This is a genomic window from Gilliamella sp. Pra-s52 (assembly GCF_009795805.1).
Taxonomy (GTDB): Bacteria; Pseudomonadota; Gammaproteobacteria; order Enterobacterales; family Orbaceae; genus Gilliamella.
Window position 1 is genome coordinate 115,344 of record NZ_WTEY01000004.1, and the last position, 57,671, is coordinate 173,014.

A 57,671-nucleotide genomic window follows, 5' to 3' on the forward strand; every position below is an offset into this window, starting at 1 on the left:
CAATGCGGTGTTTAAATCCATTAAATAACTTTCGGGTTTCATTTCTCATTATGGGTTTCCTAATTCGGTTAATCTAATTTGTTTGTTATTGTTGGTTTTAATAGTCTGCTTTTAGCAGTCGGTTTCAGTGTCCATGGATCCGCCCGCCGAAATTGGACGCTCTGGCGATTCGGGAAGTTCACTCAATAGCTCGACAAGCTCAGTATTTTGTTTTTTTACTTTGGTAAGTTCGTTGGTTAATTCAACAATTTTGGCGTCAAGATTAGTAAAGCGTTCAGTTGTCGCCGTTGCGAACTGCTCGATAATCTCACCAAGTTGTACAAACTTAGTTGAGTCTTTTTCTGATTTACTTTTAAATAAACCCGTTAGACGATCTAACATGGCACTAAAAGCGGTATCACTTTGGGGATCCACATCTTCAAAGTCGATCACTGTTTCTTCGGCAACGGTGAAAAGGTTATTTGGTGATTGTTTACGGCTAGCTAACGGGTTAACGCTTGCTTTTGCACTGAACTCTAAAAATTCGGTACCAAGGCTAGCTGGGTCGTCAGTAACAGCAAGACCAACAAGGTAAGCTTCGCCAGTGTCAGCAAATTCGGCATTAACTTCGATAGAGGTATAAACTTTTTGCTTAGCTTTATTAAGCTCAATGAGTTCATCGGTTGGTTCAATTTGTGCAAGTAATGCAAGCTTTCCTGCTAATGGACCGGTTTTGATTTCTTCGGCTCGTAATGCTAATACATCGCCATAACGTTTAAATTGGCTATCTGGTGAATAACCTTTGATATGTTCTAAATTGATACGTGCGCCATAAACATCACGGTCATAATTTTCAGCCATTTGCTCGATCCATTCTTTTTGGATCTTACGGCCGTCGGTGGTGGCACCTTCTACCGCAACACGAAACCATTTTGATTTAATTTTTTTTGACTTCTTAACGTCTGTCCCCATTGTTGTAATCCTTAGCTGATTGTTTTTGCATTATGTTGAATTGACAAACAAAAGAGAGCAATTGGGGCAACTTGTAGATTGGCGTTTTACAACCTGAACAAACATAAAAAATCAAAAATGATAGGTAAATTGGCGTTACTAAAGGAGAACACATGGTAAACGTCAATTTATTAGATCATTTAATTAGTGATAATACCGACCCAAGAAAAGCCGCCAGATCGCTGTATTGGGCTGGGTATCGCATTAGCCGTATTTCTGAACTATTGAATGAAAATATTAATACCATTCATAGCTGGAAACGGCGTGATAAGTGGGATGAATCATCCGTATTGGATAGGGTTAACGGCGTTCTTGAAGCGCAATTAATCCATCTTGTTATTAAGCCAAATAAGGAAGGTAAAGATTTTAAAGAGATTGATTTACTTAGCCGTCAGCTAGAACGTACGGCCAGAATTGAAAAATATCAAAATGGCGGTAATGAGGTCGATTTAAACCCTAATATTGCCAACCGTAATGCCAAACCGAAGCAAAAGCCTAAAACTAATCTTTTAACTGATGAACAGATCGAAAAAATTAACGAACTATTTAATGATGGCTTATATGAGCATCAAAAAGTTTGGTACCGAGCTGGTATACAAAATCGCATTAGAAACATAAATAAATCACGCCAAATTGGGGCAACTATGTTTTTTGCACAGGAAGGGGCGGTTGATGCTGTGAATACTGGGCGTAATCAGATATTTTTATCCGCATCAAAATCACAAGCTTTTCAATTTCGGCAATATATTATTGATTTTTTCCACGGTATCGATATGGATCTGAAAGGGGAAGTTATCCACTTTCCTCATAATGATGCTCGCCTTTACTTTTTAGGTACTAATTCGAAAACAGCACAAAGTTATCACGGTAATTTATATCTGGATGAATATTTTTGGATTAATAAATTTTTAGAACTGCGTAAAGTTGCTTCGGGTATGTCGAGCCAAAAACGTTGGCGACAAACCTACTTTTCAACGCCTTCTAGTATTAATCACGAAGCGTATAAATTCTGGACTGGCGAGCTATTCAATAAGGGACGTAGAAAAGAGCAACGTATTAACGTTGATATTTCTCATCAAGCTTTAAAAAATGGCAAATTATGTGCTGATGGACAATGGCGGCAGATTGTCACCATTGAAGATGCGGAAAAACTTGGCTTTGATTTATTCGATATTAATCAACTAAAACTAGAATATAGCCCCGATGAGTTCGCTAATTTATTTTTATGTAATTTTATTGATGATTCATCATCAGTTTTTCCGCTATCGAGTTTACAACCGTGTATGGTCGATTCTTGGGATATTTGGGATGATTATAAGCCATTTGCATTGCGTCCATTAGGTGAACGGCCTGTCTGGATCGGCTATGACCCGTCACACACTGGGGATAGTGCGGGTTGTGCAGTTGTTTCACCGCCAATGGTTGAAGGTGGCAAGTTTAGGGTTATTGAAAAGCATCAATGGACGGGTATGGATTTTGCCTCACAAGCCGACGCTATTCGAAAAATGACTGAACGCTATAACGTTACCTACATTGGTATTGATGCTACTGGGTTAGGCGAGGGTGTTTATCAACTAGTTAAGCAATTTTATCCCGCCGTAGTGGCATTTAAATATTCAATTGAAATTAAACAAAGACTAATTTTGAAAATGCAAGATGTGATCAGACGTCAGCGTTTAGAGTTTGATGCAGGTTGGACAGACTTAGCCCAATCATTTATGGCAATTCGAAAAACATTAACGGCCAGCCAGCGTTATGTAACGTATGTCGCTGATCGTAATGACGAGGTATCACATGCCGATATTGCATGGGCAACCATGCACGCAATTTATAACGAGCCGCTAGAAAGCATTGGCGGAGCAAACAGCAACAGCGGATTTATGGGAGTATTTTAGTCATGACAGAATTAACACAACAAAACGAAAAAGTAGAGTGTTTTACATTTGGCGATCGTGAGCCTTTAGCCGATGCCAAAGACTTATTAAGTTATTTACAATGCACATCGTGCGGTAATTGGTATGAACCGCCAGTTAATTTTGATACGCTGGCTAATACCTTTAGTTCATCGTCATATCATAGCAGCCCGATTTATGTAAAACGAAATATCTTAACTAGTACATTTATTCCACATAAATATTTATCACGTCAGGCATTTGAGCGAATCGCTAATGATTTTTTAATATTGGGCAACTGCTATTTAGAAAAACGAACAAATATGCTAAAGCAAACCGAGGGGCTAAAACCAACACTGGCGAAATACACACGGCGAGGTGTTGAAGAAAACGAATATTGGTATATTGATAAATATTGGGAAGAGCATAAATTTAAAAAAGGTTCGGTTTGGCATATGCTAGCACCGGATATAAACCAAGAAATTTACGGATTACCCGAATATTTAGCCGCCATTAATTCGGTTTGGCTTGATAACTCGGCTACCGTATTCCGTCAACGTTATTATAAAAATGGTTCGCATGCTGGGTTTATTTTATATTTGTCTAACCCATCACATAACGAAAAAGATATTGAAGAATTAAAGAAAGCATTACAAAGCAGTCGCGGACCAGGAAACTTCCGTAATTTGCTCATGTACTCACCAAACGGTAAGCCAGATGGATTAAAACTAATACCCGTTGGAGAAGTGGCCGCTAAAGATAATTTTGCAGACATTAAGTCAGTAAGCCAAGATGATATCTTAACTGCACACCGAGTGCCGCCATCATTAATGGGCATAACACCAAAAAACACAGGTGGATTTGGTGATCCAGAAAAAGCCTCTAAAGTATTTGCTCGTAATGAAATCAAACCGTTGCAAGATAGATTTTTACAGCTAAATGATTGGATGGGCGAGGAGGTTGTTAAATTTAATCCTTATAGTCTTGAATAACAATCACAAAACCAAAGCCCGAATGGGCTTTTTTATTACCTTCCATTCAAATTCTTTCTATAACGCTCATGTTGACACTTTTTTATTTATTGTGTGGTGATTAGTCCTTTACTCATTTTATCTATCAGTATGCTTGATTTTTAATATAATTGGGCATTTTGATGATGATTGAAAAGGTTATAGATAAAATTGCGCCGTTGAAACCCCACGCCACCCTCGCACTAAAAGTGTGGAAAATTGTGCAAAGTTGCAAATATCAAAAAAGAAGCCCTAGCATAAGGGTTTTAGTGATCCGCGATCCTTTTTAGATCTTGCGTTTTCGTGCAGTGTAGGCGTGCAATAAAAATACATTTAAACCACATTATATGCTGATGAGGGAATTTTTTTCTTTACTAAATTGTTATACATTATATAAACTTATTAATCATCAATAAATTAGGATTCTTTATGAAAACATTACGACTTGTTTTAGCTTGGCTTTTTGGTGTGCTTTTTATTTTATTAGGAATTGCAAATTTAACTCAAACCCCTTTGATAGGAATAGTAGCGCTATTAGTAGGTATATCACTATTACCGATAACTTATCAAATCATTTATAAAAATACACAAAAAGAGGTAAGCTCTAAGAAAAAAGCGATAATAACCACAGTATTAATTGTTGTTTGGTTTATTATTTGTGGTATAGAAGGAGGCAAAGAAAGAGAGGAACAAGAAAAAACCTTTATTTCAGAATTTAATTTAAATAAAAAAGAAATTGTTTCACAAATCAACCAATTGATAATAGAGAAAAAATATGATGAAGCGGTATCATTAGCTGATAAATATCACTCAGCTAAAGATCAAACGGTCTTAGAACTAGCAGATCAAGCTAGATTAGAGTTACTAAAGCTTAAAAATCAGCAAAAAATTGATGATTTATTAAATAAACTTAAAGATGTTCCTGAAACTGAATTAGAAAAACAGATTGAATTATATGACGAGCTGTTAACCGTTGACCCAGAAAACTCAGAATATAAAACCCAAAATGCTAAATTGCAAAAAGAATTAGAACGGCAAAAACTGATTAATTCCCAATTTAGTTCTTGGGATGGTTCCCATAGAAATCTTGAAAAATATATAAAATCAAAAATGAATGATCCTGATTCATTCAAACATGTTGAAACCAAATATATTGATAATGGAAGTGATAATCTAATTATCATCACTTCATTTAGAGGGAAAAATGCTTTTGGTGGTGTTATTGTTAATACGGTAACAGCTACTGTTGATTTAGATGGAAATATAACAAGTATTATCAGTTGGAAATAAATAAGGGGGGCTATAGCCCCTTTTTTAATAATATTTCATGCAACAAACATAAGCCGATTTTTATATCATTGTTTGATAATTCAGCATCAATCATCAGTCTATTAATAAGTTCCGCTTGCTCCAGTTTGACGTTTTTTAAAGTATCACCATCCATTTTTAAACCTTAATACGCTGTATATAATAACAGTGTGTTGGAATCATTTTTTTGATCAAAGATATAATTTATAACTTATTGATAAGTTTAAAAATAATATATCAAAGTAATGCTACCCATGATTGATATAATTAGAGATTGTTTTTTGTGATACCCCCAATATCATGGCTATATCTTTTTGTGTGTGTCCCTTTTTATATAATTGCTTAGCATTTTTCTTTCTATCTTCTATTGTATTTCCACTGTAGTGGGTAAATTTCATAATGGACAATGTTCCCACCTCTGATTTCATTGTATAAGATTCTCCATTAAAGTTTTTCCCTGAAATCTCTATACCATCTTCCGTCTTACTTATAGAACCAGTTTCAAGCCCAAAGTTCTGGAATAAATTTAAGGCATATTTTGTCATTTGATCTTGTAATGGTTGTTTTTTAGATTTTGCTATTACTTTTGATTCAACTTTTTTATTCATAAGTTATAATCCTATTAATTTTTTTAAATTGAGCACGAAAAGCTGTTGTATACCCATGTACTAGAAGTTACTATAATTACTAGTAACTTCTAGTAACTCCTAGTGCATGGGATTTTAGATTACTTAATATTGTATGTCAATTCTTTTTTAAATCTATATGAATCTAATGATCAAACGTATACCTCTCCTAAAACATCTTTACAAAATCAGCACAGTAATACGCTGGCTATTTTTATTTTGAACGTTCTAGCACATCACTTAGTAAATCCGCAATACAGCAAATTATAACCATAAAATCGGTGGGGGTTGAATGTGCGTTGATGCAATTACGGGCGATTGTTTCGGCTTGTTCGATTTTTGCAAAATTATTTAGATTGATGATAACGTTTTCTGATGTATCGACTGGTGTAATTTGTTTTGATATTTTCATAATATTATATCCGTTGATAATGTTTAAACTATCACCACCAAATCTGCGAAAATATGGAGGTGAACTAAGCAAGGTTCGCAGTACCGCTCAACGAAACGGCGAGTCTTTCGACTCCCTCACTTAGCCCACCATAGAAAAGACATGACTAAGCTTTACGCATAAAAATACCGCTGACGCGGTTTATACGCCGTTGAACTAACAAGCTGCGAAACTTGACGTTAGATTTTGCTAACGTATTTTTACTATATATCGATTTTAGTTTTATTGTCAACATGTGTATTTATCTTGATTTATCCAAACGGTATACAATCCTGAATGTTTTTTACAAAGTTTAGCTTTGTTTTTATAAATATCGGCTTAACTCCATAAGTTTATTTATTTCTTGTTTAAACTCGTCTGCGCTTTTAAATCTTTCATCAGCATTTAATGCTGTTGCTTTTTTGATAATTTTATCTGCAATACTATTACTATCGCCATTTATTGAGTTCAAATATTTAAATACTTTTCCAACTGAATAAATATCTGTCTGTGCATTTGCTATATAACCTTGTCTTGATTCTGGTGAATAAAATTGGTTATAACATGAATAACATCGATGTAGTGGAATAGCCCAAGAGCTTGGCTCTGATAGCTTTACTTCATTTTCTGAAACGAATATGTTGTGAGGACTGATATTTTGATGAAAAAGACCATATTCATGGCAATGAATTAAAGCAGATAATACGCAATAAATAATCCTGTAACGCTCAAGCATTGGAATATATTTAAGCGTTCTTTCTTCTAATGAAATACAATCAAAATAATCAACATCTAGCGCTATATAATCAAAGCCGATCACATCAGTAAATACATTTATTTCATTTATAGTTAGAATGTTAGTATGTTGACTGATTTCTTTTATTCTGAAATGCTTCATATCATCAAGTATTTTTTGAGTTGTAATGTTTGGAGTATCTGCAAAATAAAAAAATCTAACTATTTTACTTTTTTTAGATTTGCGATCATATGTAAAAAAAGTTACATCGTCGCCACCTCTTGAAAGTTCATTTCTTACTATATAACGCCTTAATAATGTGTTTTTAAATCTTCTCAAATACTCTCTTGCATCTCTATTTTTCATCATTACACCTTTTTATAGTTGACTAAAATATTCGGATTTTTGAGCCAATCACTAAATTTAATATTTTTCTTTTCTAAGTATTTAAAAATTTCATCTAATAGGTCACCAGATTTTTTTGGTTTTGAATTATCTTTTTTCACCAATAATGTAGGTTTATCGGCAATTTTAGTTTTAGGTGCTGTTACCATGATTTCATCCAATATTTTTAAATATTCCATATTTTTATCATTTTCTTCAGGATCCGATGTTTTTATTAATAATTTTTCTCGGTCTTTATTTATCGCAACTTTTACTTTTCCACGGTTTTTTAATAACCTACAATCACTAGAAGAATAATATGGCAAATTTAGATAAACTAGATAATTGTCTAATATTTTTACACATAAGTTTTCGTTAAAACTAATCAATTTACCTGCTAGCAAACTGTCAATATGGTAATTTCTAAATTTTATTTGATGTTTTTTTAGCTCATTTATCACTTTTTGACGTCGATCGTCCTGCGGTGATTTTTTAACCTCCGTACAGTTATTGACAGAACTCCGAGCGTCGCTATCGCTCCTATTTTTAGAGACGATCGCCCACTTGATCAGACGTGTACAAATAAAAGAGGCCATGCCAACAATCGGCGAAAATACGCCTTTTATTTTTTTAACTTCTTCCTCGAATTGATTTTGTGTTTCTTCGTAAGAAACTCTGACACGTAAGTCTTTACGCTGCACCATAGCACCGCCTTGTAACTGAGTGTAAGCAGCCCAATCGCCGGCATCTGCTGCCGCTAGTACTGGGTCGATTGCAGGGCTTTCGACTTTTTGACTGCCAAGTCTACGAAGTTCACGCCAAACCGTGACAGGTGCGCCACCGATTTGCTGGAATTGACGAATACCCCAACGACTAGCCCAAGCAGTCACATTTTTTGCCATTTCTTTTAGATTTTGCCCAGTTTCGTCATCGACTTCGTTATCAAGTTGATAACCGTCGATATTTTTAGAAATATATTTAGCAATGTAACCCGTTGCCGAGCCTTTCTCTTTTTCGATATTTTCAAACTTAAAGCGAGCGTACTGCGCACCTTGTTCTCCGCCGTCTTCTTCTAGTGCATAAGCTTGCATAATTTTATAAACCTGCTGTTTGTGTTCTGGTAGCATAAAAACTAAAATATGCCAATGCGGCGTGCCGTCATGATGCGGTTCGGCAACTCTAAACCCAAAAATTTTTATACGCTCCCTGTTCAGTTTTGCCCGGATTTTTGCCCATACGCTACATAAATAACGCTGCGTGTCTCGTGGTGTGCCGCCGTTCCAGTTTTTGACAAATCCGCCTTTAGCGTGTACTGAGTGATATTTTGACGGCGCAGTCAATGTTATAAATGCCCCCTCATAGCCATACTCGTCGGCGATATCCTCAAATCCACGCATACGGACCATAAGCTCACAACGGCGGATTGCAGGGTTAGCATTGGATTTATCGACCTGTAAAACAAGTTCAAATTGCTCGCCTGTTTCAGTATTTTCTATACATTGATTTTTGAGCCATTCCCGATTTTTCCTTTTTTGCTCTTTCCATTCACCCACGCACGTGCGACTTGCATAAGGGCTTGCGTGCTTTTGTACTTGTCCGGCAGCAATAGCCAAATGCTCACGTTGAAAACCCCATTTCCGCTTTAATCTGCTTTGCCACCATTTATCATCTGATAATTTAGCTAGCGCGATAACAATTTGCTGTTCACTGATTTCACCTTTTTTATAATCAGCAAAGTAGGGCGCTGTAATTTTTAACGGCTTGAGCTGCTCTAATGCAAATTTATAGATAGCTAATTCATGAGCGTTATTGCTCAACTTAAATTCATCAGTTTCTAAAAACTTGATAATGAGATTGTGCATATAGCCGGCAATCTTCCCGCCAAGTTCTTCAACGTCGATTTTGTCTAAAGTTGGTAATATCGACAGCTGTTTATAGAATTCTTGTACAATCAGGCTTTTCCCGGCATTTTCGATTGCGTATTGCTGCTGCACTTCGGTGCAACGAGTTAGCCCACAAGTGCGTAAATAGGTGTTAGCAACTTTTGAACCCTTTTCTTGATATAGCGTTAGATATTTTCTAGCGAAGTATCTACCAATAAACAAGGGAGAATCACTAAAATACGGGTGAAAATAATCATATTCATGTGGTATCTGCTCCCAAAGTGGACGCTCAATAATAGTCAATTCTTTGGGTGGTCTGCGACCTGTGGCGTATTGTGATTTTGGCTGAATGTGTTTTGTTGGTAAAAACTTGCCGACTGTATCGTAAAAATCACGCATACAAGAAAGCAGGGCATATTTAACCCTGTGATTTAATGTTGGTAGGTTTTGCGTGATTATGGTCATGTTATTCTTGTGCTGGGGTTAATGACTATCTTTGACAAGACTAAGCATTACATAGCCTTTCTGTAGATATTTTTCATCTTCTAATATGTGAGAAATGTATCGACGAATTTTGCGGCATGTATAATTGCCATTAGCAAACTCATGTAAACACAGCGCATCACCGACGTTATAATTACGATCGTTGATACGTAATTCTGCTGTTTTTCTTCCTGCTAAAATTGCCTCAAAATGTTCTGTTTGAATTTTTAAGTTATGCAGTTTCATTATTTAACCTCTAAATCTAAATCATATCCGGCGTTAACACGCCAATAATCTCTTTTGCAGGTTGTCGATTACCGTTAGCGGCAACTGACCGAGTGGCGTCGATTTCGTAGATTTCGAAATCACTAAAAATACCTCTTACTATTGTGTTGTTACTGTTTGATACGATTGCAGTTGCTCCACGCCTGACAGCATGAACCAGCAAATCACGCAATAACTTCGTGACTGGGTAATTGAACTTATGGGGAGTGTAGCCAGTAAAAATATCGTTTTTAGTGCCCGAAATGTACGGCGGATCGCAATAAATAACGTCGCCTGCTTCGGCCATTTCTATCGCTGCCCTAAAGTCTGCCGCCATTAATGTAACTGGGACGGAAATCAGCTTGTTGCTGAATTCGATTAGTTCAGCCTTGGGAAAGTAAACCTTTTTATATTTGCCATGTGGCACGTTAAACTCACCTTTTTGGTTATAACGGCAAACACCGTTAAAGCAATGGCGATTTAAATAGATAAACTCAGCGGCACGTTCTAACGTAAAGGGTTGCGTTATGTTGCAATTAAAGCGGCAACGAACTTCATAAAAATCGATGTCACTATCAAATAGTGATTGAGCGGTATTTACTAATTTGACTAAATCATCACGTAACCAACGATAAACGTTAATTAAATCACGGTTTTTATCAGCTAATATATAGCTACTATAATTTGTATTGATAAACACATTACCCGCCCCGACAAACGGCTCTATTAGCCGCATGCCGTCTGGCAAGTGAGGTAATAATTGAGGAATAAGCCGACCTTTACCGCCGACCCATTTTAAAAAGGACTTTTCTACACACATTTTTTGAGCCTTAAAAGATTTGGGGCTGATTGCCCCTTTTGTTTAATTGAAATATGTTATTTGCTATATTCCGTGTTTGTGGTTTGCTTCTTCTTTCTGCTGACAACAAACACACAAACTACAACCCGGCACGGCGTCACGCCGTGCCTCAGGTATTGGCTCGCCACATTCGTGGCAATAAAGCGAAGACACTCCACTGTAAACCTTTGCACTTGCATTTTTCACAGCCGCGGCGGCAATTGTTTCAATGTGTGCTTGTGCGATATCTGCTAGATCTGCCATTTAAATATCGTTCCTGTGTTGTGCTTTCATTGCTTCGGCTTCTTGCTCTAACAGCTCTGCCGATTCGGTCGGTGTTAAGTAGTTGGTGCGGATATGTGTAGCTAGTCGTTCCAGTTTTGCCGTAAATACGTCACAGAGTCCGCTTTTTGTTTCTTCTTTTGCCTGATTTAAAGCTTGCAATAACGCATCGCCTTTAAGTGTTGTCATCTCCATTTTTGCCACCTGTATTTAGTTTCTTCTTTAAAATCTTCTTCTTCACATAATGCGAATGCATCAATAATTGCTTGCAATCGACGTAAACCTTTCTTTAGATCGTCGACTTCTTTATCTGTCAGATTGTCATATTGCATTTGCCAAGCATGAGTAAATTGACTATCTGGGTTATAAATTTCCGTTGTGCGCAATTCGATGCCCGACGCACTCAGCAATAAACGTTTTTGCCCGGGCTTTAAATTGTTAAAAGCCGAACGGGCCAAACTGCGTTTACCGCTTAATATTTGGTGAAATTCACGCAAAAAACTGCGCGGTTCAATAGTTTGATTATTTTGCATTGTGTTCATGTAACCTCCTGCAATGGCTAGGATTGAGTGCGCCTAGCCTCGCACTTCTTTTTTGTTCCCCAACAAAAAAAGAACCTGTTATAATCAAATACCCCAACAAAAAAGAGGACTTAAGTATGGAAAAAGATAATGCTGATAAATTTGCAGTTGAATTAACCAAAGCCTTACTTGCTAGCGATCATGTTGCAGTTATTACAAGTAATGCAAAAGTAAAAGCTGCCGAGGATATCGCTGTATTTGTTAAGACTCTTTCTGCGGTTCTTCAATCTGATTATGAAGTGAATTAATATGTTCAATCGCTTCAACTAGCCAAGCCGCAATGACAGGCGGAGGATTTTGTAAATTCTCCGCACTCTTCAAAACGGCATTTTTTATACGGACTAAATCATAGGTTGATAAATTCATGTTTATTTTGCCCCTTCTTTATTAACTTGATTAATCTGCAATTAACTTCTTATGCAACTTAATTACTTGCCCGTTTGATTTTTCGATATAACCTTTCGGATTGTGTCTATTAATCTTGATATAAATTAAAGCCGACTGATTAGCTGATTTTGGGCTTAAATAGATTGCGTGGCTCATTATTCCGCTCCCTCAATGTTGACTACTAGATTACCCTTGTAACCAGCTGCGCCCTCTAACGTTAAGGCGACCATGTTAATTAATGGGGTTTCACGGCTAGCCGTTCCTGCGTTGCTTTTCTTCTTACGTATAGGAAGTTCACCACGTCGGATTTTGTTCTTAACAGTTGCCACGGGCATTTTTGCCAAATCGGCGAATTGCTGAGCCGTGACAAATGGGGTTGGGATAGCTATTGCAATTTGAATCGTCATAAGGCATTATTCCTTAATTAATGTTTATTAGTGTTTATTAGTGTGTTTTGATTACTATTTGCTAATGTTTGTATATTACATATTAGCAAATAGTAATGTCAACATTATTTTTTGCTAATATTTTTTAAGGGCAGAAAAATGTTTTTTGATGATGAATGTAAAAATGTGATTTCAAGAATTGTGAAAAGCTACGGGCTAAACACGATCAAAGCATTAGGCGATAGATGGGGTATTAGTGCTGGTGTTATGGCTAGCAGGGTGCAAAGAAATACTTTCCCTTACGATTATGTTTTAAGGTGTGCTTTAGAAACAGGAGCAAATCCGCATTGGCTTTGCACTGGCGAGGGTGACCCAAATGTCGACGGCATCAAAACAGAAAAAAAATCAATTGAACTATCAAGCGAAGCATTAGAAAAACTAGAACGAATTGCAGCACTAAAAAACAGTGGTGCTATTACTGATGATGAGTATCAGTTATTGAAGAGTAGTATTTTTAAGAACTAAAAAAATGATTAAGTTTGATAATAGTAGAAACGTAATAAACAGAATTCTTTCTGCATATAAATTAAAAACTGTTAAATCACTAGCAGATAGATGGGATATTACGGCCAGCGTTATAGGTAGTAGGGTTCAAAGAAATACGTTTCCCTCTGATTTTGTAATTAAATGCATATTAGATACCGGTGCAGATCTTAACTGGCTTTGCACGGGCGAGGGTGAGCCAAACATCGACGGTATCAAAACAGAAAAAAAATCAATTGAACTATCAAGCGAAGCATTAGAAAAACTAGAACGAATTGCCGCACTAAAAAGCAGCGGTGCTATTACTGATGATGAGTATCAGTTATTGAAGGGGAGTATTTTTAAGGTTGGTTAAAATGCGATTTGATAAAAATACACAAAATGTTATTAAGCGCATTGTCATGGCTTATAACGCAAAAACGATCAAAGAAGCTGCTGATTTAATGAATGTTACTGCCAGCGTTATAGGTAATAGAATCCATAGAAATTCTTTCCCGCACGATCTTGTTTTAACTTGTATTGTTGATACTGGAGTTAATCCGCAATGGCTCTGCACGGGCGAGGGAGAGCCAAACATCGACGGTATCAAAACAGAAAAAAAATCAATTGAACTATCAAGCGAAGCATTAGAAAAATTAGAACGAATTGCGGCACTAAAAAACAGTGGTGCTATTACTGATGATGAGTATCAGTTATTGAAGAGTAGTATTTTTAAGAACTAAAAAAATGGTTAAGTTTGATAATAGTAAAAATGTTGTTAACAGAATGGTTAATGCATACAAATTGAAAACGGTCAAAGCATTGTGTAGCCACTTTGATGTGGGGTTAAGCGTTATAACAAATAGAATATTAAGAAATTCTTTTCCTGCTGAATATGTCATTCAATGTGCATTGGAAACTGGGGCTGATTTGAGTTGGCTTTGCACGGGCGAGGGTGAACCAAATATCGACGGCATCAAAACAGAAAAAAAATCAATTGAACTATCAAGCGAAGCATTAGGAAAACTAGAACGAATTGCAGCACTAAAAAGCAGCGGTGCTATTACTGATGATGAGTATCAGTTATTGAAGGGTGGTATTTTTAATAAATAATAAAAAAGGAGGAAATAATGGAAAATCAAAAACCAGATGAAGAAGGTAGTATTTTATTTAAAGAAATAGGTTTCTTTGGCATTGTTTTAACGGCTTTATTATATGTGAGTGTATATGCATGCGAGGTAATAACCGCTTTTTATTTTGGATTTGATGTTGATTTAATATCATTACCAATGTCTGTTGTTATAAAAGATAGCGTATTGATTTTAAATGTAATATTATTGCTTTTATTGGTTTCATCGCTCTATCTTTTTATAAAAAAAGAAAAAATAGAAATAAAAATAGTTGAAATATTCAATAAAATAAAAATAGCTGAAATATTCAATAAAAAAACTACTGAAAAGCCTAATTGTAAAATTTTTAAGATAATTTTGGGAATATTAATTTTGAGTATGATTTTTTTGGGCTGTTACTATTGCTTTTTTCTACAGAAAGAGAATCGGTATTATTTTTTCTTCGTAATTACCTATTTATCTATTATGTTTTTTGTAAAAAAAATAGTTTCTTCAAAGAAACTTATACAATTATTTTATTTCCTGTTTATATTTTTTGCTTTGTGGTTTATGCTAGTTGCATTGTTGTTTTATTTTTTTGTGCTACAGGATTTTAAACCCAAAAAATCATTTAAATACAATGAACAAGACTACATTTTATTAAGAAATTATGACGGTAATCTAGTGGCAACAAAGGCTACTATAATACAACAAGAGAAATGCTGTTTTAACGATGAAATTTTATATTTACCGAAAGAAATTTTAAAAGAAGGTTTAACTTTTAAAAAAGTAAATTTTATCGGTAATTGTGATGAATTAACTATATTAAAACGAAGAAAATTTTTGAATTGGAATCGTTTTTTAGTTCGATAGCTTGAAAAGTTGCCATTTGTGCTTATATATATTTATATTGACGCTTATTACCCTTTATTGGCGGTTATTAATATCCAATAAAGCGATTTTAATATTGATTGTAGATATAAAATATGGTGTAATAGTCGACAGCGATATTATTCTAATAATAAAAAGCTCATGGTTAAACACCTTGGGCTTTCGTTTTTTGAAGAGGGACTATAGTGACCAATAATCAACCTTGCCATATTGACTACGATTTTGCAGTTGAATTATACAATCGTATTATTGATGTAGCATCTTGGTTTATCGTGGATGTTAATGTAGAGAAAAAAAACAATCGAAGAACTAAAAAATAATGATCCGTCTTTAAGTGGAATGTCAAAACAAACAAGAAAACTTGCAATGATTATCGACTTACTTTTAGATACTGGGGTTTGGGATGGTCAACGAATTGTAGAAAATGCGAAACAAGCTGTTTGCTTAATGGATCAAATTGTTAATGGCATCAATAATAACAATGAAATCAGCATAAAAGATGCTGCTTGTAAATTAAAATTGATGCATAAAGAATAGTATCATTATTATTAGTACAAACAGAAGAGGATATAGCATGTCAAAAATAAATAGAACTGCATTATTGAAAGAAGCTATCGCTTGCGTTAAAGAGATCGAAAAGATCCAGCGCTTCATTGATGAAAAAATTGAAGCTCAAAATAAGCAAGCAGCTTAATCTAGCTTAGTTAAGAAAATAAAGCCCGTTTTAGTTACGGGCTTTTTAATATCCGAAAAATGACTATTAGAAAACAACAAAACGGCAAATGGCTTTTTGAAAAATATTTAGAGGGCGGCAGGCGCATTCGTAAAATGTTTGCAACTAAAGGCGAAGCACTTGCATATGAAAACTATATCGAAGAACAAGCAGCTACCAAGCCTTGGATTGCTGAAAAGCAAGATCGGCGGCGGTTGTCTGATTTGGTTAATACTTGGTACCAATCACATGGGCAGACACTAAAAGACGGTGAGCGAGTAAAAAAGATACTGGAGTTTATTTGCCAGTCAACTAACGATCCGCTAGCTAGCGATTTTACTACCAAAACCTTTACAGACTATCGAAAAAAGCGCATGAATGGCGAGCTTTACAGAACTGATTCAGTAAAGACCGTATCATTACGTACATTAAACCTTGAATTGGTTTATCTTCGTGCTATGTTTAATGAATTGTCGAGGTTAGGGGAGTGGGATCGCCCAAATCCTGTTGAAAATATCAAACAGTTTAAAACTGATGAGTCAGAAATGGCTTTCTTATCTAATGAACAGATAAAATCTTTACTAGATGAATGCGCCAATAGCAACGTTAGCAACCTGCTGCTAATGGTGAAAATTGGATTATCTACAGGAGCAAGGTGGTCAGAAATAGCTAACCTAAAATTATCACAGATAACACCTTATAAGATAACCTACACCAAAACGAAAGGGCGACGCAATCGAACTGTTCCAATCACAAAAGAGCTTTACGAACTAATTCCAAAAGATAATAATAAAATATTTAATGGTAGTCATGAGCGAGCTTTTGAAAGAGCGATCGAAAGGGCTGAAATTGAGCTACCAAACGGGCAACTAACCCACGTATTACGCCACACTTTTGCCAGTCATTTTATGATGAACGGTGGCAATATTTTAGTATTACAAAAAATACTTGGGCATACAGATATTAAAACAACAATGCGATACGCTCACTTAGCCCCCGATCATCTAGAAGAAGCAACCACATTAAACCCGCTATCTAATATAAAATAAATGGCGGTAAAATGGCGGTAGAGCTGATTTATATTAGTGTTTATTGTTGCTTATTACACTTTTAACTAATTGATTTTTAATTAAGTTATTGTTTTTTAAAAGACGATTACAGGATTCAAAATCCGCCGCCCTTAAAAGCGTGTCGGTTCGAGTCCGACCACTGGCACCAATAAAATCAATAGATTATCTTAACTTTTCTTATGTCGCAACTTTATTAAAAAGTAGTAAATGGCAGTTAAGATTTTCAGAAACTTATCAGCATAGATTTCTATCATACTGAATTGCTAAAATTAGTATAAGCCATAAATTTTAGTTATAATAGATTAATGAATAATTTATTTTAAATTTTGGTATACTGATCATTTTGGCAGATAGTATCACTTTTCGTTAGACCATGTAAAATCTTGATATCAGTCCGAATCTAGGTTTTTTACATGTAAATCATAAAACATTAGTTTGGTTTTTAAGTAAAATAATTATATTTTTCCTTAATGGCAATGCAAAAAAATTATTTTGAAAATAAATTGAGTTATAATTAATATCATTAAAACTAAGAAAAAAGGACACTTTACTATGATGCGAGCAGGGTTATTTATTCTAACTAACTTAGCTGTTATGTTTGTATTTGGAATCATTCTAAGTATCTTAGGCGTTGATTCATATAGTACTCTAGGTTTACTTATTTTTGCAGCAATATTTGGTTTTGGAGGTTCTTTCATATCTCTTCTGTTATCTAAGCGAATGGCTTTGCGGTCAGTAGGGGGAGAGATCATTACTCAACCGAGTAATAGTCAAGAACAGTGGTTGCTTGACATTGTCCGTCGCTTATCAACAGAACTTAATATAAAAATACCAGATGTAGCTATCTATCACGCCCACGATGTTAATGCTTTTGCTACAGGTGCAACTAAAAATAGCTCACTTGTTGCCGTTAGTTCTGGCTTATTAAATACTATGACCCAAGATGAGGCTGAAGCAGTAATTGGTCATGAAATGAGTCATATAGCTAATGGTGATATGGTCACAATGACTTTATTACAAGGTGTACTTAATACTTTTGTTATTTTTATTTCAAGAATTTTAGCCTCTGTTGTAGCTCAAGCATTAGATGACCGTAATCGTGGTTTATCACAACTAGCGTATTTCGTGATAGTCATGGTGTTTGAAACAGTATTTGGTATTTTAGCTAGTTTAATAGCCATGTGGTTTTCTCGTTATCGAGAATTTCACGCCGATGCTGGTTCGGCTAAATTAGTAGGCAGCACAAAGATGATTGCTGCGTTAGAAAAACTAAAAACTAGCCATGAACCAATTGAAGATACTTCAATTTTAGCATTCTGTATTAATGGTGCGAAAAAAGCAAAATTTTCTGAATTGTTTATGTCTCATCCACCATTAGAAAAACGTATAGAAGCTTTACGAAACCAAACTTACCAAAGTTAATGATTAGAAAATACAAGCATTATTGAATAAATAATGCTTGTAAAATAAAGAACAAGCTACCAATTAGTTATATTTCAAAGAGTTCATAATGTCATATCGTATCACCAATAATAAATTAGAATTACTTAGCCCAGCCAAAAATATCGAAATAGCAAAGCAAGCTATATTACATGGTGCTGATGCTGTATACATTGGTGGACCAAACTTTGGTGCTAGACATAATGCTAGTAATTCAGTATGTGATATTGCCCAGTTAGTTGAGTTTGCTCATCGTTATTATGCAAAAGTTTTTGTAACCTTAAATACCATACTTCACGATAATGAACTTGAACTGGTAAGACAATTGATATGGCAATTTTATGATGCGGGTGTGGATGCATTAATTGTACAAGATATGGGAATTTTAAGTATGGATATTCCCCCTATTGATTTACATGCTAGCACTCAAATGGATATCAGAACCCTCGAAAAAGCCAAGTTTTTATCTGATGTGGGATTTTCACAAATTGTATTAGCGCGTGAACTAAAAAACATTGCTTACGTTTTGCATTTAATTTATGCCCGAAGCAAGCTAAAGGTATTCAAGGGGTGAAAAGTAAAGTAACACCAATGAAATTGGTTCAAAATAATGAGGAATTATTATTAAAATTCAACTGTAAAGCTTGTGAAATGCAAGTTTGGGGAAAAATCAAAAAACATATTTTAAAAATGCCACTTCTTGGAATAACAGTGAAATAAATAACAAATTAATTCGCAACATTACATATTATTTAACATAATATACATTATTTTAATCTTAACATGCTATATTTATTAACTTATTTGAAGTGGAAAGAGTCTTTCCCTCTATCCACTATTTAACTCAAGTGAAAGAGATTAATTATTATAAAGAATTAAATTCATTCTTATTTTGCTCTTTATCAAATTTTCGAATTTCATTTACTTTTTTATTAAACTCTTCTGAAATATATGTGATATGTAAATCAAAAGAAGAATGGGGGGCATCTAAAATGATTAAAGATTGATCATCTTTATATTCAACATGTCTATCGCCAACAAGTGGTATACTTTGTTTTAACAACTTATATTTTTGGAATAAATTATTATTTATAGAATCAAATTTATAACTGCTAAATGTAGCAACTACACTGAGTAATATGTTGTTTTCTTTTGAAAAGATAAGTAACACTCGGTTTAAGCCATCTAAGGATAGTTCTTTTGTGTCAATAAGGTACGTTGAACCTTGTGAGTAATAATTTACCCCATTTTCAACTAAATTATATTTTTCTTTTGTTTTCTCTAATGTTGCTTTGTTAATTTCAAGTCCAAATGGAGCTGGATTTGCATACAATAATGGACAAACCAATAAAGTAACTATAAGTAATAATGTTCTCATTCTTAAATTCCTATTGTGTATATCTTTTATTTTTAAACTAAATCAGTATATTTGAAAATCATGGTTGTGTAAATATACGAGAATTTCTTAATTAACTGATTTTGTTTATAATCAGAAAAAACTCTTTATCTATACAACCACCTTTGACGCTAATCAAGTTTTCGAATGTTCAGTGACACCCGAACTTTACCACGGTTATTTATCTTTTTGGCTTGCTAATTTTATATAGTCTTCATTTGTTAAAATGATTTCTCAGATTCATGGTCGATCCACGAAATCTGAACAGTGTAACAAAAATAAAAAATGAATTTGGTGAAAACTCAACAGTGCCACAGATTTTTAAATTAGCGTCATGATTTTGTTGGTTGTATCTACAGAATTCATGTACATCCATCATGGTTCGCATAATGTATATTATGTTAAATAATATGTAATGTTGCGAATTAATTTGTTATTTATTTCACTGTTATTAAATAATAATATAGTTAGTAATTTTTGTTTTATTTATAAAGTATGATAACCTAATCATCTAATAAATTATGATTATATTTTTCTATTAATATGCAAAATATTTTTAAGGCCTTACGTTCGAAAAGTTATTCAGTTCCATGTGAATTATGCAGTATCGGCTCTCTTTGTATTCCCATGTTACTCAATAATAAGTTAGATAACATATTAGATCGAAAGGTGTCTTATGCCAAAAATGAAATTATAGTTAAAGCAAATACACCATTTACAAAATTCTATATTATTCATTCTGGTGCATTAAAAACTTTCGTGACAACGCCTGACAATTATCAACAAATTAATGGTTTCTTTTTACCTGGTGATATTGTTGGTTTAGATTCAATTTCCACTAAAATATATAATAATAATATTCAATCTCTTACTAATACGCATGTTTGCGAACTTCATTATGAAGAATTAATGTCATTAGTTGATACTCAAAAAAATGTTAGAGACATGGTTCTTAATTTACTCAGTTCTGATATTTATGATTATCAAAAATTGGTATTATGTTATTCACAGAAAAAAGCTGATGAAAGACTAGCAACTTTTATATATTCGCTTTATCGACGTTATGAACAACGAGGGCACACTTCATTAAATATAAAGCTCATGATGAGTCGGGCTGATATTGCTAACTATTTAGGTCTAACCATCGAAACAGTTAGCAGGAGTTTATCAAAACTTCAAGAACAAAATATTTTATCTGCTAAAGGAAAATGTATATTTATTAAAAACTTAAATGCTTTAATGAGTTTAGGTAATTAAATTTAGTTATGCTAAAATAATCACAATAATTTATTGTAGGGTCTTAATATATGACAAGCTTAAAGAAAACATTTATTGCAGGAACTATGGCTTTAGTCCCCCTTTTTTCGTTTGCAGCTCAACAACTAACAGAACAACAAGCTAAAGATTTACAATCATTTAAAAGCATAACTATTCGTGGTGCATTTTATACTGATAGTGATTATGTTCTGGCTATGTCAAAAGCCGCTGATAAAGAAGGTGCATCTTCTTTTTTTATAACTACAACTAATATTAGTCCTTCTAATGATACTTTGCGCATTGTTTACGCTAAATTATATAAAGCTGATGCCCCAAAAGCAGAGGAACAAACTGAAAACTTGCGCAAATTTGAAGGTGTATATGAATATCCAAAGTCTAAAGCAATCCGTTTAGAACCTTTTAATATTGTTCGTATTCGTGGATATTTCCCTAGTGAATATGATATAAACCGAGCTGTTGCTAAAGAAGCATCATTAAAAGGAGCCTATGCCTATTATATCGATTCACGTTCTGAATTAGGTAGTAATATACAAGTTGGAGCTTATTTATTTAAGAAAGATGCACCTGAACGTAAACTTCAACCAGAAGATGCAATTCCATATGATTCAGAAGCTGGGCAACAAGCTCTTGCTCAAGGTGGTGATGCAGCAATGCAAGTTGAAAAACCAGGCTATTATTCCCCTTCTGCTTTTAATGAAAAGTTTTATGCAGATAAATTTAATAATAAAGTCAAAGTTATCGATGAACCTAATAATAAAACCACATCAACTGTAACGACAAATGCATCTTCATCTGAAACAACTTCTGTTGTAGAACCTCAACGCGTTACTCGTTACACTGTCACACTGCCTGATGGACGAAAAATCCAAGAATTAAATGATGCAACCGCTGCTAAAATGGTTGCATTTGATACAATAAAATTTAAAGGATACTATGTTACTGATCAAGAAATCTCTTATCAGGCAGGTAAACGAGCTATCGATGGTGGTGCTAAATATTATCACATAGCTCGAATTGCCCATGATTCAAATGGTCCGAATATAACTGTTTTTGTTGATCTTTATCGATAACTTGCATAGATAATGGGCGTTACGCGCCCTATTTTTTAGTCAATAAAGTGTTCTTTATTCGATCATTGTAATTCAGATTTTACTGTATCGATTTGTTGCTTAATACGTTTTGCTGAAATAGGATATGGTGTACCAAGCTGTTGAGCAAATAAATTAACCCTTAGTTCTTCAATCATCCAACGAATATGGGTTACTTTTTCTTGTGATTTTAAATATTCTGGCAAGTTATTTACCCATTTTGCATATTGATTTTCAGTATCTTCGATAATCGTCATCGACTGCCTGTCTTTAGTCAAATTTACCATTAACTTTTCAATTCTTTTTTCAATTGCAGTTAAATAACGAAAAATATCAGGTAGTCTATTGTAACCTGACTGTACAACAAATCCTTTATAAACAAGATGATCGAGTTGTTTTTTTATGTCAGATAACGCGAAAGCTAATGATAAATCAATTCGTCCTTTTAACTTTTTATTAATGTTATAATGTAAAGTCAAAATAGCTTCCACTTGTTTTGCAATATCAACTACAATTTCATTAATATGGCCTTTGATATAATCCAATAATGTCTGATAGGCATCTTCACTTTGAATAAATTGACCATTTTTTTCAATTAAATAATCAATACCACAAGCAATGCAGTCATCAATCAAACTTAGTACCGTCCCAAAACTATTAAAATACAAACCTAATTTAGATTTATTTGGTAGTTTTTCGTATAAGTATTTGATTGGTGATGGTATATTGAGCATAAATAAACGTCTTAAACCTAATTTAGTTAATCTTTTTTGTTCATCTTGATTATCCACTAATTTTATGCTCACAGAATGTTGATTATCAATGATTGCTGGATAAGCTTTTATCGTATAATTATTGTTAGCTTCTTCATAGACACTAGGCAAATGACCAAAATTCCAGTTAACTAAATTATTTCGCTCAATTTGAGATGCTTTTTTGGTTGTTAAAGATGATAACGCTTGCTGAACTTCATTTTTAAGTTGTTCTTTTAGTAAAGTTAGGTCCTTATTAGCAGCAATTTCTTTATTATTTTGGTCAACAATACTAAAAGTTATTTTTAAATAATTAGGAATTTGCTCAAGCTGCCAATCCTCATTTGTAATTTTCACACCGGTTATTTTGTAAAATTCAGTTTCTAAACTTTCAAGCAAAGGAATGTCTGTTGAAACAGCTCTACTCAAAAATGCATCAGCATAGTTTGGTGCAGGAACAAAATTTCGTCGCAATGCTTTTGGTAATGATTTTATTAATGATATAACTAAATCTTTTCTAAAACCAGGTACTTGCCAATCAAATCCCTTATTCTTAATTTGATTTAGTAAATCAAGTGGTATTTTTGTTGTGACGCCGTCACGTTTGTGTCCAATATCAAATTGATAACTCAATGCTAATTTAAAATTATCTTGATACCAAAAATCAGGAAAATCATTTAAATTAACTAGTTCAGCAGATTGTTTGATCAACATTTCTTTTTCGACATTAAGAAAGTTAGGAGCCAATTTTTGCTTTTGCTTCCACCATGAGTCAAAATGTTTTGATGAAATGACAGACTTATCAATTCGTTTATCATAAAAATCAAAAAGTTCATTATCATCAATTAAAATATTTTGCCGACGAGACTTATGTTCAAGATCTTCAACCTCATTGATCAATTTTTGATTTTGCTTATAAAATCTATGATTTGTTAACCAATCACCTTCAACTAACGCATGCCTAATAAATAAGCTGCGACTTAAGATAGGATCGATTTTACTATAATTGACTATTCTACTTGCGACGATGGGTAAACCAAATAAAGTTACTTTTTCGTTCGCTATTGTGGTGCCCTTCCTTTTTGACCATCTAGGTTCACTGTAGCTATACTTAACTAGATGCTTTGCTATCGGTTCAATCCACTCTGCATCTATCTTAGCGACAGTTCGCCCCCATAATCGACTTGTTTCAACTAATTCACTGGCAATACACCACTTAGGTTGATTTTTGAAAAGTGCTGAATTAGGAAAAATTGCAAATTTAATATTACGAGCACCAATATACTCGTGTTTTTCAAGATCTTTCATGCCAATATGAGATAGTAGCCCACTCAATAAAGCTACATGAAGTGAACGATAATCAGCTAATTGACTGTTGATGGGAAAAGCCAATTGTTTTATCGTTTGTCTGATTTGTGTATAGACATCTTGCCATTCTCTAATACGAAGATAGTTTAGAAAATCTTTTTTACATAATCGTCTAAATTGGTTTCCTGATAATATATTTTGCTGTTCTTTAATATAATTCCATAAATTAATTAAAGAAATAAAATCTGATTCATTATCAATAAAGCGACGATGTTTTTCATCTGAAGCTTGTTGTTTATCAAAAGGCCTTTCTCTTGGATCTTGAATTGATAAAGCAGCAGTAATTATCATGATTTCTTTGGTGCAACCTAATTTTCTTGCTTCAACAAGCATTCTGGCCAATCTTGGATCAATTGGTAATTGTGCTAAAATTTTTCCTATTTCAGTTAAATGATATCGATGATGTTTTGTAAATATTGCACCAAGTTCTTCTAATAATCGGATACCATCTCGAATATATTTTGCGTCAGGTGATTCAACAAAAGGAAAGGCTGCAATATCACCTAAACCTAAAGAAGTCATTTGTAATATCACTGATGCTAAATTGGTTCGCAAAATTTCAGGTTCAGTAAATTCAGGACGAGACAAGAAATCTTGTTCATCATATAAACGTATACAAATACCATCAGAAGTTCGTCCACAACGCCCTTTTCGTTGGTTAGCTGATGCTTGAGATATGGGTTCAATGGGCAAACGCTGAACTTTAGTACGATAACTATAGCGACTGATTCTAGCTAAACCAGGATCAATAACATATTTGATTCCAGGTACAGTTAAAGATGTTTCAGCTACATTAGTTGCAAGAACTATTCGCCTTTTAGTATGTGATTGAAAAATTCGATTTTGTTCAGATGCTGATAATCGTGCATATAAAGGTAAAATATCTGTATGACGAAGATCTAATTTATTTAATGTATCAGCAAGATCTCGAATTTCTCTTTCACCTGTTAAAAAAATCAGTATATCACCAGAGCTTTCAGCTGATAGCTCATCAATTGCATCAATAATAGGTTGAAAATCACTATTTTTATCGTCTGAATTATCACTGTTATCCAATATCGGTGGGCGATATCTAACTTCAACGGGATAGGTTCGTCCCGATACTTCAATAATTGGCGCCTGATTGAAATGCTTTGAAAACCGTTCTACATCAATCGTTGCTGACGTTATTATAACTTTTAAATCAGGACGCTTAGGTAATAATTGTTTAAGGTAACCTAGAATAAAATCAATATTTAAACTACGTTCATGAGCTTCGTCAATAATAATAGTATCGTATTGTAATAAAAGTTTATCTTTTTGAATTTCTGCAAGTAATATACCATCAGTCATTAATTTAATCAGTGTTGTATCACTAACATGATCTGAAAATCTAACTTTGAAACCTACTAACTGCCCTATTTCTGTTTTTAACTCTTCAGCTATACGATTGGCTACTGAGCGTGCAGCGAGTCGCCTTGGTTGGGTATGGCCAATATAACCTTTAACGCCCAAACCTAATTCTAAACAGATTTTTGGTATTTGTGTTGTTTTCCCTGAACCTGTTTCACCCGCAATTATGACAACTTGATGCTCTCTAATTGCATCATAAATCGACTGTTTTTTTTCAACAACAGGTAAATTATCTGGGAAATTAATTTTCTTTGGTAACGATGCTATTCTAGCCTGGTAATGTAAATTAGCATTTTGTATAGCAGAATCTATATCAGCTATAGTTTGACTTTTCTTAGCTAACTTTATTATTTTATGTTTATCTAAGAAAGTCATTGAATCAAGGTTTTTTAATTGGTTTTGAGATAACATAAAAACTCAGATAATTTTAATTGACATCATATTTGAATTAGAATTAATTATAGCAAATCTAACCTATTATTAGGAGTTTAAATGAAAAAAACATTATTACTAATTTCACTATTTACATTGTCTTTAGTTATGTCTGGATGTAACAAATCAAATAAAATACAAGATACTGATCTTATGCATCACCGTTTTGTGCTAATTAAATCAAATGGCCAACCAGTTTCTTTAGATGAACAAGCTGAACTTATATTTGGTGAAAAGATGACTATCACAGGGAAAATGTGCAACCAGTTTTCAGGTCAGGTTACTTTAAATAAAGATAGCATTAATGGTTCTGGGCTTGCGATGACGAAAATGCTTTGTAGTGATGAACAATTAAACCGATTAGATTATATTATTACGCAATTAATTACTAATGGAGCTAAAATTAATTTAAACAACAACCAGCTAACTTTAAAAAACAACGAAAACGAATTAATTTATCAACTTAACGACCTAATGTAATTTAAAATATTTAGTTTTTTGTGACATTGGGCATAAATCGTTTTATTAAGTTGTCATAATTTAATTGTTTTTTAAGCAATAAAATTAAGATAAAAAACTTTATTTAAAATACTGTTAAGAATATAATAAGGACAATTTTTAAGGAATTTAGCTTATTGATGAAATTATCATATTCTTCGAGTACGTTATGCATTTTTGTAGCTGTTTTTAGCTACAAAGAATACTTTTACTAATAACACCAATGCTTTGTCATTGGTTTTTTTTTGCGAAGTACGGGTGTATCGGATTTTTGAATTGATTAAAACTTTAACATTAACATTAAATATTACTAAGTAGATATTATTATGAAAAAGACAAAAATTGTTTGTACTATTGGGCCAAAATCTGAATCAAAAGAAATGTTAGCAAAATTATTAAACGCAGGCATGAATGTTATGCGTTTAAATTTTTCTCATGGTGATTATGAAGAGCATGGCAATCGTATTAAAAACTTACGTGAAGTGATGCAAGAAACAGGTTTAAAAGCTGCTATTATGCTAGATACTAAAGGACCTGAAATTCGTACCATAAAGTTAGAAGGTGGTAATGATGTATCACTTGTAGCAGGTCAAACATTTACCTTTACCACAGATAAAACTGTTGTTGGAAATGCCGAACGAGTAGCGGTTACTTATGATGGTTTTGCTCATGATCTTAAACCAGGCAATCGTGTACTTGTCGATGATGGTTTAATTGCAATGGACGTTAAAGAAGTCAAAGGTAACGAAGTTATCTGTACAGTTTTAAATAATGGTGATCTTGGTGAAAACAAAGGTATCAATCTACCTGGTGTTTCAATTAAGTTACCTGCACTTGCAGAAAAAGACAAAAACGACCTTATTTTTGGTTGTGAACAAGGTGTTGATTTTATTGCAGCATCATTTATTCGTAAACGTTCTGATGTTGAAGATATCCGTGCTCATTTAAAAGCACATGGTGGAGAAGACATTAAAATTATATCTAAAATCGAAAATCAAGAAGGTTTAGATAATTTTGATGAAATTCTTGAAGCTTCTGACGGTATTATGGTTGCTCGTGGCGATTTAGGTGTTGAAATTGCGGTCGAAGAAGTTATTTTTGCTCAAAAAATGATGATCAAAAAATGTAATAAAGCTTCAAAACCAGTTATTACCGCAACACAAATGCTTGATTCAATGATTAAAAATCCACGCCCTACTCGTGCTGAAGCCGGCGATGTGGCTAATGCTATTATTGACGGAACCGATGCTGTAATGCTTTCTGGTGAAAGTGCTAAAGGTAAATATCCACTTGAAACAGTCAATGTCATGGCAACTATCTGTAAACGCACAGACAAAACAATTCCTGCTTCATTAGAATTAACAACAAAAGATGAAAAATTAAGTATAACCTCAGCTGTTTGTTGTGGTGCGGTGGAAATTGCTGAACGCTTAAATGCACCGTTAATTGTGGTTGCAACTCGCAGTGGTAAATCTGCTCGTGAAGTTCGTCATTACTTCCCAAGAGCGCGTATTTTAGCGCTTTCATCAAGTCAAAAAACGGTTAATCAATTAGCTGTTACTAAAGGTGTAGAACCAATTTTAATTGATTCAATTAACTCAACTGACGATTTTTACCGTTTAGGTAAAGAGATGGCTGTAAAAGTATGTGGTTTACAGCAAGGTGAAATTATTGTGATGGTATCTGGTGCATTAGTACCAAGTGGAACAACTAACACAACATCGGTTCATCGTATTTAAACGTTAAATTTTTCTATATAAAATAAAAAAGCTAGCAGCCTGCTAGCTTTTTTATTTACATAAGTTATTCTGTATACAATATTATTGATAGAGTTAAAACACAACCATGATTGAAGAAAAAGTATATTTACCTAAAGAGCTTAGCTGGTTATCTTTCAATCAGCGAGTTTTACAAGAAGCTGCCGATAAAAGTAATCCTCTTATCGAGCGAATACATTTTTTGGGGATATACTCAAGTAACCTTGATGAATTTTATAAAGTCCAGTTTGCCAACTTAAAAAAATATGTACTTATAGAACAAGAACAAGTTCATTCTTCATCTAATGCTAAAAATTTATTACGACAAGTAAATCAAAAAGTTATCCAATTAGAACTGCAATTTGATCAGCTTTATAATGAATTATTATTAGAAATGGCTAGGAATCAAATATTCCTGATTAATGAAAGACAACTTTCATCGTATCAAGAGAATTGGATAAAAAATTATTATAAACAAAATCTTAGACAATATATCACGCCTATTTTGCTTGATAGTCATACCGAGCTTATTCAATTTTTAAAAGATGATCATGCCTATTTAGCTGTAGAAATTATTTGTCAGGATAACATCAGTTATGCACTTCTTGAACTACCAACCGATAATATTCCTCGTTTTGTATTATTACCGTCAGAAGTATCAACTAAAAATAAGTCTATTATTTTCCTAGATAACATATTACGCTACTGTTTATCAGACATTTTTAAAGAGTTTTTTGATGCTAAAGAATTAAATGCTTATTCAATTAATATCAATAGAGATGCGGAATACGAATTAAATACTGAGTTAGATAGCTTACTTGAACTCATGTCTCAAGGTTTAAAACAACGCTTAACAGCACAGCCCGTACGTTTTACTTATCAAAAAGATATGCCCAAAGCTTTATTTGAATTATTGATCAATAAATTACGATTAACCGAACAAGATGCAATGCCTGGAGGGCGTTATCCTAATTTTAAAGATCTTGTCAGATTTCCTGATTTTGGACAAAAAAGTCTATTAAATAAAAAAATCCCGAGTCTAAGTTATAATCGATTTAAGCAATTTCGTAACGCATTTGATGCAATTAAAGATAGAGATGTATTGCTCTATTACCCTTACTACTCCTTTGGCCATGTTCTAGAAATTATGCGGCAAGCCTCGTTTGATCCCTCTGTTACTCATATTCGAATGAACATTTATCGAGTAGCCAAAGACTCGCGCTTTATTCATGCTGCAATTAATGCCGCTAATAATGGTAAAAAAGTTACCGTAGTAGTTGAGTTACAAGCACGATTTGACGAAGAAGCAAATATAAAATGGGCAAAACGATTAATCAGTAGTGGAATCAAAGTTATCTATTCACAACCAAAGCTCAAAATTCACGCCAAATTGTTTTTGATTGATCGTAAAGAAAATGACGAAATTGTTCGTTATGCGCATATTGGTTCAGGTAACTTTAACGAAAAAACAGCACGAATTTATACTGATTTTTCACTGTTAACTGCAGATCCAGCTATCACTGAAGAAGTTAGAAAAGTCTTTAATTTTATCGAAAATCCATTTAAACCGGTAACTTTCAATCATCTACTTGTTTCACCACAAAATACACGATTACGCTTTAATGAGTTTATTGAGCGAGAAATAAATAACGCTAAAGTCGGTAAAAAGTCAGGCATTTATCTAAAACTAAACGCTATTACCGATAAAGAAATGATTGATGAGCTTTACCGTGCATCGTGTGCTGGTGTAAAAATTAGAATGGTTGTACGAGGGACTTGTGTTTTAGTGCCACAAATACCTAATTTGAGTGAAAATATTTATGTGACTAGTATTGTGGATCAATTTCTAGAACATGCTCGTGTGTATATTTTTGAAAATGATGGGAAAAAAGATACCTATATATCTTCCGCTGATTGGATGCCTCGTAATATAGATAATCGTATTGAAGTAGGCGTAAAAATCTTTGATCCAATAATAAAATCAACAATTCATAATATTTTTGATATACAGTGCAATGATAACGTAAAAGCCCGTATCATTGATAAAGATGCAACAAATAATTATGTACAAAGAGGTAATAAGAAAAAAACCAGAGCTCAATATGCTATTTATGATTATTTGAAGCAATTAGAATCATTTGAATAAGGATTTTTAAAATGAAAAAATTCAATGAATATGCGGTAGTTGATCTTGGTTCAAATAGTTTTCATATGGTAATTGCCCGTATTATTAATGGTGCGATACAGATTATTTATAAAAATAAAAAAAATATACATCTAGCAACAGGGCTTAATACTAATAATGAACTAAGTGAATCAAGCATAATGCGAGGAGCGGAGTGTCTTGCGCTATTTGCTGAACGATTAAATGGATTTCCACCAGAACATGTTCGAGTTGTTGCAACTCATACATTACGAGTAGCAAAAAATAAGCATAAATTTTTAATGGCTGCTGCTAAAGTTTTTCCTTTTCCTATTGAGGTTATTTCGGGTCAAGAAGAAGCGCGTCTTGTCTATTTAGGCACAATGACAGCAGAATCGACATCCTCAACTGATACAAAATTTGTAATAGATATTGGCGGAGGATCGACTGAAATTGCAATAGGAAAAGGAAATGATTTAACCCCCTTGATCGTTGCTAGCCGCCCCATGGGTTGTGTCACTTATACAAAACAGTTTTTCCATGACAAAAAAATTAATGCGGTTTCTTTTCAACAAGCTAAACTTGCAGCAGAACAACAAATTGAAAGCATGGTTAATACCATAAAAAACTTAAATATCACTGTTGCATTTGGTACATCAGGAACCATAAAATCAATTTATCAAATATTATTAGATCTTGGTGTCAGCGATGGCATTATTACATCTAAAAGGCTCGATGATTTAATTAGTTATGTTTTAGAATTCAAATCTTTTCACGATATCGACTACCCTTCATTGTCCAAAGAAAGGAAAAACGTATTTGTTAGCGGGCTAGCTATATTTAGTGGTATTTTTGATGCATTAGGTCTAGAAGCTTTACAATTTAGTCCATGTGCATTACGAGAGGGTATATTTTACGAATTGATTGACGGTCCTAATTACCAAGATATTAGGCAAAATACTGCACAATCGCTTTCAGAGCATTATAATATAGATCAACGCCATGCAAAGCAGGTTGTTAAAACTGCAAAATATTTTTTTTCACAATGGCAACAACAAACACCAATTACAATTTCACCCAATATTGAATCTATTTTATATTGGGCAGCTCAGTTACATGAGGTAGGTTTAAAGATTAACTTTTCTTCAATTCATAAACATTCAAGTTATATTTTAAAAAATAGTAATCTACCAGGATTCAATGAAGAACAACAATTACTACTATCTACGCTTGTTCGTTATCATCGGAAGTCGATTAATATTGATGCTATACCTTATTTTAGCTTGTTTGAATACAAACATATCATATCATTAATACAAATTTTGAGATTATCTATACTAATAAATAACCAAAGAAATCCCGAAATTGATTTGCAGGCATTTCAATTAAAATTATTAAAAAATAAACTCACTAAAATCACACTAGAAATTAATCAAGAATTTGTTGAAAATAATAAATTGATATTGCTTGATTTAGAACAAGAAAAAAAATATTGGAAAGAAATTAATGATTGGAAACTATCAATTGTCATTAGTTAATTAGCCATACAATTTATTTTATATATAAAAATACCGCCAAGTAGGCGGTATATACAATAATTAGAAATATCATTATTGGCTTGTGATTAACCAAGACCAATAATCTTCCACCATAAAATACCAACAGTAAATACAATAATTAGATTAACAACACTACAAATAAATCCAACTTTCCACCATGTTTTTACTGGAACAAAACCTTCGGCAAATAATAATGGATTTCTTGCATTAGCAAATTGAGTAATAGAGCCAAAATAATTGGTACATATAACTAATGCAAAAACAGCAATTAATTGTGGTACGCCTAGTGCAATCGCAACAGATAAAAATACTGGAAATAGAGCAGCAATATGAGCATTACCGCTAGCAAAAAAGTAATGTAAATAGACATAAGCAATACACAAAACAATTATTACAAATACCCAACTACTTTCACCTAAGTATCCTTGTACAGCACCACCTATGGTGTCACCTAACCATTTTGTTACACCCAGTTTATTCACTTGGCCAGCCATCATAAGTAGCGCAGCAAACCATATTAATGTGTCCCAAGCAGATTTTTCACCTTTTATATCATCCCAGCTTAATACACCCGTTAAGATCAAAATAGTCAAACCAATGAATGCTGTGGTTGTTGAATCAACACCAACATTTTTGCCAAAAATCCAAAGCACTAATAATAGAATAACGGTACCTGCCATAATAATTTCTTTAACGGTAACTGCTCCCATTTTTTTTAATTCTTCTGCTGCTAGTTTTGGTGCTTCTGGCGTTTTTTTAAGTTCTGGATTAGTTAAAAAATAAATCACTAAAGGAATTACAATAAATGAAACTAAACATGGCACAATGGCAGCAACAAACCATTGCCCCCATCCTAATGTAATACCTAATGATGTTGTAACTAGTTTAGCGGCTAATAAATTACCTGTAAATGCCGTTAAAAACATTGCCGAGGTGATGTCATTCATATGGCTAATTGTTAGCATTAAAAATGTACCAATGCGGTTTCTTGATTCATCTTTTGGGCTTGAATTAAAGTTAATCGCTAACGCTTCCGCTATTGGATAAATAACCCCACCAGCACGCGCTGTAGTACTGGGAATTGCTGGAGCTAACGCGATGTCGGTGACCGATAAACCATAAGCAAGCCCTAATGTATTTTTTCCTAAAATTTTAACAAGATAATAGGCAATACGTTTACTTAGTCCTGTTTTGATAAAGCCACGAGCGATCATAAAAGCAATAACAATCAACCAAATAAGACTACTATTTAATTCACTTAAGGCAATTTTAATAGCAGCCGCATTTGTATCAGCACCAGAGGGTCTTAATACGGCAAAAATGGTAATTGATAATAATCCAATAGCTCCAATTGGCATTATTTCAGCTACGATGCAGGCAATAGTGGCCACAAAAATAATGCTGGTTTGCCAACCTTGTTGGCTGATACCTTCAGGTGGCGTTACATATAACCAGAATATCGCAGAAATTGCCACAATAATAATGAGTGGCAACCATTTCACTGGTGGTTTTTTTACTACGTTCATAGTATTTTCCTTTTGAATTTAAATATTTTTAATAAGTTAAGATTTAATTCTATTTTTTATTTGATTATTTATTAAGTTTATTCTTTTGAAAAAATAAAAACCTAATAGAATCAATAGCTTTTCTAACCATTTTTATTTAGAATTGCTTGTCTTTTAATTAAAATACATCAAAATAAAGCTCAAAAAAACTTCAATAAAATCAATATGTTTCCTGACGACTTTTTGTTACTATATTTATGTTTAATCTAGTTTTATTGTGTATTGTTTATCACTTTTTTGAAAAATAAAATTATTAGGATTTATCAATGTTATTGTTTTATTTTTTAACAAAAATATGGCTGATAAATTTGGACGTTTTTGCAAAAATTCTCTACTCTTATCAAGTCCCCATCCATAAAAAACCGTAGAATAAATATCACCTTCTAAAGAAGAATCTGAAATTACAGTCACGCTTTCTAATTCATTATCTAATGGATAGCCTGTTTGGGGATCGAATATGTGATGATAAAGATGATCGTTTTGTATAAAAAAGCGCTCATAAATTCCTGAAGTAACAACCGACTTATCTATAACTTTAATTACTCCTGATAACTTATTATCCGTTGAAAATGGTTTTCGAAGTCCAATATGCCAATAGCCGTCATCATCTGTTAAGGATGCGCCTAACGCAAATACATTACCGCCTAAATTAATGATCCCTTTGTAAACTTGATATTGAAGCAAAATTGATTTGACAACATCAGCAATATAGCCTTTAGCAATGGCACCTAAGTCAATTTCCATTCCTGCTTTTTTTAAAAAAACAGTATGTTTATTTGCATCAAGTTCAATATTTTTAGGATCTGTTAATAAAAGTTGTTGTTTTATTAATCTAGCAGCAGGAATTTGGTCACCTTGAAAGCCAATTTTCCAAAGTTTGACCAAAGGACCAATAGCTAAATTAAAACAACTATTAAAGTGTAAGCTTATCTTCTGGGCTTGTTCAATCAAAGAAAAAACAGGTCGACTTACTGTAACAGGATGTTGCCCAGCCGCTAAATTAATTGACATAACTTCGGATAACGGTTTGTTAACAGTTAGTTTGTCCTCAAGTATTTTTATGGTCTCAAAAACAGTTTGCACTGCGGTTTCATTAGGCTCTAAAAGCATTAATGAAACCGTTGTTCCCATTAAATGTTGAGTATATTCATTTGCATTTACCATGCTAAACAAGCTCAAATAGTTGTAACAAATTAATGTTTAATATAATCAGCCGCTTTTTTACCTGCTTGTGTACCAAATATAATAATATCAGCAACAGCATTACCACCAATACGATTAGCGCCATGTACTCCACCTACAACTTCACCAGCAGCAAATACACCTTGGATTACCTGTTTATCAGCATCTAATACTTGTGTTTGAGTGTTAATCGTTACGCCTCCCATTGTATGATGGACACCCGGTGCGATTTTTATTGCATAAAAAGGCCCTTTTTGAATTGGGTGACGCATACCAGTCGTTCGACCAAAGTCTTCATCGTGTTTAGTCGTCACAAATTGATTGTAACGCTCAACCGTTTTCACTAATGTGTTACCACCAATCGATAGTTTTTGAGCTAACTCTTCAAGCGTATTTGCTTGCCTTACAAGTTCATTTGAAACATATTCTTCAACAGATTTATTTTCATCTCGAACTTGTTGATCAAATAGAATATAAGCATAATGTTCAGGTAATTTGATAATTTCAGCAGAAACATTGTCTCTTGTATCAAGTTCATTAACAAATCGTTGACCTTTTTGTGATACCAATATTGCACCACCACCACGAATAGATTCAGAAATTAAATACGACGTTGTTTGTTCAACGGTTGGATGAATTTGTATTTCACCCATATCAACAGTCCCTGCACCGAGTTTTTCTAATAGCATAATACCAGAACCCGTTGCCCCTTTATGATTAGTAGTGACAAATCCTTTAAGATCAGGACGATATTTTTCAACCATTGTAGTATTGGCACTAAACCCACCTGTTGCAATAATGACAGCTTTGGCTTTTATTAAATGAGTTGAACCATCTTCTTCTGAAACTTTAACGCCAATAACTTTATGGTTTTCGGTTACAATTTCAGTAACTGCAGTATCAAGCATAACTTCAATATTACGCTTATTGATATTTTTAACTAAACCACTAATTAAAAAGCCACCAACAGCAGCACCACTTTCAGGGCGATGAGTTCGATCAATGCTCATTCCCCCCGTTGTGGTGATGCCACTTAATTCAATACCGTTATCATCTAACCAATTTATCGCATTTGGCGCATTTTCAACAAAATAATGCAATAACTCAGGATTATTTTTATTTTTCCCACCAGTCATTGTTTCTTTATAAAAGAGTTCTTTATTGTCTACAATACCTTTTAGCTGTTGGAATTTGGTTTCCGCAGCATTCATACCTGCCGAAGCTTTATTAGTATTACCACCAATCACTGACATTTGCTCGACAATAATAACATTTGCACCAAGATCATGTGCTTGAATCGCCGCAGAAAGTCCTGCTCCACCACTACCAACAACTACAACATCAAAAGCGCGATCATTAGGATCACCACCTTCGGCAATAATAGCTTCTTTATTAGATTTGGCCATCGCTTTAGTTACGGCTTTTTTAAAAGCTTCACATTGTGTAGTAGCGCCTGAAATAGCATCAACATGTGGGCTGTTGGAGTCAATAATTCGGTGTTTGATTTCAGTAAAATTATTTAATACTTCTCGATCAAAATTTTGAGCATTAACTAGTTGTATATCTTTAATAAAATCTTTTCCTAATTCAACATTAATCAAAAATTCGGAAGACTCATCATTAACTTTCTCTTGGTAATTCCCTGGTTTGAACTTTTTGACATTAAGATTAACATCTCGAATCAAGCTTTCAACAAGCGAAAAATGCCATAAAGGTTCAGGAATATTTAGCTCTTCACGTTTATCACTATTGATAAAAAGTTCAAGCTTTTCACCTTTTTCAATACGGTCAATCCAATCGGGATAAGCAATACAAGCACGACCAACCGCAACTAAATCATAACCACTATTAATGGCATCTTCCACATCACTTTGATTAATAACATTTCCGACACCAACAACTGGTATTTTTGCTAATGTTTCAGATCGCATTGTCACATATTTTTTAATTAATGGCGTTGGATCTTGTGTATCAACAATGGAGGGCCTAAGTATTGTTCCCATTGAAAAATGGATATAATCAAGCCCCTTTTCAGCCAATTTTTCAAGCAAATACATGGAATCATCAAAACGAATTCCAGGGACTTCTAATTCTTCAGGCGAAAAACGATATCCAACAATAAATTCAGGGGTTGCATATTGCTTAACCATAGCGTGGGTAATTTCTAAAACGGCTAAAGGGAATTGGGTTCGATTATCACGGCTTCCTCCCCATTTATCTTTTCGTTGATTTGAATTAGGTGAATAGAATTGTTGAATTAAATAAGTATTTGCCCCATGAATTTCTACCCCATCAAATCCTGCTTGAATTGCACGACGTACTGCTTGACCAAATTTATCAATCATTTCATCTACTTCTTCAGCCGTTAATGCAATGGGTATAGGCGCATTGGGACGTGGAGCTGCAATAGCGCTAGGACCTACTGGTGATTGTCCTCCAATTAATTTAGGTTCAACCATTCTTCCGCCATGATAAACTTGAATAATTGCTTTAGAACCTTTTTCTTTGATCACTTTAGCAATTTTAGCTAAGCCTTCAATCTTATCATCACTATCTAAACCAATAGCGCCGGGAAAAGCTAACCCTTTATCGTCAACAAATCCACATTCAACAATAATAGTACCAATTGTTCCTGATCTTGCTTGATAATATTCAATTAAATCATGCGTAACTGAACCATCATAAAAACCGGAACAAGTTGTCATTGGAGCCATCATGATACGGTTTTTTAGTTCAACGCCATTAGGCAGTGTTAGCGACTTAAAAATATTTCCATTTTTCATTTTTATACACCTAATCATTATTATCTAATCTTCATAACTACCAATAATGATAACATTAACAATAATTATCCTCCAATTACATTAATTTCATTAATACCTGTTTTACTAATAGTAAATAGCGATGAGTATCATTTTTTCGACAGAACTTTTTTAGTTTTATTAGTCAATTAGAAAATTATTGATATAACTAAAATAAAATTCTGCCAATTTTTGATGTTTTATCGTACTTTATTTGTCAAACTCACAATTAAAAATCTAAAAAAAAACACTATAACCTTTTCATTTAGTTATATATTTTTTTAATTTTTATGTTGAACTTTAAATTGTCTGAGATAAAATAATCTGAAATATAACGCAAAGAGAGTATCGGAATGTTTGTAATACCAATTAAGAAGTTAAAATCAACTTTCGATTTTCTAGTTATTCTATTTTTTAATCCTCCTTTATGGAGGATTTTTTTTGGGTTTAAAAAAACATATTTATCTATTTTTCTTTTATTACATATTAATAATCAATTTTATATTGAGAACACGCACAATCAGGAGACAGTATGAAATCTTTAACCCCTTTTTATGATCCAACTATAAGTTACGAAGATAATTATGCTCAAGGTCCATTTGGACTCTTTAAACAATTAGATAAAGCACAACAAATATCAACAAAACCTTCAAAATTCTTAAATGTTGAAGTCAATTTGCCATTTGGCCAACCAGCAGGCCCGTTATTAAACGCAAATTATATCAAAGCTGCTTTTGCTTATGGATTTGATTTATGTGTATATAAAACAGTAAGAACTAAAGGACATAAATGCCATCCATTACCGAATGTTTTGGCGGTCCATCCTAACGGTAAATTATCATCTAATTTAGATACTGTGCTAGCCGATACCAATTACAATCAACCATTGTCAATAACCAATTCGTTTGGAGTTCCCTCTTTTTCGCCTGATGTTTGGCAACCAGACATGGCTAATGCAGTCAAATATGCAGGGCATGGGCAGTGTGTTATTGGTAGTTTTCAAGGTACACAAGGTAACGGTGAAATTGAAAAAGATTATGCTTTAGCAGCGAAATTAGTCCGCGAAACAAATGCTCCTATTCTTGAAGCAAATTTAAGTTGCCCAAATGAAGGGGCTAGCAAATTACTTTGCTTTGATGTTGATAAAGTTGAGCGAATTGTTAATGAAATTAAAACTGAAGTACCTGATCGTCCACTTATCTTAAAGTTAGCTTATTTTCCTGATGATGATAGAATTATTTCTTTATTAACCCGTGTAGGCTCTATTATCGATGGTTTAAGTGCAATCAACACACTATCAGCTAAACCTGTTGATGCTAAAGGAACCCCTGCTTTAGGTGAAAATAGAAAAGAAGGCGGTATTTGTGGTGACGCAATCCGTTGGGCTGGTTTAGATATGGTAAGTCGTTTAGCTAAATATCGTGAACAAATGGATTTAAACTTTGCTATTGTGGGCGTTGGTGGAGTTAGTTCTAGCGAACATTATCATCAATTTATAAAAAATGGTGCTGATGCTGTTATGAGTGCAACTGGTGCTATGTGGAATCCACTCCTTGCGATAGAAATAAAAAAGAGTCTTTAACTTTGACTAATAAATATTAAAAGTACGGGGCATTTTGCCCTGTATTTATGATCGAATAAATACAAAATGGCAATCACTTTTTTTTAAAATAAGAATAACCAAAAATAAGATGTGCTAAAAATACTATCGCTAACATAATTCTGACATGTAAAGAATCGAAAAGAATAAAAGGAATAAGTAAAACAACAAATACCATGATTATCATTTTTAATAAATTTAATTTTGTTATTTCCTTTTCTATTAGTATTTTTTGAATATAATCTTGATAATAACGACTTTTAGTAAAATAACGGTAAAGACGATCTGAGCTATTCAACCAAAGATAAGCCGTTAATAAATAAAATGGTACAGTTGGTAAAAGTGGTACAAAAATGCCTACTGTTCCCAATATAAATGAAAGACTACCGATAATAATAAAAAAACATTTTTTTAACATTGATAGATTCAACTCAATAGAATAATTTTCCATATTTTCTAGACAGGATGTTATTTTTAACAACTAAACCTAATAATAAATGAATAAACCCAAAATGCGAATAACAGCAAAATAATAACTGAGATAAATAACTTTTCTTTCTTTTTAGATAGAAAAAGTGGAATTAATAATGGTAGTAAAAAAACTAACACTATATACATATCACTTTGCGGATCATTATCATTGCCTGTTGGTAGCATGCATAAATTCAAAAATTCCTCCGGATATAGTTCTAACCAATATTCATGTTTGTTAGTTGAAAAAACGAATATAATAAAAAAACAAAATATTGCGTATATTGTTGCAAAGAAAGATTTCATTATTTATGATGTCGTTATTTAATTTATACCACTTTTATATTTTATTATATTCAATAAAAGCAATTAAACTACTTCGAAATAAAAAATAGCAAGTCATGTTGAACATTCTTTAAGAATTGGCGGAACGGACGGGGCTCGAACCCGCGACCCCCTGCGTGACAGGCAGGTATTCTAACCAACTGAACTACCGCTCCGCTTTGTTTGAGAGTTTTAATGCTACAGCATTAAAGTAGGCGTGATATTAAAGATTATTTTTATTCACGTCAATAATTTTTTTTAAATAAATGATTAACTGAATGCAAAATAATCATTAATTCAAATTCCACAATGCTCCACCACTTTTTTTATCAATTTTTTTTAAAACAGATTCATGTTCGGAAAGTTCATATTCCGTTGCTTTTATTACTTTTAAAGGCACACCACTACGCTCTACTCTTTTTATTGCATTTGGTTCAGATGAAGATAAATTATTTTCTTCGGAACTAAAAGATAAAGTTGTTTGTCCCCCAGTCATAGCCAAATAAACTTCAGCTAAAATTTCAGCATCTAATAAAGCACCATGCAATGTTCGGTGAGAATTATCTATCTGATAGCGTTCGCATAATGCATCTAAATTATTACGTTTACCAGGGAACAACCGTCTTGCCATCGACAAGGTATCAGTAACAAGACAATGATCGGCTGTTTTAAAATCTAGCCCACAAAGACGAAATTCATAATCCATAAACCCCACATCAAACGAGGCGTTGTGAATTATTAATTCAGCACCATCAATAAATTTAATAAAATCATGTGCGATTTTTTTAAAAATTGGCTTATCTTTAACAAAATCATCACTGATACCATGCACACTAAATGCTCCCTCATCAATTAAGCGTTCTGGATTAATGTAAACATGAAAATGGTTGCCTGTTAAACGGCGATTAACCATTTCAACCGCGCCAATTTCAATAATCTTATGCCCTTCATAATGGTTATTGCCATCTTGATTCATACCGGTTGTTTCAGTATCTAAAACGATTTGTCGTGTATAATTATGTGTCACTTTCTTCTCTTTTTATATCAACAATTGGGGAAACGCATTTTTAATGATATAGTCTAGCACTAAAACCTTTTAATGTTGATACCTACCTAAATCTAGGTAGTAGACAATTGGCTAAATTTATAGAGTATATAGTAAATAAATTAAAGTCCGTTAACTTGCCGTTTAATTGAGATAATTAATAAATTTAAATAGTTACAAAGAATCAACAATATGTTAAAAAAAATCGAAATATATACAGACGGTTCATGTCTTGGTAATCCTGGTCCTGGTGGATATGCTGCTATATTAAAATATAAACAAATTGAAAAAATATTATCAGAAGGTTTTTTTAAAACAACAAATAATCGAATGGAATTATTAGCTGCGATTGCCGCTTTAGAACAATTAAAGCAACCTTGCCAAATTGAGTTATATTCTGATAGCCAATATTTGCGTAATGGTATTATCAATTGGATTCATGGTTGGAAAAAAAATGGTTGGAAGACCGCTAATAAACAATCTGTAAAAAATGTTGATTTATGGAAAAGACTTGATCAATTAGTACAAACTCATAAAATTGAGTGGATTTGGGTCAAAGGCCATGCTGGCCATATTGAAAACGAACGTTGCGACATTATAGCCAAAACACAAGCTCAATCGCCTACTTTGCAAGATACTGTATTTGAACAATCTATGCAGGATAATTGAATTGATAAAATAAAAAGTAGCTTTTTAGGCAACTTATATTTATATAAAAAGTTTTGGTTTAAATCAATTACTCATAAATAATGGTAAAAAATAATATGTATCAACTTCATTGCATTCCAGTTTTAAAAGATAATTATATTTGGATTTTAACCAATTCAGCCAATCAAGCCATAATTATTGATCCTGGTGAAGCCAAACCTGTCATTAATTATATAAACAAACATAGAATATCCCCTCTTGGAATTTTACTTACTCATCACCATATTGATCACACGGCTGGGGTGTGTGAATTAAAAGCACAATATCAAAACATTGATGTTTACGGCCCCAATGAGATCGATTTACCAATTAATTATCTTATTAACCAAAATAAAGTTGATATTGGTGATTTTAGTTTTGATGTAATCGCTGTACCAGGGCATACTCTTGGTCATTTGGCTTATTATTGTAGCCCCTATTTATTTTCTGGCGATACTCTATTTTCGGCTGGTTGTGGAAGAGTTTTTGAAGGTACTTATCAACAAATGTTAGATTCGCTAAAGCAATTAAAACAGTTACCTGAAAATACTTTAATCTGTGCAAGTCATGAATATACTTTATCAAATTTAGCATTTGCACTTCAAATGTTGCCCGATGATACAAATATCAAAGATTATTTAAATTTGATTTCGAAAAAACAAATGACATTACCGTCTATTTTGTCTAAAGAAAAACAAATTAACTTATTTTTAAGATGTCATGAACAAAAATTGCAAAATAAATTTAATTTTAACAATGAATTAGATTTATTTTCTTTTTTTAGAAGCCAAAAGGACATTTTTTAGGTATAATGCCACACTTAATTTGGGTAAAAACTTACGGACTAATGAAAAAGTTATTAATATTTACAGTATTATGTTTGTTTTTAATCGCATGTCAGCATCATGGACCACGATATAACCCTGTTGTTAGAATAAAATATTCAAAAAACACTGCTAACAGTATAAATGGCTCCAGTAATTATGTGTCTATCACTCAGAATCCATGGCAATATATGCTTAATCAGATTGATGCGAATATTCCTGAAAATAGTAGAATTAATGCAGAAAGAGAGCGATTATTGCGTAATCCTAAAGGGTTTGAAGCGGTTGCCTTACGTTCAGAGCCTTATGTTTATTACATTATTAATCAGCTTCGTAAAAATAATTTGCCAGCTGAGCTAGCTTTAATTCCTCTTATCGAAAGTGCTTATGATCCACTTGCTACATCACCAGCACAAGCGGCAGGTTTATGGCAATTTGTTCCAATTACAGCTAAAGAATATGGGCTACAGCAAAGTAGATCATTTGATGCCCGTAGAGATCTTATTGCATCCACTAACTCTGCAATTTCTTTGTTACAAAATTTAAATAGCCGTTTTAATGGGGATTGGTTATTAACACTTGCGGCTTATAATGCTGGTGAAGGTCGGGTCAAAAAAGCCATTGAAAAAAATCAGGCAAAAGGTTTACCTGTTAATTATTGGTCACTAGATTTGCCAACTGAAACTATGCATTATGTTCCTAAAATATTAGCTATAATTGATATTGTTAAAAATAATAAACGATATGGTATCAAGTTACCTGATTGTAATTATGAAAATTCACTTGTTAGGATTGATATATCTAAAAATATTTCATTAGCTAAAATTGCTCAATATTCTAAACTTTCACTTGATGAGCTAACAACATACAATGCAGGATACGTACAACAAACAGTAAACGGTCCTTTCCATTTACTTGTTCCTTATGTTCATGCTAAAGATTTATTTACAAAATTACAAAAAGAAAATCTTGTTGCAAATGAAATTACAGAACTTTTACAAGATACACCACATCCTAATATGCCATTTGAATTTAGAGCAAGTTTAATTCAAAAAAGTGGTATAACAAATAGAATTAATTTCCCCAAAAATGTAAAAAAGATTGCTTATCTTGTTAAAGCTGGAGATAGTCTTTACTCGATAGCTCAAAATTATCGTGTAAAAATTACCGATATATTACAATGGAATAATTTAAAAAACTCTAAAGTACAAGAGGGTGATATCTTAACCATTAATCTTGCTAATGCAAATCCAATTTAAAATTAACAAATAAAGGGTTATGATCTGATGCTGCGGTTTTAATAATTTGAGCTGTATCAAGTTGTAGCCCTCGATAAAAAATAAAATCAAGTGGTCTACCCATAAATTTTTTTCGAATATCAATATCAACTGAAAAATTAACTGGCTTAAGTTCAATTGAACTTACAAGTTGATATAATAAATTCATTCTCTGCTTGCTCCAAGCATTAAAGTCTCCAGCTAAAATAACTGGACCATCGTGTTCCTTTATTCTATTTAATAGCATATGTATTTGTTGTCTATAAACTTTTACACCAATGCTAAAATTTACAGAATGAATATTTGCAACTAATAATTTTTGTTTGGAATGACTAATAGGATAAATAGTAATCAAAGCAGATTTAGGTACTCGAATTAATGGTTCTTTTTCTTTAAAAGAAAAAATTGAGGTCGGTAATGAATCAGAGATTGTCATTACGCCAGCATAGATGCCATTCAAACAATAAGCAGGAACATGATCTGCAATTTTATTATGATGTGAAATAAAATTAAGTAATTGAGCCGTTGTCTGGGCTTCTTGCAATAAAATTAGTTTAGCTTTATCCGCATATTGTTTAAGTACATCAATACAATCAACTCTTTTTTGTTTAAAAATATTCCAAACTAAAATCGAAAATGATGATTGTTCGATTAACGGTTTATTTATTGTTATTGGGTGATTAGGCAAAATCAACTCAACCTCGTTGCTTGCCTGATATCGTAATGTATAACACCGTTTTTTAAACATTTTTATTGTTCAATTTTTGTTTTAAGTATTCATCAAAAGATAAAGTATCGCCCTGCTCTTTCTTTTTTTGTTTTTCAATAGATGAATTACGTTGCTGAATAAAATCACCATCTGTTAATAATGATAAAGGTTCAGACAGAAGCTGTTTTTTATATTGGTTTGCTAAAGCTAAACCAAATTTTGCAGTACCTAAATCACTTATTGCTTGCAGTGTTCTTGCTGATAAAGTTAATTCAGGTTGATCAAACATTAAATCTAGTCGTTCACAAACTTTCCGATATTGTTGTTTATCATCCTTATGATCTAAAACATCAGCTACTCGTAATAAATCTTTAAATAACTCATGCCCAACTTTGGCCAAAGGTTCTCGATGGCTGTCACAGCCTATACCAATTTCAAGTCCAGGCTTTCGCCCTTCCATGATAACTCTATTCCAATTTAATTTAGCACACTCTAGTTCTTGGCTGCTCATTTCAGGGGCTGGTGCTAATGCACACCAAATTAAAAATAGGTCGATAAAGCGAACTTGCTCTTCAGTAATTCCCACTGGTGAAAACGGATTAACATCTAATGCCCGAACTTCAATATATTCAATCCCACCTCGTAAAAGTGCATCAGAAGGTAATTCCTGTGCCATTGGCACTCGTTTAGGGCGAATAGGTGCATAAAACTCATTTTCTATTTGTAAAATATTATCATTTAATTGTCGATAATGGCCATTAACTTTTATGCCTAATTGTGTAAATTCAGCTGATTTTGTTCGTGTTGCACGTTTTAATCCTTCAGCATATGTATCTAAATGGTTAAATGTAATGCCTAGCTGTTTTTGTGCGTTATTTGTATACCCAATATCACTTAATCTTAAGGATGTCGCATAAGGCAAATAACAATTGCCATTTGTTTGTTCAATAAAGGCTTTGGCTTTTTGTGGATCTTGAATAAATGAAGAACACATTGATGGCGATGCACCAAACAAATAAGGAATAACCCAACCAAATCGGTAATAGTTACGAATCAAAGTAAAGTAACCTTCAGAAATAACAACCTTACCCTCTTCTGAATTTTTTACACCATCTCTTGCTTGCCAAAATGCCATCGGCAATGAAAAATTATAATGAACACCTGATATCGTTTGCATCATTGCACCATAGCGGTTTTTTAAACCTTCCCGATAAACCGTTTTGAAAAGTCCTTCATTTGATGAACCATATTGCGCTAAAATAATATCATCTTCGTTAGCTACAAAACATGGCATGCTCAATGGCCACATCATCTCATCACCAATATTTACGCTAGCATAACGATGTAAATCTCGTAAAAATGTTAACATATAATCAATATTAGTATTAACAGGTGTTATAAACTCTAACATCGACTCAGCAAAGTCGGTGGTAATCCATGGGTGTGTTAATGCAGCGCCAATTTTAGAAGGAAAAGAAGTTTTCGATAATGATCCATCAGGTAAAATGCGTAAAGTTTCACGTTCTACACCACGTTGAATACCTTGTAAAATGGTATAGTGTTTTTCTAACCAATTAAGTGCTTTTGATACATCTGGAATCATATTTATACTTCCTTAAAATGAAGTTATTTGATTTTTTATATTAACATAATTTATGTATTAACTATGGGCTAATTTAATAACGTTTAAAATAAAAATTAGTAGTATTTTGTGAAAGAGGTAATTCAACAAATTGTAATTATTTATGTTTACCCAAAAATATCTAATTTTAATTATACTTTTAAATAATATCTATTTCATAGATAGGAGATAGTATTTTTGTTTTTATTATTAGCTTACTTAGACTTTTTTTGTAATAAAACTAACACTTCCATATGTGAAGTCTGTGGAAACATATCAAATAACTGTACTTTTTGGATTTGATAAATTGACAATAATGATAAATCATCAATTAATGAAAATAAGTTACAACTTGAATATAAAATATAATTAGGAGCCATTTGCTCTAAATACTGTATAAGTATCTTTCCCGCCCCTCGTCTTGGAGGATTCAATAAAACTAAATCGGGTACATTTTGTTGAGCTATCGCATATTGTGTTGCATCAAAAGACTTAAAAACTAGCTGTTTAAAACCGAGCCTTTCTGCTGATAAGGTTGCACATTCAATTGCATCAGAGTTAATTTCAATACCAGTTAGTTGAATATTTTTTTTAGTAGAATGGCTAACACAGCTTAAACCAAATCCGCCTACTCCACAAAATAGATCCCAAATAGATTTCACATTTAAATTTGTGACCCAGTCACTTGCTGTCTTGTAAAGATTGTTAGCAACATAGGTATTTGTTTGAAAGAAACTTTTAGATTTTATAAACAATGGAATCTCATTCAAAGTTATCGATAAAAAGGAATTCTCAGTTAGCTCGATCTCTTCATCTCCTTCTAAAATAGCTGAATGATTAGGTTGAATGTTAATTGAAACGACTTGTAGACTTTGAATTTTTTCTTGCAATTGATGAAAAGAACGCTTAATTTTCTCGACAAATTTGTGTGATCTTAAAACAAAGCGCAACATAAAACTACTCGTCTCATTGCAACTGCTTTCTGTAATAATAACAAACTTCAGCTCGCCTTTTCGCTTATTAATATTATAAGGTACTAAGCCTTGTTTTCTGATATAAGTTCTCACTATTTTCAGAATGTTTTGCATATTATTTGAATAGAGCGGACAATCACAAAGATCAACTACCTCATTACCAGTCTGAACACCTAATATCGGTTTTTCAACCGTACCTAATACCGCCATTTTGGCTTTATTACGAAAAGCAGATTCTTTGCTGGCAAAAGGCTTTTTCACTTCTATAGGATTAAATTTACTTAGTTGCTGAATCAGAGTTGTTTGTTTCTGTTCTAATTGTGTTTGATAAGGGTGATTTATCCATTGACATGACAAACATTTTTTTTGTTGATAAAAGTGACATTGCATTATGATTAAGGCCTTTTTTATAATAAATATATTATATATAAAATTGAACTAATATAATAAATAGTTTCGAATTTTATACTAAAACACATGTTTTTCAGAAAAATTTTTACAAAAAAATTATAAGAATATAGATAAAATGTGTAGTTAATCATCTGTTATGATTTGACGAAACACAGCTGTATGATAGGATATTGCCATCAACATTATAGGAAAAATTTAATGTCTATTAAGTTAAAAAACCTCGAAGAAATCGAAAAAATGCGCATAGCAGGAAAGCTTGCTGCTGAAGTATTAGAAATGATTGAACCCTATGTTAAGCCAGGTATTAGTACTGGAGAACTGGATAAAATCTGCTATGAATATATCGTTAATGTTCAAAAAGCGATTCCTGCAAATATTGGTTATAGCGGTTATCAACATACAAGCTGTATTTCAATTAATGATGTGGTTTGTCATGGCATTCCAAGTTTTGATAAAAAAATAAAAGATGGTGACATCCTTAATATTGATGTAACCGTGATTAAAGATGGTTATCATGGTGATACATCAAGAATGTACATAGCAGGTAAACCGACAATTGTTGGTGAAAAGCTGTGTCAAGTAGCACAAGAAAGCTTATATGAATCGATCAGAATTATAAAACCAGGTATTCGTCTAAAAGAAATTGGTAAAACAATCCAAAAATATGTTGATAAATTTGGATTTTCATCTGTTCGTGAATATTGTGGACACGGTATTGGCAAGGTATATCATGATGAGCCTCAAGTTTTACATTATGATGCTGATGATGGCGGTGTCATTTTAAAACCAGGGATGACATTTACGATTGAACCAATGATAAATACAGGTGATTGGCGTACTCGCACTATGAAAGATGGTTGGACAGTCAAAACTAAAGACCATGGGCTTTCCGCTCAATATGAGCATACTATTTTAGTTACTGACAATGGAGTTGAAGTCTTAACATTGCGTAGTAATGAAAACTTCCCTCGTATTATTGAACACTAAATAAAAAAAGATTCAACAATAGCTTATTGTTGAATCTCTTCATTTAATAAACTTTAATACAATAAAGTATAAAGTTTACGGCGATATGAGCTTGCTAATGGATTACTTGTGCCGAGAGCAGCTAGCAAATCAAGTAATGTTTTTTTCACCTGCCCTTCGCCTACATTAAGATCTTGGGTAAGTGGTTTAAATAATAACTCTAATGCCTCTTCATGACGTCCAACTTGCATTAATTGAGATGATAACTGAATCATAAGTTCAACATTATCAGGTTGCTTAGCTAGTTCAGCTTGTAATAATTGCAATTCAGGTGAATTTGCTGCTTGTTCAAGTAACTCGATTTCAGCTTGTAAACCATGAAAAGTGGAATCTTGATCTTGTAGAGGAATTGTTGCAAGCACATCTTTAGCTTCACTTAATTGTTTTTGTTCTATTTGTGATTTTGCTAGCATTAAAGCAATATCTGTTCTTGGTTTCCCAAGATGATCAGTAAGCGCTTTCCAAGCTTGTCTTAATAAAGGTAATGCTTGTTCATATTTTGCTTCATTAAATAAGTTTTTTGCCTCAATAAGTTTTAGTTCATCTTCGTTAGGTAAAAACTTTATTAAAAATTCTTTGATCGTTTCTTCTGACTGTGGGCCTTGAAAACCATCAACAGGTTGACCATTTTGAAAAAGATAAACAGTTGGAATTGCTCTTAAACCAAATTGAGCTGCTAGCATTTGTTCTTCATCACAATTAAGGCTAGCTAAAATAAATTGACCATGGTGTTCATTAGCTAATTTTGTCAATACGTTTGTCATTGCTTCATAATTTGGACTTCTTGCAGACCAAAAATAAAACAATACAGGGGATTGAGAGGATCTTTCTATAATCTCTTGAATATTTTGTTCATTAACATCAAAAATAAATTGGTTTTGCATATTATGTCCTAGGTATATGGTTATTTATTCTTTAAAATTTTATCCATTAATTTATCTGGAAGCAAACGTTTAGCAATGGCAGCAATTTTAGTTATTTTTGTTACCCTGTAACGTATTTTAGGGGTTTTATTTTCAAGCGCATGAAATAAATAAGGTAACACGGCTTCTGGTGGTAACGTAAATCGTTTGGCAATAGGTGGGTTTTTTACAATATTTTCTTTTTCTGTTTGATTAACATTATTTGAAAAATACGTTTTTAATGGTCCTGGTTCAATCAGACTAACTTTGATATTGGTATTAGCTAATTCTAATCTTAGTACATCGGACCACGCTTCTAATGCATACTTACTTGCAGAATAAGCACCACGACCAGGAGTAGCAATAATACCAACAATTGAACTTGTTTGAATAATTCGTCCTTCATTTTGTTCAAGCATCGCAGGAAGTAACAGTTGAGTTAATTGATGAATCCCAAAGAAATTAGTTGAAAATTGTGATTCCAACTGCTCACGACTAATAGTATTTAATCGCCCATACACACCAAAACCTGCATTATTAAATAATGCATCTAATTTACCATTTGTTAAGGTTAAAACTTCCTGAGCTGCTTGGTCAACTGAGTCGGGATTATCTAAATCAAGCAAAACTGTTTCAAAACCTTGCTCAATAAGTTTTTTTTGATCAGATAGTCTGCGACATGATGCAATAACGCGATACCCTCGTTTTTTTAAGGCAATGGCCGACACTAAACCTATTCCACTCGAACAGCCCGTAATAAAAATAGTTCGCAATTTTATAGCTCCGTTAATTCATATATTGTCAAGTTTATCTCCAGCAATTATGATATCACATCTAAATTTAAGTTATGCAAATAAGCCAAGAGGATCCTATGAAAATCGCCATTATTGCAGCAATGGAAGAAGAAGTAGCCATATTAAAAAGTAAAATTACTCATTACCACGTTGAACATCATTTAGGTTATGTTTTTCATCTTGGAAAAATTTCAGGATGTGACATAGTTTTGCTTCAATCGGGTATTGGTAAAGTTGCTGCAGCATCAGGCACTACTGTACTATTAAATAACTATAAAGTCGATGCAGTTATCAACACGGGATCAGCTGGAGGGTTATCTGCTACTCTTAATATTGGTGATATTATTGTTTCAAAAGATGTTTTTTATCATGATGTTGATTTAACGGCTTTTGGTTACAAACTTGGACAAATGTCGGGTTGCCCTGTTACATTTAAGGCAGATCAAAAATATCAATCACTCGCCCAAAGTTGTATAAAAAAACATGGTGTTAATGCGATTGAAGGATCAATTGGTAGCGGCGATGCATTTATCAATGGTAAAGCTACATTGGAAAAAATAAAACAAACCTTTCCTGATGCAATCGCTGTTGAAATGGAAGCAGCAGCTATTGGTCATGTTTGTTGGTTATCTAAAGTCCCTTTTGTTGTCGTTCGAGCTATTTCAGATAATGGTGATAATGAGTCTGCCGTTGATTTTGAATCATTTTTAAAATTAGCAGCTGCACAATCATCACTTATTGTTGAATCAATGCTAAGTGAGCTTGCATAAACTACATTTTAAAATGATGTGTATTCCCCAAAAAGCCAATCATATTTAAGATTGGCAATTGCTCTCAATAAAAATACTAAGCATCATCAATGTCAAAACAATATTTTTCAAATAAAGCTTTTCGCCAGCCTATTAATATTTCAGGCTTATCATCGTTTTTATTAGTTTGCCATTTTACATATTGATTAATTAACCGACGAGAAATTAATAAATCAGGATTAAGTCCAGTCTGCTTAGCTAGTTTTCTAGCAGCTTCCTTTAATTTATCAGAAATATACTTATAATTAGGGTAACTACTCACCTTAAATACAGGTGGAATGTCGGGTATTGATTCAGATAAAATAGCTAAAATTGTTTGTCCATACAAACGAATTTCCTTCCCTTTCATGCCTAACTTATTAAGTTCAGCTAATGATGTAGGTGAATAACGTGCAACTTTAAATAATGCATCTTCATGTATAACAAAATTCAAAGCAATATCTTGTTCTTTAGCCAACTTGTATCGCCAATTAGCTAATTTATATAATCGTCCTAAACTTTTACCTTTTAGTTGCCAATTATTTTTAATATTTAAATAAGCATCTTTGGGGTCAATAACTTCACATTTACGCATAACTGCCATTTGGCACTCTTGATAAGCTGCTTGTAAATAATTGTTTGCGCTTAATTGTGATTTTAAAATGTTTATTAAGGGAAAAAGATATAACACATCATTTATGGCATACTCGCATTGTTTTTCAGTTAATGGGCGTTTTAACCAATCTGTTCGAGTTTCGCTTTTATCAAGCTCTATCTCTAAATATTTTTTTACTAAATTAGCATAACCACAACTAAGTGGATTATCTAAAAACGAAGCCAATATTTGGCTATCTATAATAGGAGTGGGTACTATTCCGAAATAATGGAGAAAAACCTCGATGTCTTCGCTACACGAGTGAAAATATTTTTCAATTTTAGGATTGCTTAAAATGATTAGAAAATCCTTCCAATCATTGATTGCTATGGGGTCAATTAATGCCGCATGTTCTCCATCAAATATTTGTAACAGCCCTAAATGAGGATAAAAGGTTTGAGTTCGAATAAATTCAGTATCTAACGCAATCGCCGAACTATTTTCGATCTTAGAACAATAATCAGCTAATTGATCATCATTAATAATAAGTTGATAAGACAAAGTCAAATTCCTATTCAGATAAGTTAATTTATTGTGTGTGCTTTTCAAATACAACATCAATCACCACAATTTCAGAACGAGTCATTAAGCGAATGGGTGGTCCCCAAAATCCATACCCACTACTGACTATACTAGTAAAATGTTGCTCTTCATTTTGATATAGACCATAAGCATTTTTATATATTAACTTTTCGATAAAGTTGATAGGAAATATTTGCCCAGCATGAGTATGCCCAGAAATCATTAAATCAACACCTAGTTTTTCTGGTTCAGTAAGATCTTTGGGTTGGTGATCTAGTAAAATAATAGGGGCACTTGTATTTGCAAACATCATCAGCTCGTCCAATGTTGCTCTTTTCACATCATAGAGTACAGAAGAAAAATCATCCCGCCCAATTAATGTAATTCCCACATCATCTAGATAGACAATATCATCCTTCAAAACTTTCATATTTGCTTGTTTAAAAGCATGAATAATATCTTCTTCACGATTATTTTGTTTTCTAGTATTTAAATATTCATGGTTACCAAAAATAACATAAGTGCCATATTTTGACTTTAGTTGTTGCAATTGCTTATCAAAACCATGTTCAATAAAAGGTGCTAAACGTTTATCTAATGTATCACCAGTAATGACAATAAAATCAGCATTTAATTGGTTTACTTTATCAATCATTTGCTGAATAAATTCAGTCGACGTTAATTCATTAATATGAATATCGCTAAGCTGCACAATACGTAATTGTTCAACATGGGCTGGTTTGTCAATTTTTACTTGATAATAAACGTTTTTTGGACTAATTGCCATTACATGTCCCCAATAAAATAGTGACAAAACAGCGCTTATATAAACAATTTTAAGCCATAAATTAGGTTTTAATTTTCTTTTACTAAACAGATAGATTGCATCAAAAATCAATAGTGTAAAAATACTACACAGCACTACTGCAAAAATAGAATTAAAAACCAGAGATGGTTTATTAAAAGTACCGTCAAATACCCTAGAAAGTACGAGTGATAATCCTGCGGTCACAACAACCACCCAATAGATGATTTTATAATAACCTGTTAAATGAAAATTAAACCAAAATAACCATCTTTTTCCTAAATACACAGCCATTAAAATACAGATAATAATGGCTATAAAAGGAACAGCAAAATTAATAAAGCCCATAATTATTAGAACAATTGAATACAAAAAATGATATAATAACAGAATTATTTTTTATCGTACCACTAACTTTTATGGATCTCAAAAAAGACCAATTATTCAGCGTACCCATCGAAAAATTAGGGGATTGGACTTTTGACGAAAAAGTCGCCGAGGTTTTTCCGGATATGGTTCAACGTTCTGTTCCTGGTTATTCCAATATTATTTCAATGATCGGAATGTTGGCAAAACGGTTTGTCCAACCAAACTCGATGATCTATGATTTAGGTTGCTCTTTAGGTGCGGCAACCCTTTCTATTCGTCGTAATGTCAATCAAGAAAATTGTCGAATAATTGCCATTGATAATTCTTTACCAATGGTTGAGCGTTGTAAACGACACATCGAATCTTACAAAGCAAACACCCCTGTAGATGTAATTTGTGATGATATTTGTCATATCAACATGCAAAATGCTTCAATGGTTGTACTCAATTTCACCTTACAATTTTTAACCCCGGAAAATCGTCAACGTGTTTTAAATAATATCTATAATGCGTTAAAACCAAATGGCATTTTGGTACTATCTGAAAAATTTAGCTTTAATGATTCCACTATCGATGAACTGCTATTTAATATGCATCATGATTTTAAACGAGCTAATGGCTACAGTGAACTGGAAATCAGCCAAAAGCGTAATATGCTAGAAAATGTGATGCTTACAGATACAATTGAAACTCATAAAAAACGGCTTGCTGATGCTGGTTTCTCCCACATTAATACTTGGTTTCAATGTTTTAATTTTGGCTCGATTATTGCCATAAAATAACAGTTTGATATAAGCGTAATTGACAAGGAACATACAATGATTGATTTTGGTGATTTTTACCAGATTATTGCAAAAAATAAACTTAGTAGCTGGCTTGAAGTATTGCCAGCACAACTCGCAAACTGGCAAAAACAGAATATTGATAACCGCTTTAATCAATGGCTCAATAGCATTAAGCATTTACCATCTATTACGCCTTATCAAATTGATTTATTGCATAGCGTAACAGTAAAAGCGCAAGAACCACTTTCTGCCGGCGAACAACAAAGAATTACCCAATTACTAAAAAATATGATGCCTTGGCGTAAAGGCCCTTTTCACTTGTATGGTATTGATATTAATACTGAATGGCGCTCAGATTGGAAATGGGAACGGTTAATTAATTATATAGATAATTTAGAAGGGAAAACCGTCTTAGATGTTGGTTGCAACAGTGGTTACCATTTATGGCGGATGATTGGCGCAGGAGCCAAACTCGCTGTTGGAATCGATCCTATGGCGCTTTATTTATGCCAATTTGAAGCAATTCGCAAACTGCTAGGTAATGATCAGCGAGCTCATTTATTACCTCTTGGAATTGAACAACTACCAAAACTTAATGCCTTTGATACTGTATTTTCAATGGGGGTATTATACCATCGAAGATCGCCACTCGATCACCTTTATCAATTAAAAGATCAACTTGTTGACGGTGGACAATTAGTTCTCGAAACGTTAGTCATTGATGGGGAATTACATCAAGCATTAATGCCTGGAGAGCGTTATGCACAAATGCGTAATGTTTACTTTATTCCATCCGTTCCAACAATGATTAACTGGTTATGCAAATGTGGATTTTCGGACGTAAAAATGGTCGATATATCACCAACAAGTTTAAAGGAACAAAGAAAAACAGAATGGATGACTTCTGATTCACTGGCTGATTTTTTAGATTCAAATGATTTAAGTAAAACCATTGAAGGCTACCCTGCCCCAGTACGAGCAGTTTTTATCGCTAAAAAATAAACTGAATTGATAACTATAAATACCTATAATTTAAAATAGTTATCCGATATGTTTGAATATCTACATTTTGTTTTTTGTAATTGGTGTTTTTGCGTAGCGTGTTATATTATTAATAATTAGTATAAAAAAATAAAATACAATTAATTTTAAAATTAATATCTTAGGAATAGGAAATAAATAATGGGATTACTAAAATTAATCTTGCAATTGCCTTTTTATATTTTGCAAAAAGCTTGGGAAATAGTCAGCTATTTTCTTCTTTTTCTATTAGTTTTAACAAAAGGACTTTTTTGGTTATTTAGCCCAATTATTGGTGATATAAAATGGTCAACACCGAGTTGGTTACCTAATGTAAAAAAATTTTACTATGCAATAGGTTTTACATTAAACAAAATAAAAACATTAATTGGTGCAAGTATTATTTTTAGTTTTATTGCTTATTTTTCTGGTAATTATGCCTACCACTGGTATTTAAACCGTCCAAAGCCGATTGAACCAGCATCTGTAGTAATAAATATTTATTCAGCTAAATTAGTCCCACCAAGTACAAGTGACGGTATAATATATATCCAATTCACCGGTGCTAAACGCCCACCAATTCCCCTAGAATCAATCAATAAAGATGAAATAACAGAAGGTATTAGTATTTCACCAAACATTGAGGGAAAATGGACATGGTCAAATGATTCAACAATAAAATTCACACCACAAGAGAGAAAGTGGCCACTTGGTATTGGATATACAATTGTATTGGATAAGTCAAAATTATTGGCTGAAAATAGCGAACTAGAAAAAAATAGTACAAGTTTTTCCTTCATTTCTCCTGATTTCGAATATAATTTCAAAAATCGAGGTGAGCTTTATTCCAATCCTACAGAAATAAATATTAGGAACGTCATAAATACAATCAAATTTAGTCATCCTGTTGATAGGCAAAGCTTTGAAAAAAATATTATTTTATCTCTTTATGAAAAAGGGAAAAAATCTGACAATTCATACGAAAAAAACGATGATGAATTCTTAAATCATGTCGATTTTACTATAACCTATGGTGATAATGACAAAATTGCATATATAAAGAGCGCTCCTATTCCCTTACTTGATAAAGAAGGTTATTTAAAAATAGCAATTAACAAGGGAGTTAGATCAACTTTAGGTGGTAACTCAATGAGTTATGATATAACTAATAGTGTAACTGTACCAGATAAATATCATTTAAGTGTTACAAGAACAGAGCTTACATTGGTTGAAAAAAGCAATGAAAAAATACAGCAGGTATTAGTGTTATCATTAAGTCATGCCGTAAGATCTGAAGATGTATCCAAAGCAATCAAAGTTTGGCAATTACCTGAAAATAAAAATGGTTCTTATAGTGAAAGCTATTACAATAGATCTTCTGGTAGATACGAAACAAAATACAATGTAACGCCAGAAATACTCGAAAAAGCAACTCGGATATCAATGAAACCAATTGATACTGAACTTGCTTATCAGAATCAAATTAGTTTTGAATTAAAAACAGAACAAAATTCTGAATTATATATTGAAGTTAACCAACCTTTATCATCTCAAGAAGGTTACTTTCTAAAAGGACAGTATCAAGAAATATTAACTGTACCTAATTATCCAACTTATCTTGATTTTGCTGCTTCTGGTTCACTATTATCTTTATCAGGCGATAAAAAACTACCTATAGTATCGCGCAATATAGAGCAGATGAAGTTAGAAATAGATCGCGTTATCCCTTCACAGCTTCAACATTTAGTAGCATTTAATGAAAGCTATGAATTTAATGATATGAATTTTGGTGAATTAGATAATGATCATTTTGTTGAAAAATATAGCATAACTAAAGATTTTACTGGGGCTCCTGAAGAAGTTAAATATACAAATGTCGATTTAACTCGTTACTTAACAGCTAACACAAATGGGAATAAAAATCGAGGTGTCTTCTTATTAAGACTTTATGGAAAAGATAAAAAAGATACTAAATATGAGTTTATGGCTTCTCGCTTTATTGTTGTAACTGATTTGGGAATTATAGCTAAAAAATCACTCGATCAATCCAATGATCTATTTATTCAATCAATAAACTCAGGAGCGCCCATTAGTGGAGCAAAAGTCTCTGTTTTAGGAATGAATGGCATCACTATTACTTCCCAAAAAACAGATAGTAAAGGTCACGTTCATTTTGCTCCATTGTCTGAATACTATAAAGGTATTAAACCTCTTTTATATGTTGTTGAAAAAGAACGTGATTTATCATTTTTACCAATCAAAAGTTATGAAAGAAATCTAAATTTATCACGTTTTGATATTGGTGGTATTCGTGAAACGCTTGAAGGTGGGGAGTTACGATCTCACATCTTTTCAGATCGTGGTATTTATCGCCCTGGCGACACCTTCCATATAGGTACAATAGTTAGAGCCCAAAAATGGACTAATTCTTTAGAAGGAATCACAATAGAAGCTGAAATTTACGATCCTAAGTCTAATTTGGTACTTAAAAAATCAATTATATTAGATAAATCAGGTTTTAATGAACTTAGCTATAAAACTAACTATGAATCCCCTACTGGTGATTGGTATATTAATTTATATTTGAAAAATGATGATGAAGAATCACGAATCCTATTAGGTTCAAG

At 32.9% G+C, this 57,671-nt stretch carries 56 protein-coding genes, 1 tRNA gene and 2 pseudogenes (2 of these 59 cut by a window edge); 29 read left to right on the top strand and 30 right to left on the bottom strand.

The window, feature by feature from the left end; genetic code table 11:
• Both GQ594_RS05120 and GQ594_RS05125 read right to left on the bottom strand, forming a co-directional pair.
• A protein-coding gene (locus GQ594_RS05120) for a phage major capsid protein, P2 family (RefSeq protein WP_160411553.1) crosses the window boundary here: on the bottom strand, positions 1 to 49 show its beginning. 962 nt of this gene lie to the left of the window's left edge; only the first 49 of its 1,011 coding nucleotides appear in the window; it begins with the start codon at positions 47 to 49; its stop codon lies beyond the left edge, outside the window.
• 62 nt (positions 50 to 111) lie between these two features.
• The gene (locus tag GQ594_RS05125; RefSeq protein ID WP_160411554.1) at positions 112 to 951 is read right to left on the bottom strand and encodes a GPO family capsid scaffolding protein; all 840 of its coding nucleotides are present in this window, start codon (positions 949 to 951) and stop codon (positions 112 to 114) included.
• 152 nt (positions 952 to 1,103) lie between these two features.
• On the opposite strand from GQ594_RS05125, the gene GQ594_RS05130 reads away from it, so the two are divergent.
• The 3 genes from GQ594_RS05130 (at position 1,104) to GQ594_RS05140 (ending at position 5,182) form a co-directional block, all read left to right on the top strand.
• Positions 1,104 to 2,885, top strand: a complete 1,782-nt coding sequence (locus GQ594_RS05130; protein ID WP_160411555.1) for a terminase large subunit domain-containing protein — start codon at positions 1,104 to 1,106, stop codon at positions 2,883 to 2,885.
• 2 nt (positions 2,886 to 2,887) lie between these two features.
• Positions 2,888 to 3,874, top strand: a complete 987-nt coding sequence (locus GQ594_RS05135) for a phage portal protein (protein WP_160411556.1) — start codon at positions 2,888 to 2,890, stop codon at positions 3,872 to 3,874.
• Between the two features lie 447 nt (positions 3,875 to 4,321).
• Positions 4,322 to 5,182 (top strand): hypothetical protein, encoded by an 861-nt coding sequence (locus GQ594_RS05140; protein ID WP_160411557.1) that lies wholly within the window; start codon positions 4,322 to 4,324, stop codon positions 5,180 to 5,182.
• A 10-nt stretch (positions 5,183 to 5,192) separates the two neighbouring features.
• Here the strand turns inward: GQ594_RS05140 and GQ594_RS05145 are convergent, their stop codons facing one another.
• From GQ594_RS05145 to GQ594_RS05190, 10 genes are all read right to left on the bottom strand, one after another.
• Positions 5,193 to 5,336, bottom strand: a complete 144-nt coding sequence (locus GQ594_RS05145) for a hypothetical protein (RefSeq protein ID WP_160411558.1) — start codon at positions 5,334 to 5,336, stop codon at positions 5,193 to 5,195.
• A gap of 112 nt (positions 5,337 to 5,448) precedes the next feature.
• Complete coding sequence (locus tag GQ594_RS05150) at positions 5,449 to 5,808, bottom strand: terminase gpP N-terminus-related DNA-binding protein (RefSeq protein ID WP_160411559.1); 360 nt, start codon at positions 5,806 to 5,808, stop codon at positions 5,449 to 5,451.
• Positions 5,809 to 6,040: 232 nt separating this feature from the next.
• Complete coding sequence (locus GQ594_RS05155) at positions 6,041 to 6,238, bottom strand: hypothetical protein (protein WP_160411560.1); 198 nt, start codon at positions 6,236 to 6,238, stop codon at positions 6,041 to 6,043.
• Positions 6,239 to 6,581: 343 nt separating this feature from the next.
• Positions 6,582 to 7,358 carry a protein kinase domain-containing protein gene (locus GQ594_RS05160; protein WP_160411561.1) on the bottom strand — a complete coding sequence of 259 codons (777 nt, stop codon included), beginning with the start codon at positions 7,356 to 7,358 and terminating at the stop codon, positions 6,582 to 6,584.
• Positions 7,359 to 7,360: 2 nt separating this feature from the next.
• Positions 7,361 to 9,724 (bottom strand): replication endonuclease, encoded by a 2,364-nt coding sequence (locus GQ594_RS05165; RefSeq protein ID WP_160411562.1) that lies wholly within the window; start codon positions 9,722 to 9,724, stop codon positions 7,361 to 7,363.
• A gap of 18 nt (positions 9,725 to 9,742) precedes the next feature.
• On the bottom strand, positions 9,743 to 9,988 hold the full coding sequence (locus tag GQ594_RS05170; protein ID WP_160411563.1) for a DUF3850 domain-containing protein: 246 nt from the start codon (positions 9,986 to 9,988) through the stop codon (positions 9,743 to 9,745).
• 16 nt (positions 9,989 to 10,004) lie between these two features.
• On the bottom strand, positions 10,005 to 10,826 hold the full coding sequence (locus tag GQ594_RS05175; RefSeq protein WP_160411564.1) for a DNA adenine methylase: 822 nt from the start codon (positions 10,824 to 10,826) through the stop codon (positions 10,005 to 10,007).
• A 63-nt stretch (positions 10,827 to 10,889) separates the two neighbouring features.
• Positions 10,890 to 11,108 carry a TraR/DksA C4-type zinc finger protein gene (locus tag GQ594_RS05180; RefSeq protein ID WP_160411565.1) on the bottom strand — a complete coding sequence of 73 codons (219 nt, stop codon included), beginning with the start codon at positions 11,106 to 11,108 and terminating at the stop codon, positions 10,890 to 10,892.
• Positions 11,109 to 11,321, bottom strand: coding sequence for a DUF2732 family protein (locus tag GQ594_RS05185; protein WP_160411566.1), 213 nt, complete (start codon positions 11,319 to 11,321; stop codon positions 11,109 to 11,111). It lies immediately after the preceding gene.
• Positions 11,312 to 11,668 (bottom strand): hypothetical protein, encoded by a 357-nt coding sequence (locus GQ594_RS05190; protein WP_160411567.1) that lies wholly within the window; start codon positions 11,666 to 11,668, stop codon positions 11,312 to 11,314. The genes GQ594_RS05185 and GQ594_RS05190 overlap by 10 nt, the downstream gene beginning before the upstream one ends.
• 116 nt (positions 11,669 to 11,784) lie before the next feature.
• Here GQ594_RS05190 and GQ594_RS05195 point away from each other — a divergent pair, with 116 nt between their 5' ends.
• Entirely contained in the window at positions 11,785 to 11,955 is a 171-nt protein-coding gene (locus GQ594_RS05195; RefSeq protein ID WP_160411568.1) for a hypothetical protein, read from the top strand.
• 148 nt (positions 11,956 to 12,103) lie between these two features.
• Here the strand turns inward: GQ594_RS05195 and GQ594_RS05200 are convergent, their stop codons facing one another.
• Both GQ594_RS05200 and GQ594_RS12020 read right to left on the bottom strand, forming a co-directional pair.
• A complete protein-coding gene (locus GQ594_RS05200) occupies positions 12,104 to 12,250 on the bottom strand; it encodes a hypothetical protein (RefSeq protein WP_160411569.1) in 147 nt (48 codons plus the stop codon).
• On the bottom strand, positions 12,250 to 12,423 hold the full coding sequence (locus GQ594_RS12020) for a hypothetical protein (RefSeq protein ID WP_202112463.1): 174 nt from the start codon (positions 12,421 to 12,423) through the stop codon (positions 12,250 to 12,252). The genes GQ594_RS05200 and GQ594_RS12020 overlap by 1 nt, the downstream gene beginning before the upstream one ends.
• Positions 12,424 to 12,639: 216 nt before the next feature.
• Here GQ594_RS12020 and GQ594_RS05210 point away from each other — a divergent pair, with 216 nt between their 5' ends.
• The 10 genes and pseudogenes from GQ594_RS05210 to GQ594_RS05255 all read left to right on the top strand — a co-directional run bounded on the left by GQ594_RS05210 (position 12,640) and on the right by GQ594_RS05255 (position 18,944).
• Entirely contained in the window at positions 12,640 to 13,005 is a 366-nt protein-coding gene (locus tag GQ594_RS05210; RefSeq protein WP_160411570.1) for a helix-turn-helix transcriptional regulator, read from the top strand.
• Between the two features lie 4 nt (positions 13,006 to 13,009).
• Positions 13,010 to 13,378: a helix-turn-helix transcriptional regulator gene (locus GQ594_RS05215; protein WP_160411571.1), complete on the top strand. Its 369-nt coding sequence runs from the start codon at positions 13,010 to 13,012 to the stop codon at positions 13,376 to 13,378.
• 1 nt (position 13,379) lies between these two features.
• Positions 13,380 to 13,745: a helix-turn-helix transcriptional regulator gene (locus GQ594_RS05220; protein ID WP_160411572.1), complete on the top strand. Its 366-nt coding sequence runs from the start codon at positions 13,380 to 13,382 to the stop codon at positions 13,743 to 13,745.
• A gap of 4 nt (positions 13,746 to 13,749) precedes the next feature.
• Positions 13,750 to 14,115: a helix-turn-helix transcriptional regulator gene (locus GQ594_RS05225; RefSeq protein ID WP_160411573.1), complete on the top strand. Its 366-nt coding sequence runs from the start codon at positions 13,750 to 13,752 to the stop codon at positions 14,113 to 14,115.
• Positions 14,116 to 14,132: 17 nt separating this feature from the next.
• Entirely contained in the window at positions 14,133 to 14,984 is an 852-nt protein-coding gene (locus GQ594_RS05230) for a hypothetical protein (RefSeq protein ID WP_160411574.1), read from the top strand.
• 357 nt (positions 14,985 to 15,341) lie between these two features.
• Positions 15,342 to 15,539, top strand: coding sequence for a hypothetical protein (locus GQ594_RS05235; protein WP_160411575.1), 198 nt, complete (start codon positions 15,342 to 15,344; stop codon positions 15,537 to 15,539).
• 216 nt (positions 15,540 to 15,755) lie between these two features.
• Positions 15,756 to 16,763: a phage integrase gene (locus tag GQ594_RS05240; RefSeq protein ID WP_160411576.1), complete on the top strand. Its 1,008-nt coding sequence runs from the start codon at positions 15,756 to 15,758 to the stop codon at positions 16,761 to 16,763.
• A gap of 573 nt (positions 16,764 to 17,336) precedes the next feature.
• A complete protein-coding gene (gene htpX, locus GQ594_RS05245) occupies positions 17,337 to 18,206 on the top strand; it encodes a protease HtpX (protein WP_160411577.1) in 870 nt (289 codons plus the stop codon).
• An 88-nt stretch (positions 18,207 to 18,294) separates the two neighbouring features.
• Positions 18,295 to 18,732 (top strand): annotated as a pseudogene (locus tag GQ594_RS05250) (peptidase U32 family protein); the annotation flags it as partial.
• A 62-nt stretch (positions 18,733 to 18,794) separates the two neighbouring features.
• Positions 18,795 to 18,944 carry a hypothetical protein gene (locus tag GQ594_RS05255; RefSeq protein WP_202112465.1) on the top strand — a complete coding sequence of 50 codons (150 nt, stop codon included), beginning with the start codon at positions 18,795 to 18,797 and terminating at the stop codon, positions 18,942 to 18,944.
• 145 nt (positions 18,945 to 19,089) lie between these two features.
• On the opposite strand, the gene GQ594_RS05260 is transcribed toward GQ594_RS05255, so the two are convergent.
• Positions 19,090 to 19,602 (bottom strand): hypothetical protein, encoded by a 513-nt coding sequence (locus tag GQ594_RS05260; RefSeq protein ID WP_160411578.1) that lies wholly within the window; start codon positions 19,600 to 19,602, stop codon positions 19,090 to 19,092.
• Positions 19,603 to 20,163: 561 nt separating this feature from the next.
• Here GQ594_RS05260 and GQ594_RS05265 point away from each other — a divergent pair.
• On the top strand, positions 20,164 to 20,877 hold the full coding sequence (locus tag GQ594_RS05265; protein WP_160411579.1) for a helix-turn-helix domain-containing protein: 714 nt from the start codon (positions 20,164 to 20,166) through the stop codon (positions 20,875 to 20,877).
• A gap of 50 nt (positions 20,878 to 20,927) precedes the next feature.
• Complete coding sequence (locus GQ594_RS05270) at positions 20,928 to 21,968, top strand: YdgH/BhsA/McbA-like domain containing protein (protein ID WP_160411580.1); 1,041 nt, start codon at positions 20,928 to 20,930, stop codon at positions 21,966 to 21,968.
• 62 nt (positions 21,969 to 22,030) lie between these two features.
• Here the strand turns inward: GQ594_RS05270 and hrpA are convergent, their stop codons facing one another.
• Positions 22,031 to 25,873 carry an ATP-dependent RNA helicase HrpA gene (gene hrpA, locus GQ594_RS05275; protein ID WP_442903525.1) on the bottom strand — a complete coding sequence of 1,281 codons (3,843 nt, stop codon included), beginning with the start codon at positions 25,871 to 25,873 and terminating at the stop codon, positions 22,031 to 22,033.
• A 117-nt stretch (positions 25,874 to 25,990) separates the two neighbouring features.
• On the opposite strand from hrpA, the gene GQ594_RS05280 reads away from it, so the two are divergent.
• From GQ594_RS05280 to GQ594_RS05295, 4 genes are all read left to right on the top strand, one after another.
• A complete protein-coding gene (locus GQ594_RS05280; RefSeq protein ID WP_160411582.1) occupies positions 25,991 to 26,410 on the top strand; it encodes an META domain-containing protein in 420 nt (139 codons plus the stop codon).
• Between the two features lie 344 nt (positions 26,411 to 26,754).
• Positions 26,755 to 28,167, top strand: a complete 1,413-nt coding sequence (pykF, locus tag GQ594_RS05285) for a pyruvate kinase PykF (RefSeq protein WP_160399885.1) — start codon at positions 26,755 to 26,757, stop codon at positions 28,165 to 28,167.
• Positions 28,168 to 28,273: 106 nt separating this feature from the next.
• Positions 28,274 to 30,331: a polyphosphate kinase 1 gene (gene ppk1, locus GQ594_RS05290; protein WP_160411583.1), complete on the top strand. Its 2,058-nt coding sequence runs from the start codon at positions 28,274 to 28,276 to the stop codon at positions 30,329 to 30,331.
• A gap of 11 nt (positions 30,332 to 30,342) precedes the next feature.
• On the top strand, positions 30,343 to 31,866 hold the full coding sequence (locus tag GQ594_RS05295; RefSeq protein ID WP_160399887.1) for a Ppx/GppA phosphatase family protein: 1,524 nt from the start codon (positions 30,343 to 30,345) through the stop codon (positions 31,864 to 31,866).
• Positions 31,867 to 31,952: 86 nt separating this feature from the next.
• Here the strand turns inward: GQ594_RS05295 and GQ594_RS05300 are convergent, their stop codons facing one another.
• The 3 genes from GQ594_RS05300 to GQ594_RS05310 all read right to left on the bottom strand — a co-directional run bounded on the left by GQ594_RS05300 (position 31,953) and on the right by GQ594_RS05310 (position 37,417).
• Positions 31,953 to 33,413: a DASS family sodium-coupled anion symporter gene (locus GQ594_RS05300; RefSeq protein WP_160411584.1), complete on the bottom strand. Its 1,461-nt coding sequence runs from the start codon at positions 33,411 to 33,413 to the stop codon at positions 31,953 to 31,955.
• 240 nt (positions 33,414 to 33,653) lie between these two features.
• The gene (locus GQ594_RS05305) at positions 33,654 to 34,616 is read right to left on the bottom strand and encodes an FAD:protein FMN transferase (RefSeq protein WP_202112466.1); all 963 of its coding nucleotides are present in this window, start codon (positions 34,614 to 34,616) and stop codon (positions 33,654 to 33,656) included.
• Positions 34,617 to 34,645: 29 nt separating this feature from the next.
• Positions 34,646 to 37,417, bottom strand: coding sequence for a flavocytochrome c (locus GQ594_RS05310; protein WP_160411586.1), 2,772 nt, complete (start codon positions 37,415 to 37,417; stop codon positions 34,646 to 34,648).
• Positions 37,418 to 37,967: 550 nt separating this feature from the next.
• Between GQ594_RS05310 and GQ594_RS05315 the strand changes: the two genes are divergently transcribed.
• Positions 37,968 to 39,017 carry a dihydroorotate oxidase gene (locus GQ594_RS05315; RefSeq protein ID WP_160411587.1) on the top strand — a complete coding sequence of 350 codons (1,050 nt, stop codon included), beginning with the start codon at positions 37,968 to 37,970 and terminating at the stop codon, positions 39,015 to 39,017.
• Between the two features lie 73 nt (positions 39,018 to 39,090).
• On the opposite strand, the gene GQ594_RS05320 is transcribed toward GQ594_RS05315, so the two are convergent.
• From GQ594_RS05320 to dnaQ, 4 genes are all read right to left on the bottom strand, one after another.
• The gene (locus GQ594_RS05320) at positions 39,091 to 39,453 is read right to left on the bottom strand and encodes a YbaN family protein (protein WP_160411588.1); all 363 of its coding nucleotides are present in this window, start codon (positions 39,451 to 39,453) and stop codon (positions 39,091 to 39,093) included.
• Positions 39,454 to 39,509: 56 nt separating this feature from the next.
• Positions 39,510 to 39,812, bottom strand: coding sequence for a DUF2645 family protein (locus GQ594_RS12445; RefSeq protein WP_160411589.1), 303 nt, complete (start codon positions 39,810 to 39,812; stop codon positions 39,510 to 39,512).
• 117 nt (positions 39,813 to 39,929) lie between these two features.
• Positions 39,930 to 40,006 (bottom strand) — tRNA-Asp (locus GQ594_RS05330).
• Positions 40,007 to 40,122: 116 nt separating this feature from the next.
• Positions 40,123 to 40,857: a DNA polymerase III subunit epsilon gene (gene dnaQ, locus GQ594_RS05335; RefSeq protein WP_160411590.1), complete on the bottom strand. Its 735-nt coding sequence runs from the start codon at positions 40,855 to 40,857 to the stop codon at positions 40,123 to 40,125.
• 210 nt (positions 40,858 to 41,067) lie between these two features.
• Here dnaQ and rnhA point away from each other — a divergent pair, with 210 nt between their 5' ends.
• The 3 genes from rnhA to GQ594_RS05350 all read left to right on the top strand — a co-directional run bounded on the left by rnhA (position 41,068) and on the right by GQ594_RS05350 (position 43,645).
• Positions 41,068 to 41,544 (top strand): ribonuclease HI, encoded by a 477-nt coding sequence (rnhA, locus tag GQ594_RS05340; protein ID WP_160399894.1) that lies wholly within the window; start codon positions 41,068 to 41,070, stop codon positions 41,542 to 41,544.
• Positions 41,545 to 41,639: 95 nt separating this feature from the next.
• Complete coding sequence (gene gloB / locus GQ594_RS05345; RefSeq protein ID WP_160411591.1) at positions 41,640 to 42,368, top strand: hydroxyacylglutathione hydrolase; 729 nt, start codon at positions 41,640 to 41,642, stop codon at positions 42,366 to 42,368.
• A gap of 41 nt (positions 42,369 to 42,409) precedes the next feature.
• Positions 42,410 to 43,645 carry a transglycosylase SLT domain-containing protein gene (locus tag GQ594_RS05350; RefSeq protein ID WP_160411592.1) on the top strand — a complete coding sequence of 412 codons (1,236 nt, stop codon included), beginning with the start codon at positions 42,410 to 42,412 and terminating at the stop codon, positions 43,643 to 43,645.
• On the opposite strand, the gene GQ594_RS05355 is transcribed toward GQ594_RS05350, so the two are convergent.
• The 3 genes from GQ594_RS05355 to rlmC all read right to left on the bottom strand — a co-directional run bounded on the left by GQ594_RS05355 (position 43,626) and on the right by rlmC (position 47,357).
• Complete coding sequence (locus GQ594_RS05355; RefSeq protein ID WP_160411593.1) at positions 43,626 to 44,411, bottom strand: endonuclease/exonuclease/phosphatase family protein; 786 nt, start codon at positions 44,409 to 44,411, stop codon at positions 43,626 to 43,628. The two genes, GQ594_RS05350 and GQ594_RS05355, sit on opposite strands and share 20 nt — an antisense overlap.
• Positions 44,404 to 45,975, bottom strand: a complete 1,572-nt coding sequence (gene gshA / locus GQ594_RS05360; protein WP_160399898.1) for a glutamate--cysteine ligase — start codon at positions 45,973 to 45,975, stop codon at positions 44,404 to 44,406. The genes GQ594_RS05355 and gshA overlap by 8 nt, the downstream gene beginning before the upstream one ends.
• 233 nt (positions 45,976 to 46,208) lie before the next feature.
• On the bottom strand, positions 46,209 to 47,357 hold the full coding sequence (rlmC, locus tag GQ594_RS05365) for a 23S rRNA (uracil(747)-C(5))-methyltransferase RlmC (protein ID WP_160411594.1): 1,149 nt from the start codon (positions 47,355 to 47,357) through the stop codon (positions 46,209 to 46,211).
• Between the two features lie 219 nt (positions 47,358 to 47,576).
• Here rlmC and map point away from each other — a divergent pair, with 219 nt between their 5' ends.
• Positions 47,577 to 48,365 carry a type I methionyl aminopeptidase gene (gene map, locus GQ594_RS05370; protein ID WP_160399900.1) on the top strand — a complete coding sequence of 263 codons (789 nt, stop codon included), beginning with the start codon at positions 47,577 to 47,579 and terminating at the stop codon, positions 48,363 to 48,365.
• Positions 48,366 to 48,418: 53 nt separating this feature from the next.
• On the opposite strand, the gene GQ594_RS05375 is transcribed toward map, so the two are convergent.
• Positions 48,419 to 49,288: a co-chaperone YbbN gene (locus tag GQ594_RS05375; RefSeq protein WP_160411595.1), complete on the bottom strand. Its 870-nt coding sequence runs from the start codon at positions 49,286 to 49,288 to the stop codon at positions 48,419 to 48,421.
• 20 nt (positions 49,289 to 49,308) lie between these two features.
• Positions 49,309 to 50,079 (bottom strand): SDR family oxidoreductase, encoded by a 771-nt coding sequence (locus GQ594_RS05380; protein ID WP_160411596.1) that lies wholly within the window; start codon positions 50,077 to 50,079, stop codon positions 49,309 to 49,311.
• Positions 50,080 to 50,177: 98 nt separating this feature from the next.
• On the opposite strand from GQ594_RS05380, the gene GQ594_RS05385 reads away from it, so the two are divergent.
• A complete protein-coding gene (locus tag GQ594_RS05385) occupies positions 50,178 to 50,870 on the top strand; it encodes a 5'-methylthioadenosine/adenosylhomocysteine nucleosidase (RefSeq protein ID WP_160411597.1) in 693 nt (230 codons plus the stop codon).
• A gap of 76 nt (positions 50,871 to 50,946) precedes the next feature.
• On the opposite strand, the gene rnd is transcribed toward GQ594_RS05385, so the two are convergent.
• Both rnd and GQ594_RS05395 read right to left on the bottom strand, forming a co-directional pair.
• A complete protein-coding gene (gene rnd, locus GQ594_RS05390; protein WP_160411598.1) occupies positions 50,947 to 52,044 on the bottom strand; it encodes a ribonuclease D in 1,098 nt (365 codons plus the stop codon).
• Positions 52,045 to 52,072: 28 nt separating this feature from the next.
• Positions 52,073 to 53,218 (bottom strand): metallophosphoesterase, encoded by a 1,146-nt coding sequence (locus GQ594_RS05395; protein ID WP_160411599.1) that lies wholly within the window; start codon positions 53,216 to 53,218, stop codon positions 52,073 to 52,075.
• A gap of 80 nt (positions 53,219 to 53,298) precedes the next feature.
• Between GQ594_RS05395 and cmoA the strand changes: the two are divergent.
• From cmoA to GQ594_RS05410, 3 genes and pseudogenes are all read left to right on the top strand, one after another.
• Positions 53,299 to 54,021 (top strand): annotated as a pseudogene (gene cmoA / locus GQ594_RS05400) (carboxy-S-adenosyl-L-methionine synthase CmoA); the annotation flags it as partial.
• A 36-nt stretch (positions 54,022 to 54,057) separates the two neighbouring features.
• Positions 54,058 to 55,026: a tRNA 5-methoxyuridine(34)/uridine 5-oxyacetic acid(34) synthase CmoB gene (gene cmoB, locus GQ594_RS05405; protein WP_160399906.1), complete on the top strand. Its 969-nt coding sequence runs from the start codon at positions 54,058 to 54,060 to the stop codon at positions 55,024 to 55,026.
• A 180-nt stretch (positions 55,027 to 55,206) separates the two neighbouring features.
• Positions 55,207 to 57,671, top strand: the 5' end (the start) of a protein-coding gene (locus tag GQ594_RS05410; RefSeq protein ID WP_160411600.1) for an alpha-2-macroglobulin family protein. It continues 3,580 nt past the right edge of the window; 2,465 of the gene's 6,045 nt are visible here — the first part of the coding sequence; the start codon lies at positions 55,207 to 55,209; its stop codon lies beyond the right edge, outside the window.

Excerpts from the sequence above, each read along its gene's own strand:
- rlmC (WP_160411594.1), bottom strand. The coding sequence starts at position 47,357 with ATGCAATGTCACTTTTATCAACAAAAAAAATGTTTGTCATGTCAATGG.
- GQ594_RS05220 (WP_160411572.1), top strand. The coding sequence starts at position 13,380 with ATGCGATTTGATAAAAATACACAAAATGTTATTAAGCGCATTGTCATG.
- GQ594_RS05145 (WP_160411558.1), bottom strand. The coding sequence starts at position 5,336 with ATGGATGGTGATACTTTAAAAAACGTCAAACTGGAGCAAGCGGAACTT.
- GQ594_RS05300 (WP_160411584.1), bottom strand. The coding sequence starts at position 33,413 with ATGAACGTAGTAAAAAAACCACCAGTGAAATGGTTGCCACTCATTATT.
- GQ594_RS05240 (WP_160411576.1), top strand. The coding sequence starts at position 15,756 with ATGACTATTAGAAAACAACAAAACGGCAAATGGCTTTTTGAAAAATAT.
- GQ594_RS05280 (WP_160411582.1), top strand. The coding sequence starts at position 25,991 with ATGAAAAAAACATTATTACTAATTTCACTATTTACATTGTCTTTAGTT.
- GQ594_RS05265 (WP_160411579.1), top strand. The coding sequence starts at position 20,164 with ATGCAAAATATTTTTAAGGCCTTACGTTCGAAAAGTTATTCAGTTCCA.
- GQ594_RS05320 (WP_160411588.1), bottom strand. The coding sequence starts at position 39,453 with ATGTTAAAAAAATGTTTTTTTATTATTATCGGTAGTCTTTCATTTATA.
- map (WP_160399900.1), top strand. The coding sequence starts at position 47,577 with ATGTCTATTAAGTTAAAAAACCTCGAAGAAATCGAAAAAATGCGCATA.
- GQ594_RS05190 (WP_160411567.1), bottom strand. The coding sequence starts at position 11,668 with ATGAACACAATGCAAAATAATCAAACTATTGAACCGCGCAGTTTTTTG.
- GQ594_RS05160 (WP_160411561.1), bottom strand. The coding sequence starts at position 7,358 with ATGAAAAATAGAGATGCAAGAGAGTATTTGAGAAGATTTAAAAACACA.
- GQ594_RS05395 (WP_160411599.1), bottom strand. The coding sequence starts at position 53,218 with ATGGGCTTTATTAATTTTGCTGTTCCTTTTATAGCCATTATTATCTGT.
- GQ594_RS05260 (WP_160411578.1), bottom strand. The coding sequence starts at position 19,602 with ATGAGAACATTATTACTTATAGTTACTTTATTGGTTTGTCCATTATTG.
- hrpA (WP_442903525.1), bottom strand. The coding sequence starts at position 25,873 with ATGACTTTCTTAGATAAACATAAAATAATAAAGTTAGCTAAGAAAAGT.
- GQ594_RS05270 (WP_160411580.1), top strand. The coding sequence starts at position 20,928 with ATGACAAGCTTAAAGAAAACATTTATTGCAGGAACTATGGCTTTAGTC.
- pykF (WP_160399885.1), top strand. The coding sequence starts at position 26,755 with ATGAAAAAGACAAAAATTGTTTGTACTATTGGGCCAAAATCTGAATCA.
- GQ594_RS05185 (WP_160411566.1), bottom strand. The coding sequence starts at position 11,321 with ATGGAGATGACAACACTTAAAGGCGATGCGTTATTGCAAGCTTTAAAT.
- ppk1 (WP_160411583.1), top strand. The coding sequence starts at position 28,274 with ATGATTGAAGAAAAAGTATATTTACCTAAAGAGCTTAGCTGGTTATCT.
- GQ594_RS05350 (WP_160411592.1), top strand. The coding sequence starts at position 42,410 with ATGAAAAAGTTATTAATATTTACAGTATTATGTTTGTTTTTAATCGCA.
- GQ594_RS05150 (WP_160411559.1), bottom strand. The coding sequence starts at position 5,808 with ATGAATAAAAAAGTTGAATCAAAAGTAATAGCAAAATCTAAAAAACAA.
- GQ594_RS05375 (WP_160411595.1), bottom strand. The coding sequence starts at position 49,288 with ATGCAAAACCAATTTATTTTTGATGTTAATGAACAAAATATTCAAGAG.
- cmoB (WP_160399906.1), top strand. The coding sequence starts at position 54,058 with ATGATTGATTTTGGTGATTTTTACCAGATTATTGCAAAAAATAAACTT.
- GQ594_RS05225 (WP_160411573.1), top strand. The coding sequence starts at position 13,750 with ATGGTTAAGTTTGATAATAGTAAAAATGTTGTTAACAGAATGGTTAAT.
- GQ594_RS05230 (WP_160411574.1), top strand. The coding sequence starts at position 14,133 with ATGGAAAATCAAAAACCAGATGAAGAAGGTAGTATTTTATTTAAAGAA.
- GQ594_RS05170 (WP_160411563.1), bottom strand. The coding sequence starts at position 9,988 with ATGAAACTGCATAACTTAAAAATTCAAACAGAACATTTTGAGGCAATT.
- rnhA (WP_160399894.1), top strand. The coding sequence starts at position 41,068 with ATGTTAAAAAAAATCGAAATATATACAGACGGTTCATGTCTTGGTAAT.
- GQ594_RS05295 (WP_160399887.1), top strand. The coding sequence starts at position 30,343 with ATGAAAAAATTCAATGAATATGCGGTAGTTGATCTTGGTTCAAATAGT.
- GQ594_RS05235 (WP_160411575.1), top strand. The coding sequence starts at position 15,342 with ATGTCAAAACAAACAAGAAAACTTGCAATGATTATCGACTTACTTTTA.
- htpX (WP_160411577.1), top strand. The coding sequence starts at position 17,337 with ATGATGCGAGCAGGGTTATTTATTCTAACTAACTTAGCTGTTATGTTT.
- GQ594_RS05175 (WP_160411564.1), bottom strand. The coding sequence starts at position 10,826 with ATGTGTGTAGAAAAGTCCTTTTTAAAATGGGTCGGCGGTAAAGGTCGG.
- GQ594_RS05310 (WP_160411586.1), bottom strand. The coding sequence starts at position 37,417 with ATGAAAAATGGAAATATTTTTAAGTCGCTAACACTGCCTAATGGCGTT.
- GQ594_RS05140 (WP_160411557.1), top strand. The coding sequence starts at position 4,322 with ATGAAAACATTACGACTTGTTTTAGCTTGGCTTTTTGGTGTGCTTTTT.
- GQ594_RS05305 (WP_202112466.1), bottom strand. The coding sequence starts at position 34,616 with ATGGTAAATGCAAATGAATATACTCAACATTTAATGGGAACAACGGTT.
- GQ594_RS05215 (WP_160411571.1), top strand. The coding sequence starts at position 13,010 with ATGATTAAGTTTGATAATAGTAGAAACGTAATAAACAGAATTCTTTCT.
- GQ594_RS05195 (WP_160411568.1), top strand. The coding sequence starts at position 11,785 with ATGGAAAAAGATAATGCTGATAAATTTGCAGTTGAATTAACCAAAGCC.
- GQ594_RS05385 (WP_160411597.1), top strand. The coding sequence starts at position 50,178 with ATGAAAATCGCCATTATTGCAGCAATGGAAGAAGAAGTAGCCATATTA.
- GQ594_RS12445 (WP_160411589.1), bottom strand. The coding sequence starts at position 39,812 with ATGAAATCTTTCTTTGCAACAATATACGCAATATTTTGTTTTTTTATT.
- GQ594_RS05210 (WP_160411570.1), top strand. The coding sequence starts at position 12,640 with ATGTTTTTTGATGATGAATGTAAAAATGTGATTTCAAGAATTGTGAAA.
- gshA (WP_160399898.1), bottom strand. The coding sequence starts at position 45,975 with ATGATTCCAGATGTATCAAAAGCACTTAATTGGTTAGAAAAACACTAT.
- GQ594_RS05125 (WP_160411554.1), bottom strand. The coding sequence starts at position 951 with ATGGGGACAGACGTTAAGAAGTCAAAAAAAATTAAATCAAAATGGTTT.
- GQ594_RS05315 (WP_160411587.1), top strand. The coding sequence starts at position 37,968 with ATGAAATCTTTAACCCCTTTTTATGATCCAACTATAAGTTACGAAGAT.
- GQ594_RS05130 (WP_160411555.1), top strand. The coding sequence starts at position 1,104 with ATGGTAAACGTCAATTTATTAGATCATTTAATTAGTGATAATACCGAC.
- gloB (WP_160411591.1), top strand. The coding sequence starts at position 41,640 with ATGTATCAACTTCATTGCATTCCAGTTTTAAAAGATAATTATATTTGG.
- GQ594_RS05355 (WP_160411593.1), bottom strand. The coding sequence starts at position 44,411 with ATGTTTAAAAAACGGTGTTATACATTACGATATCAGGCAAGCAACGAG.
- GQ594_RS05135 (WP_160411556.1), top strand. The coding sequence starts at position 2,888 with ATGACAGAATTAACACAACAAAACGAAAAAGTAGAGTGTTTTACATTT.
- GQ594_RS05180 (WP_160411565.1), bottom strand. The coding sequence starts at position 11,108 with ATGGCAGATCTAGCAGATATCGCACAAGCACACATTGAAACAATTGCC.
- GQ594_RS05165 (WP_160411562.1), bottom strand. The coding sequence starts at position 9,724 with ATGACCATAATCACGCAAAACCTACCAACATTAAATCACAGGGTTAAA.
- GQ594_RS05200 (WP_160411569.1), bottom strand. The coding sequence starts at position 12,250 with ATGAGCCACGCAATCTATTTAAGCCCAAAATCAGCTAATCAGTCGGCT.
- GQ594_RS05155 (WP_160411560.1), bottom strand. The coding sequence starts at position 6,238 with ATGAAAATATCAAAACAAATTACACCAGTCGATACATCAGAAAACGTT.